Annotated in this window: 47 protein-coding genes and 1 pseudogene (1 of these 48 cut by a window edge); 33 read left to right on the forward strand and 15 right to left on the reverse strand. The window is 73.8% G+C overall.

What is annotated here, in order from left to right:
• Positions 1–71: 71 nt before the first annotated feature.
• Complete coding sequence (locus IE265_RS30115; protein WP_190038894.1) at positions 72–566, reverse strand: DUF3145 domain-containing protein; 495 nt, start codon at positions 564–566, stop codon at positions 72–74.
• 200 nt (positions 567–766) lie between these two features.
• Between IE265_RS30115 and IE265_RS30120 the strand changes: the two genes are divergently transcribed.
• Positions 767–1,678, forward strand: a complete 912-nt coding sequence (locus IE265_RS30120; RefSeq protein WP_190038895.1) for an SGNH/GDSL hydrolase family protein — start codon at positions 767–769, stop codon at positions 1,676–1,678.
• Positions 1,679–1,806: 128 nt separating this feature from the next.
• The gene (locus IE265_RS30125; protein ID WP_190038896.1) at positions 1,807–2,802 is read left to right on the forward strand and encodes an aldose epimerase family protein; all 996 of its coding nucleotides are present in this window, start codon (positions 1,807–1,809) and stop codon (positions 2,800–2,802) included.
• A gap of 12 nt (positions 2,803–2,814) precedes the next feature.
• On the opposite strand, the gene IE265_RS30130 is transcribed toward IE265_RS30125, so the two are convergent.
• Entirely contained in the window at positions 2,815–5,265 is a 2,451-nt protein-coding gene (locus tag IE265_RS30130; RefSeq protein WP_190038897.1) for a beta-glucosidase H, read from the reverse strand.
• Between the two features lie 113 nt (positions 5,266–5,378).
• Here IE265_RS30130 and IE265_RS30135 point away from each other — a divergent pair, with 113 nt between their 5' ends.
• Both IE265_RS30135 and IE265_RS30140 read left to right on the forward strand, forming a co-directional pair.
• Complete coding sequence (locus IE265_RS30135) at positions 5,379–5,975, forward strand: TetR/AcrR family transcriptional regulator (RefSeq protein WP_190038958.1); 597 nt, start codon at positions 5,379–5,381, stop codon at positions 5,973–5,975.
• Between the two features lie 221 nt (positions 5,976–6,196).
• Positions 6,197–7,444 (forward strand): pyroglutamyl-peptidase I, encoded by a 1,248-nt coding sequence (locus IE265_RS30140; RefSeq protein WP_190038898.1) that lies wholly within the window; start codon positions 6,197–6,199, stop codon positions 7,442–7,444.
• Between the two features lie 41 nt (positions 7,445–7,485).
• On the opposite strand, the gene IE265_RS30145 is transcribed toward IE265_RS30140, so the two are convergent.
• A complete protein-coding gene (locus tag IE265_RS30145) occupies positions 7,486–8,313 on the reverse strand; it encodes an EI24 domain-containing protein (protein WP_190038899.1) in 828 nt (275 codons plus the stop codon).
• A gap of 174 nt (positions 8,314–8,487) precedes the next feature.
• Between IE265_RS30145 and IE265_RS30150 the strand changes: the two genes are divergently transcribed.
• Positions 8,488–11,010, forward strand: a complete 2,523-nt coding sequence (locus IE265_RS30150; RefSeq protein ID WP_373303063.1) for a M14 family zinc carboxypeptidase — start codon at positions 8,488–8,490, stop codon at positions 11,008–11,010.
• Between the two features lie 37 nt (positions 11,011–11,047).
• Positions 11,048–12,202, forward strand: coding sequence for a serine hydrolase domain-containing protein (locus IE265_RS30155; RefSeq protein ID WP_190038901.1), 1,155 nt, complete (start codon positions 11,048–11,050; stop codon positions 12,200–12,202).
• A gap of 62 nt (positions 12,203–12,264) precedes the next feature.
• On the opposite strand, the gene IE265_RS30160 is transcribed toward IE265_RS30155, so the two are convergent.
• Both IE265_RS30160 and IE265_RS30165 read right to left on the reverse strand, forming a co-directional pair.
• Positions 12,265–12,693, reverse strand: coding sequence for an organic hydroperoxide resistance protein (locus IE265_RS30160; protein ID WP_190038902.1), 429 nt, complete (start codon positions 12,691–12,693; stop codon positions 12,265–12,267).
• A 95-nt stretch (positions 12,694–12,788) separates the two neighbouring features.
• The gene (locus tag IE265_RS30165) at positions 12,789–13,811 is read right to left on the reverse strand and encodes an NADP-dependent oxidoreductase (RefSeq protein ID WP_190038903.1); all 1,023 of its coding nucleotides are present in this window, start codon (positions 13,809–13,811) and stop codon (positions 12,789–12,791) included.
• 104 nt (positions 13,812–13,915) lie between these two features.
• Here IE265_RS30165 and IE265_RS30170 point away from each other — a divergent pair, with 104 nt between their 5' ends.
• Complete coding sequence (locus tag IE265_RS30170) at positions 13,916–14,350, forward strand: MarR family winged helix-turn-helix transcriptional regulator (RefSeq protein WP_190038904.1); 435 nt, start codon at positions 13,916–13,918, stop codon at positions 14,348–14,350.
• Between the two features lie 644 nt (positions 14,351–14,994).
• On the opposite strand, the gene IE265_RS30175 is transcribed toward IE265_RS30170, so the two are convergent.
• Positions 14,995–15,714 carry an SCO2400 family protein gene (locus IE265_RS30175; protein ID WP_229916718.1) on the reverse strand — a complete coding sequence of 240 codons (720 nt, stop codon included), beginning with the start codon at positions 15,712–15,714 and terminating at the stop codon, positions 14,995–14,997.
• 254 nt (positions 15,715–15,968) lie between these two features.
• On the opposite strand from IE265_RS30175, the gene IE265_RS30180 reads away from it, so the two are divergent.
• From IE265_RS30180 to IE265_RS30215, 8 genes are all read left to right on the forward strand, one after another.
• Positions 15,969–17,126, forward strand: a complete 1,158-nt coding sequence (locus IE265_RS30180) for a mandelate racemase/muconate lactonizing enzyme family protein (RefSeq protein WP_190038905.1) — start codon at positions 15,969–15,971, stop codon at positions 17,124–17,126.
• Positions 17,123–18,127 (forward strand): zinc-dependent alcohol dehydrogenase, encoded by a 1,005-nt coding sequence (locus IE265_RS30185; RefSeq protein ID WP_190038906.1) that lies wholly within the window; start codon positions 17,123–17,125, stop codon positions 18,125–18,127. Before IE265_RS30180 ends, IE265_RS30185 begins: the two co-directional genes overlap by 4 nt.
• 133 nt (positions 18,128–18,260) lie before the next feature.
• Positions 18,261–19,226: a hypothetical protein gene (locus IE265_RS30190; protein WP_190038907.1), complete on the forward strand. Its 966-nt coding sequence runs from the start codon at positions 18,261–18,263 to the stop codon at positions 19,224–19,226.
• A gap of 131 nt (positions 19,227–19,357) precedes the next feature.
• Positions 19,358–20,470, forward strand: a complete 1,113-nt coding sequence (gene chvE, locus IE265_RS30195; RefSeq protein ID WP_190038908.1) for a multiple monosaccharide ABC transporter substrate-binding protein — start codon at positions 19,358–19,360, stop codon at positions 20,468–20,470.
• A gap of 32 nt (positions 20,471–20,502) precedes the next feature.
• Entirely contained in the window at positions 20,503–22,044 is a 1,542-nt protein-coding gene (gene mmsA / locus IE265_RS30200) for a multiple monosaccharide ABC transporter ATP-binding protein (RefSeq protein ID WP_190038909.1), read from the forward strand.
• A gap of 5 nt (positions 22,045–22,049) precedes the next feature.
• Positions 22,050–23,294 (forward strand): multiple monosaccharide ABC transporter permease, encoded by a 1,245-nt coding sequence (gene mmsB / locus IE265_RS30205; protein WP_190038910.1) that lies wholly within the window; start codon positions 22,050–22,052, stop codon positions 23,292–23,294.
• 76 nt (positions 23,295–23,370) lie between these two features.
• Positions 23,371–24,480 (forward strand): aldose epimerase family protein, encoded by a 1,110-nt coding sequence (locus IE265_RS30210; protein WP_190038911.1) that lies wholly within the window; start codon positions 23,371–23,373, stop codon positions 24,478–24,480.
• Between the two features lie 78 nt (positions 24,481–24,558).
• Complete coding sequence (locus tag IE265_RS30215) at positions 24,559–26,202, forward strand: pyridoxal phosphate-dependent aminotransferase (RefSeq protein WP_229916720.1); 1,644 nt, start codon at positions 24,559–24,561, stop codon at positions 26,200–26,202.
• Between the two features lie 153 nt (positions 26,203–26,355).
• On the opposite strand, the gene IE265_RS30220 is transcribed toward IE265_RS30215, so the two are convergent.
• Positions 26,356–26,607 (reverse strand): hypothetical protein, encoded by a 252-nt coding sequence (locus IE265_RS30220; RefSeq protein WP_190038912.1) that lies wholly within the window; start codon positions 26,605–26,607, stop codon positions 26,356–26,358.
• 114 nt (positions 26,608–26,721) lie between these two features.
• Between IE265_RS30220 and IE265_RS30225 the strand changes: the two genes are divergently transcribed.
• On the forward strand, positions 26,722–27,627 hold the full coding sequence (locus IE265_RS30225) for a LysR family transcriptional regulator (protein ID WP_190038913.1): 906 nt from the start codon (positions 26,722–26,724) through the stop codon (positions 27,625–27,627).
• A gap of 25 nt (positions 27,628–27,652) precedes the next feature.
• Here the strand turns inward: IE265_RS30225 and arfA are convergent, their stop codons facing one another.
• From arfA to IE265_RS30250, 5 genes are all read right to left on the reverse strand, one after another.
• Positions 27,653–29,167, reverse strand: a complete 1,515-nt coding sequence (gene arfA, locus IE265_RS30230; RefSeq protein WP_190038914.1) for an arabinosylfuranosidase ArfA — start codon at positions 29,165–29,167, stop codon at positions 27,653–27,655.
• A gap of 268 nt (positions 29,168–29,435) precedes the next feature.
• Positions 29,436–30,290 carry an SMP-30/gluconolactonase/LRE family protein gene (locus IE265_RS30235; RefSeq protein WP_190038915.1) on the reverse strand — a complete coding sequence of 285 codons (855 nt, stop codon included), beginning with the start codon at positions 30,288–30,290 and terminating at the stop codon, positions 29,436–29,438.
• Complete coding sequence (locus IE265_RS30240; protein WP_190038916.1) at positions 30,287–31,060, reverse strand: IclR family transcriptional regulator; 774 nt, start codon at positions 31,058–31,060, stop codon at positions 30,287–30,289. The genes IE265_RS30235 and IE265_RS30240 overlap by 4 nt, the downstream gene beginning before the upstream one ends.
• A gap of 416 nt (positions 31,061–31,476) precedes the next feature.
• Positions 31,477–32,721 (reverse strand): PucR family transcriptional regulator, encoded by a 1,245-nt coding sequence (locus IE265_RS30245; protein ID WP_190038917.1) that lies wholly within the window; start codon positions 32,719–32,721, stop codon positions 31,477–31,479.
• A 2-nt stretch (positions 32,722–32,723) separates the two neighbouring features.
• The gene (locus IE265_RS30250; protein ID WP_190038918.1) at positions 32,724–32,876 is read right to left on the reverse strand and encodes a hypothetical protein; all 153 of its coding nucleotides are present in this window, start codon (positions 32,874–32,876) and stop codon (positions 32,724–32,726) included.
• Positions 32,877–33,141: 265 nt separating this feature from the next.
• On the opposite strand from IE265_RS30250, the gene pgfA reads away from it, so the two are divergent.
• The 10 genes from pgfA (at position 33,142) to IE265_RS30300 (ending at position 45,777) form a co-directional block, all read left to right on the forward strand.
• Complete coding sequence (gene pgfA, locus IE265_RS30255; protein WP_190038919.1) at positions 33,142–34,119, forward strand: cell envelope lipid trafficking protein PgfA; 978 nt, start codon at positions 33,142–33,144, stop codon at positions 34,117–34,119.
• A gap of 508 nt (positions 34,120–34,627) precedes the next feature.
• Positions 34,628–35,779 (forward strand): glycosyltransferase family 4 protein, encoded by a 1,152-nt coding sequence (locus IE265_RS30260; RefSeq protein WP_190038920.1) that lies wholly within the window; start codon positions 34,628–34,630, stop codon positions 35,777–35,779.
• Positions 35,776–36,540 carry a class I SAM-dependent methyltransferase gene (locus IE265_RS30265; RefSeq protein WP_190038921.1) on the forward strand — a complete coding sequence of 255 codons (765 nt, stop codon included), beginning with the start codon at positions 35,776–35,778 and terminating at the stop codon, positions 36,538–36,540. The genes IE265_RS30260 and IE265_RS30265 overlap by 4 nt, the downstream gene beginning before the upstream one ends.
• Positions 36,537–41,117: an alpha-(1->3)-arabinofuranosyltransferase gene (locus IE265_RS30270; protein WP_190038960.1), complete on the forward strand. Its 4,581-nt coding sequence runs from the start codon at positions 36,537–36,539 to the stop codon at positions 41,115–41,117. Before IE265_RS30265 ends, IE265_RS30270 begins: the two co-directional genes overlap by 4 nt.
• Positions 41,114–42,436, forward strand: coding sequence for a condensation protein (locus IE265_RS30275; RefSeq protein ID WP_190038922.1), 1,323 nt, complete (start codon positions 41,114–41,116; stop codon positions 42,434–42,436). Before IE265_RS30270 ends, IE265_RS30275 begins: the two co-directional genes overlap by 4 nt.
• Positions 42,433–43,176: a class I SAM-dependent methyltransferase gene (locus IE265_RS30280; RefSeq protein WP_190038923.1), complete on the forward strand. Its 744-nt coding sequence runs from the start codon at positions 42,433–42,435 to the stop codon at positions 43,174–43,176. The genes IE265_RS30275 and IE265_RS30280 overlap by 4 nt, the downstream gene beginning before the upstream one ends.
• A 2-nt stretch (positions 43,177–43,178) precedes the next feature.
• The gene (locus IE265_RS30285; RefSeq protein WP_190038924.1) at positions 43,179–44,108 is read left to right on the forward strand and encodes a hypothetical protein; all 930 of its coding nucleotides are present in this window, start codon (positions 43,179–43,181) and stop codon (positions 44,106–44,108) included.
• Entirely contained in the window at positions 44,098–44,376 is a 279-nt protein-coding gene (locus tag IE265_RS30290) for a Trm112 family protein (RefSeq protein WP_190038925.1), read from the forward strand. The genes IE265_RS30285 and IE265_RS30290 overlap by 11 nt, the downstream gene beginning before the upstream one ends.
• A complete protein-coding gene (locus tag IE265_RS30295; protein ID WP_190038926.1) occupies positions 44,373–45,206 on the forward strand; it encodes an FkbM family methyltransferase in 834 nt (277 codons plus the stop codon). The genes IE265_RS30290 and IE265_RS30295 overlap by 4 nt, the downstream gene beginning before the upstream one ends.
• On the forward strand, positions 45,172–45,777 hold the full coding sequence (locus tag IE265_RS30300) for a hypothetical protein (protein WP_373303061.1): 606 nt from the start codon (positions 45,172–45,174) through the stop codon (positions 45,775–45,777). Before IE265_RS30295 ends, IE265_RS30300 begins: the two co-directional genes overlap by 35 nt.
• Here IE265_RS30300 and IE265_RS30305 read toward each other — a convergent pair.
• Positions 45,761–46,666, reverse strand: a complete 906-nt coding sequence (locus tag IE265_RS30305; protein WP_373303062.1) for an ATP-grasp domain-containing protein — start codon at positions 46,664–46,666, stop codon at positions 45,761–45,763. The two genes, IE265_RS30300 and IE265_RS30305, sit on opposite strands and share 17 nt — an antisense overlap.
• A gap of 155 nt (positions 46,667–46,821) precedes the next feature.
• Here IE265_RS30305 and IE265_RS30310 point away from each other — a divergent pair, with 155 nt between their 5' ends.
• Positions 46,822–47,922 (forward strand): MerR family transcriptional regulator, encoded by a 1,101-nt coding sequence (locus IE265_RS30310; RefSeq protein WP_190038928.1) that lies wholly within the window; start codon positions 46,822–46,824, stop codon positions 47,920–47,922.
• Positions 47,923–47,955: 33 nt separating this feature from the next.
• Here IE265_RS30310 and IE265_RS30315 read toward each other — a convergent pair whose 3' ends face one another.
• Complete coding sequence (locus IE265_RS30315; protein ID WP_190038929.1) at positions 47,956–48,720, reverse strand: Type 1 glutamine amidotransferase-like domain-containing protein; 765 nt, start codon at positions 48,718–48,720, stop codon at positions 47,956–47,958.
• A 182-nt stretch (positions 48,721–48,902) separates the two neighbouring features.
• Here IE265_RS30315 and IE265_RS30320 point away from each other — a divergent pair, with 182 nt between their 5' ends.
• Together IE265_RS30320 and IE265_RS30325 are read left to right on the forward strand one after the other, a co-directional pair.
• The gene (locus IE265_RS30320) at positions 48,903–50,381 is read left to right on the forward strand and encodes an acyl-CoA synthetase (RefSeq protein ID WP_190038930.1); all 1,479 of its coding nucleotides are present in this window, start codon (positions 48,903–48,905) and stop codon (positions 50,379–50,381) included.
• A complete protein-coding gene (locus IE265_RS30325; RefSeq protein ID WP_190038931.1) occupies positions 50,374–51,744 on the forward strand; it encodes a carboxyl transferase domain-containing protein in 1,371 nt (456 codons plus the stop codon). Before IE265_RS30320 ends, IE265_RS30325 begins: the two co-directional genes overlap by 8 nt.
• 358 nt (positions 51,745–52,102) lie before the next feature.
• Here the strand turns inward: IE265_RS30325 and IE265_RS30330 are convergent.
• A pseudogene (locus IE265_RS30330) lies at positions 52,103–52,765 on the reverse strand (S8 family serine peptidase); the annotation flags it as partial.
• A 301-nt stretch (positions 52,766–53,066) separates the two neighbouring features.
• Between IE265_RS30330 and IE265_RS30335 the strand changes: the two are divergent.
• The 4 genes from IE265_RS30335 to IE265_RS30350 form a co-directional block, all read left to right on the forward strand.
• Positions 53,067–53,417 (forward strand): CU044_2847 family protein, encoded by a 351-nt coding sequence (locus tag IE265_RS30335; protein ID WP_190038932.1) that lies wholly within the window; start codon positions 53,067–53,069, stop codon positions 53,415–53,417.
• Entirely contained in the window at positions 53,414–55,246 is a 1,833-nt protein-coding gene (locus IE265_RS30340) for a VMAP-C domain-containing protein (protein WP_190038933.1), read from the forward strand. Before IE265_RS30335 ends, IE265_RS30340 begins: the two co-directional genes overlap by 4 nt.
• Positions 55,247–55,283: 37 nt before the next feature.
• A complete protein-coding gene (locus tag IE265_RS30345) occupies positions 55,284–56,318 on the forward strand; it encodes an AAA family ATPase (protein WP_190038934.1) in 1,035 nt (344 codons plus the stop codon).
• A 295-nt stretch (positions 56,319–56,613) separates the two neighbouring features.
• On the forward strand, positions 56,614–57,057 hold the 5' portion of the coding sequence (locus IE265_RS30350) for an SAV_2336 N-terminal domain-related protein (protein WP_190038935.1). Its footprint extends 3,321 nt past the window's final position; 444 of the gene's 3,765 nt are visible here — the first part of the coding sequence; the start codon lies at positions 56,614–56,616; its stop codon lies beyond the right edge, outside the window.

Below are 57,057 nucleotides of genomic sequence, written 5' to 3' on the forward strand. Positions count from 1 at the left end.
GCAGGAGCCGGGCCACACGCCGTTCGCCGCCGCCGTCCGCCGCGGGGAGTGCCCGCGGCCTCGTGGCGGAGTCAGACCACCTGGTGGAGCCAGCGCACGGGGGCGCCCTCGCCGGCGTACCGGAAGGGCTCCAGCTCGTCGTCCCAGGGCTTGCCGAGGAGCCTGGTGAGTTCGGACTCCAGGACCGTCTCGCCGCGCTGGGAGCGCAGGAGCGCGGCGCGCAGCCGGTCCTCGGGGATCAGGATGTCGCCGTGGATGCCCGTCACGGCGTGGAAGATGCCCAGTTCGGGAGTGCAGCTGTAGCGCTCGCCCTCGGCGGTGGGGCAGGGTTCGGCGGTCACCTCGAAGCGCAGCATCTGCCAGCCCCGCAGGGCGGACGCGAGCTTGGAGGCGGTGCCGGGCTCGCCCTTCCAGGAGAACTCGGATCTCCAGGTCCCCGGCGCGGCGGGCTGCCGGATCCAGTCGAGGCTGACTCGCGTACCGAGCACGCCCGCGACGGCCCATTCCACGTGCGGGCACAACGCGCGCGGCGCGGAGTGCACGTAGAGAACTCCACGTGTCGTCACAGGGACCTCCGGACAGAGCGGGCATCTTGCTGATGTGGCGAAACGTCAGTGGCAGGGCGGCCACGTGGCGAGGCTACCGTGCGGCGGCGCAAGGAGTGTGACGTACCGTCGGTCCCAGTGCCCGGAAACGCCGAGGTTTCACCCGGGGGGACGCCCCCGGTCACGGGCCGCAGTCATGTGACGAACGAGGGGAGCCGTGGATGCGCGACCGTGGTCACCGTTCGCGGGGTGTCGCCGCGGTCGCGGCGGCTGCCGTGCTGGCCGTCGCCGCGCTGGCCGGGTGCGACGCGACAGGCGGCGACTCCCCCGGGCCGACGGGCACCTCCGCGCGGGCGAAGCCCTCTCCGAGGCCCACTCCGGCCTGGGACCGCAGCCCGCGCTCGCTGGCAGCCGTCGGCGACTCCATCACCCGCGGCTTCGACGCCTGCTCGGTGCTGTCCGACTGCCCCGAGGCGTCGTGGGCGACCGGCACCGACGCGCAGGTGAACAGTCTGGCGGTACGGCTCCTCGGCGCGGCGCGGGCCCCGGCGTCGAGCTGGAACTACGCGGCGACCGGCGCCCGGATGGCCGACGTGCCCGCGCAGATGGCGCGGGCCGCGCTGCGGGAGCCCGAACTGGTCACGGTGATGGCCGGCGCGAACGACGCCTGCCGCAGGACGACGACCGCGATGACCCCGGTGGCGGACTTCCGCGAGCAGTTCCAGGACGCGATGGACACCCTGCGCGACGCGCTGCCGCGGACGCAGGTCTACGTGTCGAGCGTGCCGGATCTGAAGCGGCTGTGGTCGCAGGGCCGGACGAACCGGTTGGGCAAGGAGATCTGGAAGCTGGGCATCTGCCCGTCGATGCTCGCCGACGCGGACGCCGTGGACGCGGCGGCGGTGCTGCGCCGCGACACCGTGCGGGACCGGGTGGTGGCGTACAACAAGGTGCTGGAGGAGGTGTGCGCGCGGGACCGGCGGTGCCGCTTCGACGGCGGGGCGGTCTTCGAATTCCGTTTCGGAGAAAGGCAGTTGAGTCCCTGGGACTGGTTCCATCCGAGCAAGAACGGCCAGGCGCGGCTCGCGGAGCTGGCGTACGGGGTGGTGACGGCGCGCAGACCCCCCTCCTGACGGGCGGGCCTCCCTCCTGGCCGGCGCGGGCCGGTGCCGGACGGGCGACGCGGACACGGACGTCGCCGGGGCGGGGCCGTGCCGCCCGCCCCGGCGGGGGCAACGGGACAGCCCGTAGGCTTTGGATCATGCACAGCGAACTCTTCGGCACCCTGCCCGACGGCTCTCCGGTCCACCGCTGGACGCTGGAGCGCGGCGGGACCCGGGTGCGGGTCCTGACGTACGGCGGCGTGGTGCAGTCGGTCGAGGTCCCCGACCGGGACGGCAGGACCGGGAACGTGGTCCTCGGCTTCCCCGGCCTGGCGGGCTACCTCGCGCATCCGGGGCCGTACTTCGGCGCGCTGGTCGGGCGGTACGCGAACCGGATCGGGGGCTCCGGGTTCACGCTGGACGGTCGGCGGTACGACCTGGCTCCGAACGACGGGCCCAACTCGCTGCACGGCGGCGGGCTCGGCTTCGACAAGCGGGTGTGGGACGCGGAGCCGGTCGGGCACGGGGTGCGGCTGTCCCGGGTGAGCCCGGACGGCGAGGAGGGCTTCCCGGGCCGTCTCACGGTCTCGGCGGAGTACACGCTGGAGGAGTCGGGCGCGCTGCGGATCGCCTACGAGGCGGTGACGGACGCGCCGACCGTGGTGAACCTGACGAACCACGCGTACTGGAACCTGCGCGGGCCCGGCGGCACGGGCGGCCACGAACTGCGCCTGGCCGCCTCGCGGTTGACCCCCGTGGACGCGGACCTGATTCCCACCGGGTCGTTCGAGGACGTGGAGGGGACGCGGTTCGACCTGCGCGAGGGGCGCGCGGTGGCGTCCGGGTACGACCACAACTTCGTGCTGGACAAGGGTCCGACGGACTCGGCCGTGGAGGTCGCCGAGCTGTACGCCCCGGGGTCCGGTCGGGTGCTGACCGTGGCGACCACCGAGCCCGGTCTCCAGGTCTACACGGCGGACCACTTCGACGCCTCGCTCCCGTTCGCCCCGGGGGAGGGAGTCGCGCTGGAGACCCAGCACTTCCCCGACTCCCCCAACCGGCCGGAGTTCCCCCGTACGGAACTCCGGCCGGGCGAGGTGTTCCGGTCCGCGACCGTGTACGGGTTCTCCACCCGCAGGGCCCCGGGCCGGTGAGCCCGTCCGCGGCTACGCCGTGAGGGGCGCGGTGAGCCGGCAGTCCGCCACGGAACGGCCGGCGAGGACCTCGTAGGCGCCCTTCAGGAACGTCCACGAGCCGGTCCGTCCGTCCCAGGTCTCGAAGGCCCGGCGCGGGAGTTCGAGGACGGCCTCGGCGCTCCCGCCGGGTCCGGCCTCCACGGTGGCGAAGCCGGCCAGCCTGCGGGCCGGGCGGGACGCGTCGGGTTCGGCCGGCGCGAGGTAGACCTGGACGACCTCGCGGCCCGCGCGCTCCCCGGAGTTGGTGACGCGCACCGTGACGGTGGTGCCGGTGACCTCGATCGAGTCGTAGGTCCAGTCGGTGTACCCGAGTCCGTGCCCGAAGGCGTACGAGGGTGTCCTGCCCGCCTTCTCCCAGGCGGGGTAGCCGATGAACACGCCCTCGTCGTAGTCGAGTCGGCCGTCGGTGGGCGTGACCCGGACGACCGGGGCGTCGTCGAGGGACCCCCAGGTGGTGGGCAGCCGGCCGCCGGGCTCGTGCGCGCCGACGAGCATGTCGGCGAGGGCGGCGCCGCCCTCCTGGCCCGGGAACCAGCCGAGGAGCACCGCGGCGACCTCGTCGCGCCACGGGAGTTCCACCGGGGACCCGGAGTTGACGACCACGACGGTGTTCGGGTTGGCGGCCGCGACCGCGCGGACGAGGTCGTCCTGGCGGCCGGGGAGCCTCAGGTCGGCGCGGTCGTAGCCCTCGGACTCGACGCGTTCGGTGGTGGCGACGACGACGACCGCGGTGTCGGCGGCACGGGCCGCGCGGACGGCTTCGGCGATCAGTTCGTCGGGGTCGCGCCGGGGCTCCTGGTGGGCGAGCGTGAAGCCGATGAGCCGTACGGGGGCGTCCGCGGGCGCCGCGACGACGTGGCGCAGGGCGACCCGGTAGGTGTCGCCGGCGGTGAGCCGCACCGCCGCGCGCTCGACGGGCGCGCCGAAGAACGAGACGAACGGGCCGTCCTTCTCGGCGCGTTGGACGCCGTCGAAGTGGGTGGTCCCGTCGACGGTGAGGGTGAACCGCCCCAGGCCCTTGACGCCGAAGGTGTGCAGCCCGCTCTCGCGCGGCCTGAAGGTGCCGGCCAGTTCGACGCTGTGGAGGTTCTCGTGCATGACGCCCTCCGGCAGGTCCTCGCCCGTCCACTGAAGGTGGCCGCCGGGCGCCGAGCCGGTGCCCAGGACGGTGCCGGCAGCGTCGCGGCACACGGCTTCGAGCGCGAACCCCCTTCCGGCGGCGGCGAGTTCCTCGTTCGGGTCGGCGCCGACCGCGTACGTCAGGGCGCCTTCGGGCAGGGCGGCGGTGAGCCCGTCGAGGGGGGAGACCACGCGGGTGGGGAAGACCGTGGCGGAGCCGCCGCCGAGCACGCGCGCGTCGCGGGCAGCGGCGCCGATGAGGGCGACCCGGCGTCCCGCGGCGAGCGGCAGCGCGCCCTCGTTGCGGACGAGCACGAAGGCCCGGCGGGCGATCTCCCGGGCCAGCGCCTCTCCGTCGGCGGGCGCGGGCGGTTCGGCGACGACGGGTTCGGCGCCGTCCAGGACGCCGACGCGGGCGGCGAGCCGCAGGACGTTGCGCACGGCGTCGTCGACCCCGGCCTCGGCCACCAGGCCCGCGCGGACGGCGGCGGCGAGCGCCTCCCCGTACACCGTTCCCGGGCCGGGCATCGCGATGTCCAGGCCGCCCTCCAGGGCGGCGACGGTCGAGCGGGCGGCCGTCCAGTCGGAGACGTTGACGCCGTCGAAGCCCCATTCGCCGCGCAGCACGTCGTTCACGAGGTGGCCGTGCTCGGTCATCGTGGTGCCGTTGACCGCGTTGTAGGCCGTCATGACGCCCCAGGGGCGGGCGTTCTCGACGATGGCCTCGAAGGGGGCGAGGTACAGCTCGCGCAGGGCCCGCTCGGACACCGTGTTGTTCACCGTGAAGCGGTCCGTCTCGGCGTCGTTGGCGACGAAGTGCTTGACGGTGGTGCCGACGCCGCCCTCCTGCACCCCGGTCACGTACGCGGAGCCGATCAGCCCGGTGAGGTACGGGTCCTCGCTGTAGGCCTCGAAGTGGCGGCCGCCGAGCGGGGAGCGGTGCAGGTTGACGGTGGGGGCGAGCAGCACGTGGACGCCCTTGCGCCGGGCCTCCTGGGCGAGGACGCGGCCGGCTCGGCGGGCCAGGTCCGGGTCCCAGGTGGCGGCGAGGGCGGTCGGTGACGGCAGGGCCACGGACGGGTCGTCGGAGGTCCAGCGGACGCCGCGTACCCCGATCGGGCCGTCGGACATGACCAGCGAGCGCAGGCCGATCCCGGGCAGCGCGGGCAGGGACCACATGTCCTGTCCGGCGAGCAGTCGCGCCTTGTCGTCCAGGCCGAGCCGCGCGAGGGCGGCCTCGACCACCGCCTCGCGCGCACGGTCGGCCGGGGTGCCGGGGGTCCGGGCAGGGGTTCCCGCCATGGCGGTGCCTCCTCGTCGAAGTGCGTTCCGGCCCTCCATCCTCCATCCCGCACCTGTCGACCGGTAGGTTTCGTTATGTTGCTGTTACGTACGACCGTCGGGCGGCCCCGCCGCTGTCGTACCGTGATCCCATGACGACGAGGTCGGCCAGGACGGCGGAGCGGCGCGCGGAGATCCTCCGCGCGGCCCTGGAGGTGATCGCCGAACGCGGTTACCGGGGGGCGAGCCTCGCCGCGGTCGCCGAGCGGGTCGGCCTCACCCAGCAGGGCCTGCTGCACCACTTCCCGACCAAGGAGGCGCTGCTCGTCGCCGTCCTCGCCGAACGCGACCAGTGGGACGCGGTGCCGGGCGGCGGCTGGCGGCTCGACCTGCTCGGGCAGCTCGTCGAGTACAACGCGATGCGGCCCGCCATCGTGCAGACCTTCTCGGCGCTGCTCGGCGAGAGCGTCACGGAGGGGCATCCCGCGCGAGCGTTCTTCACCGAGCGCTACGCCACCGTACGCGCGAGCATGGCGCAGGTGCTGCGGGCCGAGTACGGCGAGCGGCTGCCGAGCGGGCTCACCCCGGAGCGGGCGGCCCCGCTGCTGGTCGCGGTGATGGACGGGCTGCAGTACCAGTGGCTGCTCGCACCGGAGTCGGTGGACATGCCCGAAGCGTTCCGGGACTTCCTCACCCTGCTCGGCGAGGAGCCGTCCCCCGGCGGGAACTGAGGCGCGGCGGGAACCCGGGCGCGGCAGGAGCCGCGGCCCGTGCGCGGACGTGCGCGGTCCGCGTGGGCCGCGCGGGCCGACCCGCTGCCCGCTGTCCGTGCCGGGTCACCCGTCCCAAGGGCACCGGGAGCCACGCGCCATGGCGCACGCCCCGCCCGTCACCGCATAATGCGGCCGTCCGACGACGAACCCCCACTCGCGACGGAAGGACCTGAACTCCCTTGGCACACATACGCGTTCTCCTCGGCACGCTCGGCCTCGCCCTGCTGGCGGGACTCACCGCCCCGCCCTCTCTCGCGGCGGAGAGCGGCGGGGCCGCTCCCACCGCCGAGGAGCAGCGGCTCGACCGGGCGGCACCCCGGGAGATCCTGGCCCGCTCCGGATTCGACACGGCCGCACCGCGGTTCGTACGGGAACTGGGCTCGGCGCGCTCCTACGCGCGGGCCCGGCACGTGGTCGAGCGGGAGGGGGCCCGGCTGTGGCGGCGGGCGGTCGACCGGGCGCAGGGGCGCGGGCCCGCCGGCGGCGACCTCAGCCGGGACGACGACCGCCCGCTGTACTGGGCCCGGCTCGCCATGACACGCGAAGTACGCGCGTGGGAGCCGTCGTTCGGCCTGTCCGAGGCCCAACGCACCGCCCTGCTCGCGGCGCTGGAGCGGACCTCGCGCGGGCAGGACACCATCCGCTATCCGCACGCCCGGGGCGTCAAGCGCATCCTGGTGACCGGTTTCGACCCGTTCACCCTGGACCGGGACGTGCGGATCTCGAATCCCTCCGGCGCGACCGCCCTCGCGCTCGACGGCACCGTGATCGAGACGGCCGACGGGCCGGCGCGGGTGGAGACCGCCCTCTTCCCGGTCCGCTGGCAGGACTTCGCCGACGGCACCGTGGAGCGGACCCTGCGCCCGCACCTGCCCCGTGTGGACCTGTTCACGACGGTCAGCCAGGGGCGGGTGGGCCGATTCGACGTGGAGCGCACCAACGGGGCCTGGCGGGGCGGCTTCCCGGACAACGAGAACGTCTCCCGCACGGAGACGGTCCCGGTCGCGGACCCGGCCACGCAGCCGCAGTGGACCTCGACGACGCTGCCGTACGCGCAGATCGTGGCAGCGGACACGGGCCGCTTCCCCGTGTACGACAACACGTCGGTGACCGAGATCCCGGCGGGCGGCACCGAACCCGTCGTACGCCCCGGGGGTCCGACCGCCGGCTCGACCGCGCGGGCGGGCGGCGGCGGCAACTACCTCTCCAACGAGATCGCCTACCGGGCGACGCTGCTGCGGGACCGGCTGGGCAGGACCTCGTCGCTTCCCGGCGGCCATGTCCACACACCGGTGCTCCAGTTCGGCACCGGCAACACCGATCCGGCGACCGGGGCCGTCACCGACGCCGAGTTCGTGCGGAACCGGCTGGACATCATCGCGCAGGTCCGGTCGATCCTGACGGTCGCGGCGGACAACGGTGGATGAGGCCGGGGGCCGAACCCGGCGGCCGGGCCGGGCGGCGGACGTCAGCGGCTGACGCTGCCGGTGTCCGCGGGCCGGCCGTCCAGGGTCTTGCCGTGGCCCGCGCCGTCGGCCCGGTCCTCGCGGATCTCCTCGCCGAGCAGGTCGCGGGCCATCAGGGTGGCGCCCGCGACCGCGCCCGGCATCAGGAGGACGGCGACGAAGGGGACGAGGAAGGCGAGGCCCAGCGGGGTGCCGAAGCCCCAGATCATCGTCCGGCGGGAGCGGAGCAGGGAGAGTCGCTCGCGGAGTTCCACCCCCCGGCGCTGGAGCGCGACCGCGGTGAGTTCCTCGGTGAGGAAGTAGCCGGTGACGAAGAAGCCGACCACCGGGACGACGGTCTGTCCGACGAACGGGACGAAGCCGAGCGCGAAGAGCAGCACGGCCCACACCAGGGCCCTGGCCAGGACGCGCAGGCTGTCGCGGGCCGAGACCAGCAGTTCCCGCCACAGCGGCAGGCCGGACTCGGGGGCCGTGCCGTCCGGGGAGACGTCCCGGTCCACCTTCTCCGAGAGGTTCTCGTAGAAGGGCTGGCCGAGGAGGAGGGTGACGGCGGTGAAGGTGAGGACGGCGAGGAGGAGCGCGAGGGCGAGGAGGACGGCCGTGAGGAAGCCGCGGAACAGGCCCTGCCAGGGGGTGGACCAGTCGTCGGCGAACGGGGTGGCCCAGGCGGTGAAGTCCGTGCCCCACAGGGCCAGGGAGGTCAGGGCCGCGAGGTACAGCACGAGGGTGATGAGGCCGGGGACCAGGCCGAAGCCGAACTGCTTCCTGTGGCGGGCCACCCAGCGCTGGCCGCGTGCCAAGTAGGCGAATCCCAAGCGGAGGTCATGCATGTCCCGCAGCCTACTTCGTCGCGGACAGCGGGGTCCGTCCGGGCCGGTCCCCGCGCGTGCGCTGCCGTACGGCCGGGAAGGGTGGGGCGGAAACGCCCTCTTGTTGGCGGGGGACGCAGCCGATAGACCTCGCGTACCGATGCCGGACACCCCCCACCGGAGGTACTCGTGCGCCTGCCGAGACCCGTTCTGACGGCCGCGGCCACCGCCACCGCGGCGGCCGCCCTGTTACTGGCGCCGGAGGGCGCCGTCGCCGATCCGACCCCGCGCCCGCCGGTCCGCGAGGGCTCCGCGCTGCCCGACGCCGCCGCCCTGGCTCCCCTGAGCGCGTCGGACCGCGCGCTGAAGGCCCCGGACGCGGGACCGAAGGGCGGCACCCGCGGCTACCCCCGCGAGCAGGTCCTCAGCCCCGATCCGGAGAACCCGGCCGACAAGTCGATCAAGCTCGGACTCACGCCCTACCACGGCATCGCCCCGAGGCTGAACGCCCTCCAGAGGCTGGGCGACCGGGTGAGCGTCGAGGTCGTCGGCCGTTCCGCCGGCGGCCACCGCCTGTACCTGGTGACCGTCACGGCACCCGAGTCCGCGGCGGGGGCGCGCGCCCAGGAGCGGATGCGGGACCTCATCGAGAACGAGCCCGCGGCGGCTGCCGGGGACCCCGGCGTCAGGCGCTCGTACAAGACCCCCGTCTTCTTCAACAACAACATCCACGGGAACGAGTGGGAGGGCACCGACGCCTCCCTCGGGCTGATCGAGGAGCTCGCCACGGCCCGGGACCGGGCCACCTCCGACCTCCTCGCCCGCAGCCGGGTGTACTTCAACATCACGGCGAACCCGGACGGCCGCATCGCCGGCACCCGCGCCAACGCGGGCGGCTTCGACCTGAACCGCGACTTCGTCACCGCGTCCCAGCCCGAGGTGCGGGCGATGCGCCGGATCGCGATCGACAAGCAGCCCGCGCTCATGGTCGACCTGCACGGGTACGTGAACGGCACGCTCATCGAGCCGGCGACTCCCCCGCACGGCGAGAACTACGAGTACGACCTCTTCCTGAAGAACACCTACGCCAACGCGCTGGGCATGGAGGCCGCGGTCGACGGACTCGGCCTCACACCCGCGAAGGACGGGGTGGAGCCCGCGCAGATCCCGTTCCGGGACCAGGCGGAGGGCTGGGACGACTGGCCGCCGATCTTCACCCCCCAGTACATGCCGTTCCACGGCACGGTCGCGGCGCACACGGTCGAGTTCCCGATGCAGGTGAACAACTCCGCGTACGAGACCCTGCCGGTCGCCGAGCTGCGCCGCCGGTCGGCGATCAACGTCGCCGTCGCGGGCGCGGCGATGCGCGCGAGCCTCGACTACGCGCGCTCGCACCGGACCTCGCTGATCGCCGACCAGACCGAGGTGTTCCGCCGGAGCGTGACGGGCGCGGCGCAGGTCGAGGTATCGCCGGAGACGGTGCCGGGCGTGCCGGGCATCGGCCCCGAGGACGTGTACACCACGGACTTCCCGCGGGGGTACGTCATTCCGGCGGGTCGGGCGCAGCGTTCGGAGCAGGCGGCCGCCCGGCTCGTCGGGCACCTGCTCGCCAACGACGTCCGGGTCCGGCGCGCGACGGAGGACTTCAGGACGGGCGGGAGGGCGTACGAGAAGGGGTCGTACGTCGTCGACCTGCACCAGCCCAAGCGCGGTATGGCCAACGTGCTGCTCGCCGACGGCCGGGACATCAGCGGCGACGTGTCGGTGATGTACGACATCTCGGGCTGGAGCCTCGGCAGGCTGTGGGGTGCGACCGTGGACCCGGTGCGGACGGGCCGGCTCTCCGTGCCGGACCGCGCGGTGCGGGCGGCGGCGCCCGTCGGCCGGGTGGCGGCCCGCGGCGCCCTGCGGTTGCGGTTGGACGACCCCCGCGCGGTCGCCGCCCTCAACTCCCTTCTGCGGGACGGCGTCCGGGTGACCCTGGCGGCCGACGGCAGCGCCCTGGTGCCCGCCTCGGCCCGTGCGAGGGCGGTGGACCTGGCGCGGACGTACGACGTGGCCTTCGACGCGACCCGGGCGACGGGCGGCACCCCGCTGCGCCGGGTGCGGGTCGCCGCCGCCGCGACGCCCGGCGAGCTGCTCGCGCTGCGCGAGATGAACTTCGAGGTGGTGCCCGTCTCGACCGCGGTCCTCAACGCGGGCTTCGACTGGTCGCGGGCGGACGTGCTGTTCGCGTCGGCCGGCCTGGACCGTACGGGGCTCGGCGCGGCCGCAGGCGCCTCCCTGGACGCCTTCCTGGCCCGCGGGGGGCTGGTGGGCCGCGGGGCCGCCGGAGCGGCCCTCAACGCCGCCTCGGGGCTGCTCCCGGTCCGGGCCGTGGAGGGCAACGGCGACGCCAACGGTGTCGTGCGGGTGGTGAATTCACCCGGCGGGGTCGCCGCCGGGGCGCCGGACCACAGCTTCGTCTACGCACCGCTGTGGTTCGCGGACCTCGGCCCCGGAGTCCGCGCGGAGCAGTCGTACGCGAGCGGGAACCCCCTCGTGTCCGGCCACTGGCGCGCCCTGGAGGACGGCGGCGGGGGTCCCGGGCAGGCGGCGGGCCGGGCGGCCGTCGTCAGCGGCCCGCGCGTCGTCCTGTTCGGCACGGAGCCGCTCTTCCGCGACCATCCGAAGGGGGAATTCCCACAGGTGGCACGCGCCTTGTTGACAGTGACCTGAGGGACCGGCGCACCCGGCGAGATCGAGGAGAGCACGCATGGCACAGGAGATCCACGGCACCGTCGCCGAAGGCTTCGAGGCGGTGCGCGAGGAGTTCGCGGCCGTCGTCGCCGCCGAACGCCCCGATTACGCGGGCCAGTTGAGCGCGTACGTACGGGGGCGGCGGGTCGTCGATCTGTGGGCCGGGGCGGACACCGACGGCGACACGCTGTTCGGTGTCTTCTCCTCCACCAAGGGGGCCGCCCATCTGGTCGTCGCCCTGCTCGTGCAGGACGGCACCCTGGAGCTGGACCGCGAAGTGGCGCACTACTGGCCGGAGTTCGCCGCAGAGGGCAAGGGCGCGGTGACCCTTCGGGAGCTGCTGGCGCACCGGGCGGGCGTGATCGGCACGGACGAGGGCTTCACGTTCGACGAGCTGGCCGACGACCGGGTCGTCGCCGAGCGGCTCGCCACCCAGCGGCCGTTCTGGCGGCCCGGGGCGGCGTTCGGCTACCACGCCCTGGTGATCGGCGCGCTGACGGGCGAGGTCGTACGGCGGGCCACGGGCCGAACGCTCCAGGAGCTGTACGAGGAGCGGGTGCGCGCCCCGTACGGGCTCGGCTTCCACCTCGGGCTGCCCGAGTCCGAGGAGCCCCGCTACCGCTCGGTGCTGCCGATGGCGCCCACTCCCCCGGAACAGGCACTGCTGGACGCCACGCCCCGGGGGCCGCACACGCTGGCGGCCATCGCGTTCAACGAGCACGCGCCGGGGGCCGCTTCACTCGTCGAGCTGCCCAACTCCCGTGCCGTGCGGGCCAAGGGGCCCGCGTCGGCGGGCGGCGTCGCCTCCGCGCGCGGGCTCGCCGGGATGTACGCGGCAGCGATCGGCCGGGGGGACGGCCGTGAGCCGCTGCTGAAGCCGGACACGATCGCGGAGGTCGGGCGGATCCACTCCGTCGGCCACGACCTGATCGCCCGCGCCCACAAGGCGTACGGCCTCGGCTTCCAGGCGACGGCGGACATGTGGCACCCGTTCCTGGGCGCCGGGTCGTTCGGCCACAGCGGTGCCGGCGGTTCGCAGGCCTTCGCGGACCCCCGGGCCGCCCTGGCCTACGGCTACACGAGGCGCCGCATCGCCTTCCCGGGCGGCGCGGCACCGGAGAACCAGCGCCTGGTGCTCGCCGTGCACGACGCGGCACTCGCCCGGCCCTGACCGGCGGGCACGCGCGGGGGCCGCGTCCCGGACGTGGGACGCGGCCCCCGCGTGCACGGCGGTCAGCCGAGCGTGACCGTGATGTTGCCCCTGGTGGCCTTGGAGTACGGGCACACCCGGTGGGCCTTCTCGAGCAGGGCGCGGCCGGTGGCCGCGTCGACGTTCGGGATCACGGCGGAGATCTCGACGATGATCCCGAACCCGTCGTCGTTCCTCCCGATGCCGACCCTCGCGGTGACGGTCGAGCCGGTGACGTCCGCCTTCTCCTGGCGGGCCACGACGGCGAGGGCGCCCTGGAAGCAGGCGCTGTACCCGGCGGCGAACAGCTGCTCCGGATTGGTGCCGGAGCCGCTGCCGCCCATCTCCTTCGGCGGGTTGACCACGAGGTCGAGCGTGCCGTCCTCGGTGGCGACCCGGCCGTCACGGCCGTTCTCCGCGGTGGCGACGGCGGTGTACAGGACGTCGGAGCGTCGGATTGCGGAGCTGGACATTGAGTGGGTTCCTCCTCGGTCCGCCGCGACTCGCGCCCACGATCGCGACAGCTTCGGAAGGAAGTTACCGCATGGCGGAAATGCCGGGAAGACCGTCAGAGCTTGACGATCATCTTCCCGATGTTGTCGCCGCGCAGCACCCCGAAGAACGCCTCCAGGTTGTTCTCGATGCCCTCGACCACGGTCTCGCCGTACTTGAGCTCGCCCGAGCGGACCCAGCCGCCGACCTCGTCCACGAACTGCGGCTGGAGGTCGTAGTGGTCGCCGACGAGGAAGCCCTGGATGCGGCCGCGGGTCTGGATCAGGCGGGCGAGGTTCCGCGGACCGGGGGCGGCCTCGGTGTTGTTGTAGACCGAGATCATGCCGCAGACGGCGATGCGGCCGTCGCGGTTGAGGCGCCCGATCGCGGCCTCCAGGTGGTCGCCGCCGACGTTGTCGAAGTACACGTCGATGCCGTCCGGCGCCGCCTCGCGGAGCTGCTCGCCCACGGGGCCGTTCTTGTAGTTGAAGGCCGCGTCGAAGCCGTACTCCTCGACGAGCAGCTTCACCTTCTCGTCGGACCCGGCGGAGCCGACGACCCGCGACGCGCCCTTGAGCCGGGCGATCTGGCCGACCTGGCTGCCCACCGCGCCGGCGGCGCCCGAGACGAAGACGGAGTCGCCCTCCTTGAAGGAGGCGGTGCGCAGGAGGCCCGCGTAGGCGGTGAGGCCGGTCATGCCCAGTACGCCGAGGTACGTGCTCAGCGGCGCGGCCTCGGGGTCGACCTTGACGGCCTGCGCGGCGTCCACCACGGCGTACTCGCGCCAGCCGAGGAAGTGCAGGACGTGGTCGCCGACCGCGATGCCCTCGGCGTTGGAGGCGACGACCTCGCCGACCGCGCCGCCCTGCATGACCTTGCCCAGCTCGAAGGGGGCGACGTACGACTTCGCGGCGCTCATGCGTCCGCGCATGTACGGGTCCACGGACACGTAGTCGTTGCGCACGAGGACCTGGCCGGGGCCGGGCTGCCGCACCTCGGCCTCGACCAGGGCGAAGTCCTCCGCCTTCGGCCAGCCGACGGGCCGGGAGGCGAGGTGCCATTCACGGGAGGTGGCGGGGAGCTCGGGGGTCTCGGTCATGGGGGGGCGCCCTTCCTGATGCTGCGGCTCTAATACTTCAGTAACTGAAACAACCATGCTCCTGAATATTTCATGATGTCAAGTAACCGGGTAGCCTGAACGGCATGGCCACGCACAAGACACCCCCGATCGACCCATTGACCCTCGAGGTCGTCGACCTGATCGGCACGGTCGTGGCCCGCTATCACGAGGAGTACGAGGACGCCGCGTCCGAGCACGCGCTCACGGGCGCGCAGGCACGGCTGCTGAGCCTCCTGTCCCTGGAGCCGCTGCCGATGCGGCGGCTCGCCCAGAAGCTCAAGTGCGAGCCGTCGAACGTCACCGGGATCGTGGACCGGCTGGAGGCGCGGGGGCTGGTGGAGCGGCGGCCCGACCCCGCGGACCGGCGGGTGAAGCTCGCGGCGGCGACGGCGGAGGGGTTGCGGGTCGCCCGCAGCCTGCGGGAGTCCCTGCGGTTCGCGCGGGAACCGCTCGCCGGGTTGTCCCGGGAGGAGCGGGTGGTGTTGCGGGGGTTGTTGACGCGGATGCTTTCCCCTTAGGCGGGGGGCCGGGCGGGGTGGGGGCGTGGGTTCGGGGTTCGGGGGTGTCCGGGTGCGGGTTCGTGGGGGTGCTCGCGCCGTTCCCCGCGCCCCTGTGCGACGCGGGCGCCCTCCGGGTCCGGGGTGGGCGGGCAAGCTCGCCGTGACCCTCGGGGACGCGGGCGCCTTCCGGGTCCGGGGCGGGCGGGCAAGGTCGCCTTGGGCTTCAGGGACGCGGGCTTGGGCCGGGTTTGCGCCGTGCGGGCCGCTTCTGGTTGCTCGCGCCGTTCCCCGCGCCCCTGTCGGGGCGCTGACGCCCTCCCCTGGTCCGGGGTGGGCGGGCAAGCTCGCCGTGACCCTCGGGGGCGTGGGCGCCTTCCGTGTCCGGGGTGGGCGGGCAAGCTCGCCGTGACCTCGGGGGCGTGGGCGCCCTCCGGGTCCGGGGTGGGCCGGCAAGGTCGCCTTGGGCTTCAGGGACGCGGGCTTGACCCGGGTTTGCGCCGTGCGGGCCGCTTCGGGTTACTCGCGCCGTTCCCCGCGCCCCTGTCGGGGCGCGGACGCCCTCCCCGGGTTCGGGGTGGGCGGGCAAGCTCGCCGTGACCCTCGGGGACGCGGGCGCCCTCCGGGTTCGGGGTGGGCGGGCAAGCTTGCCGTGGGCCTCGGGGTCAGGTGCACCACCAGAGGAAGCGGGTGCAGCTTGTCGTGGGGGTCGGGGTGGGGGGTTTCGTCGTGGGGGCGGGGTCCGGGGCGTCCGGCTCGTCGGTCGGGGTGTCGTCCGGGACCTGCGGGTCCGCGGGCGGCGGCGCGGTCGTCGGGCGGGCCGTGACGGACGGGGCCGCGGACTCGTCGCCGGCCGCGTCCTCGCCCTCGCCCTTCTTCCCGTCGGGCTTCTTCGACTTCGAGGCCGAAGGGGACGCCGAAGCCTCGGGCGACTTCGCGCCGCCCGCGCCGGAGGCCCCCGTACCGTCGCCGGAGGACGAGCCGTCCGGCGAGGCGGAGGACCGGCCCGGCGTGTCGTCCGCGGCGGCCGATCCCGGACCGGGCGAGCGGGAGTCCATGCCGAATCCGGCCAGACTCAGGCCGCCCGCCACGAGCAGCAGTCCCGCGCCGACGAGCACCGCGCGCCTGCGGCGCCGGACCTGCACGGCACGCCGGTCGCGCCGGCCCGCCCTGGCGTCCCGGCCGGCGCGCCGGCGCGAGCCGCGCCCGCCGCCGTCCACCGGTTCACCGCCCTCGGCGAGGTCGTCGCGCTCGTCCCGCTCGGCGGCGGGAAGGCGGTCGGCCAGCGAGTCCGCGTACGCGCGGCACGATTCGGCCGATGTGCCGCACCCCGGACAGGCCAGGGCTCCATTGAGGTGCCGTTGGCACGCGTGGCAGTAGTCCATGACGCCGGAAGACTAGATTCCTCACAGGGGGCGTTCTTGGGCGGTGCTGTGAAGGTTGTGTAGGGAACCCCCCGTTCCAGTAAGGCCGTTCGAGGACAGGACGGACCATTCGCGGCCATCCCTCGCCATCGCGTCGAAACCGTTGTGCGTTCGACCCATTGACACTTCTGCCGCGGAATCCTTACTGTCACGCCAGCATTTCGAACGTGTGACGAAATTTCGAACAGAGTCGAAGAGCACAAGGGGCAATTTCCGTGCGCATCACCGGAATCAGCACACACGTGGTCGGGACGCCGTGGCGCAACCTGACCTATGTCCAGGTGCACACCGACGAGGGGATCACCGGAGTCGGCGAGACCCGCATGCTGGGCCACACCGACGCGCTGATCGGCTATCTGCGGGAGGCCGAGGCCAACCACATTCTCGGCTCCGACCCGTTCGCTGTCGAGGACCTCTTCCGCCGCATGAAGTACGGCGACTACGGGCGCGCCGGCGAGATCGTGATGTCCGGCATCGCCGTGATCGAGATGGCGTGCTGGGACATCAAGGGCAAGGCCCTCGGGGTGCCGGTCTGGCAGCTCCTGGGCGGCAGGGTCACCGACCGGGTGAAGGCGTACGCGAACGGCTGGTACACCACGGAGCGCACTCCGGAGGCGTACCACGAGGCCGCCAGGGCGGTCGTCGCGCGCGGCTACAAGGCGCTGAAGATCGACCCGTTCGGGACGGGGCACTTCGAGCTCGACCACGAGAAGTCCCTGTACGCGGTGTCGCTGATCGAGGCCGTCCGGGACGCCATCGGCCCCGACACCGAACTGATGCTGGAGATGCACGGCCGGTTCTCGCCGGCGACGGCGATCCGGCTGGCCCGCGACCTCGCCCCCTTCAAGCCGGCGTGGCTGGAGGAGCCGGTGCCGCCGGAGAACCTCAAGGCGCTGGAGAAGGTGGCCGCGAAGGTGGACATCCCCGTCGCGACCGGCGAACGCATCCACGACCGCGTCGAGTTCCGCGAGCTCTTCGAGAGCCAGGCCGTCGACATCATCCAGCCGGACGTCGGCCACCTGGGCGGCATCTGGGAGACCCGCAAGCTGGCCGCGACCGCCGAGACGCACTACATGCTGGTCGCCCCGCACAACGTGGGCGGCCCGGTGCTGACCGCGGCGAGCCTCCAAGTCGGCTTCACCTCGCCGAACTTCAAGATCCTGGAACACTTCAACGACTTCGCGGACGCGGACATCAAGAAGGTCGTGAAGGGCGCGCCGCAGGTCGTCGACGGCTACTTCGAGCTGTCGCACGAGCCCGGTCTCGGGGTCGAGCTGGACACGGACGCCGCGGCCGAATTCCCGCAGCAGCAGGCCCGTTTCGACCTGTGGGCGGACGGCTGGGAGCAGCGCAGGCCGAAGGGGTCGGAGTGAGCAGCGAGGTCGTCATCGAGGGGCCGGGCGTCCACCGGCTGGCCCCCCACGAGCCCACCGCGCCGGCCGCGGGCGAGGCCCTCGTACGGGTCCACGCGAGCGGCATCTGCGGCAGTGACCGCGAGCTCTACCAGGGCACCCGGCCCGAGGGTTACGTGCGGTACCCGCTGACTCCGGGGCACGAGTGGTCCGGCACCGTCGAGGCGGTCGGCGGCGGGGTCCCCGAGGGCCTCGTGGGGCGCAAGGTGGTGGGCGAGGGCTTCCGCAACTGCCAGGTGTGCGACCGCTGCCACGCGGGCGAGACGACGCTGTGCACGGCCGGCTACGAGGAGACGGGCTTCACACGGCCCGGCGCCATGGCGGCCACCCTGACGCTGCCCGCGCGGCTGCTGCACGTACTGCCGGACGACGCCGATCTGACGGCGGCCGCCCTGCTGGAGCCGGCGGCCTGCATCGCGGCGGCGGCGCTCAAGGCGAACGCGCGCCCCGGCGAGCGGGTGGCCGTCGTCGGGACCGGGACGCTCGGCATGTTCGCCGTGCAGTTCCTGCGGGCCGGTTCGCCCTCGGAGCTGCTGGTGGTCGGCACGCGACCGGACCGCGAGACGCTCTCGCGGGAGTTCGGCGCCTCCGACTTCCGGACCCGGGACCAGGAACTGCCCGACGATTTCGACGTGGTGATCGAGACCGCCGGGTCGGCGTCCGCCGCGCGCACCGCAGCCTCCCTGCTCAGGCGTGGCGGACGCCTCGTCCTGACCGGCATCCCCGCTCCGGGCGCCGAGGGCCTGGACCCCACCGACCTGGTCGTGCGGCAACTGGAGGTGCACACCGTCTTCGGGGCGCCCCCGGAGGCCTGGGCACACACGGTGCGGGTGTTCGGCGCCGGGCTCCTCGATCCGCTTCCGCTGGTCACGCACGAGCTGCCGCTGGGCGAGTTCGCCCACGCGATCGAGCTCGTGGGGTCCGGCGATCCGAAGGTCGGCAAGGTGCTGCTCCGGCCCTAGCGCCCCGGCGCGCGGCCACCCCCCGATGCGTACGCCGGTACGGGGACCTGACGCTTCGTACCGGCGTACATCCACCGTCACGAACCATGTCCGACACGTCGAACGTGGATCTCTTCCCAGCTAAGGACAGCTTGTGACCGACGCTTCCAAGGCGGCCCGTCGGCCCGGCGAGCAGGCGCTCGCCGCGCTCGGCCTGGGCGCGCCCGCCCTCGATCCCGCCGACGCCTCACCGCACACGTTCCCCGGGGGCGGCCGCTGGCGTACCGAGATCCCCTCGTGCGAGGGGCCGGAGGCACTGGCCGTGGTCCTCAAGGAGGCGTCGCGGCTGGACGTGCCGATCCACCGGATCAGTCAGGGCAGCGGTGTCTGGATGCTGACCGACGCCGAGATCACCGAGATGGTCGACGCCACGAACGAGCGCGACATCGAGCTCTGCCTCTTCACGGGTCCGCGCGGCACGTGGGACATCGGCGGCTCGACGCGTACCGACTCGGGCGGCGCCGGCGTGCGCGCCCGGGGGCACGACGCGGTGGCCGGATGTGTCGAAGACGCCGTCCGTGCAACGGAGTTGGGCGTAAGGTGCCTGCTCGTGGCGGACGAGGGCGTGCTGTGGACCCTGCACAGGGCCCGCGTCGCCGGGATCATTCCGGCGGACACCACGTTCAAGGTCTCCGCGCTGGTCGGCCCCGTGAACCCGGCCGCGTACGCGGTGTACGAGCAACTCGGCGGGGACTCCGTCAACGTGCCCAGCGACCTGACCCTCGATCACCTCACGGAGATCCGCAGGGTCAGCGCGGCACCCATGGACATGTACATAGAGGCCCCCGACGATCTCGGCGGCTACGTGCGCATGTACGAGGTCGCGGAGCTGATCCGCCGCGGCGCGCCGCTGTACCTCAAGTTCGGCCTGGCCAAGGCTCCCGGGATCTATCCCTACGGTCACCACATGCGCGAGCTGACCCTGGCCACCGCCAAGGAGCGGGTGCGGCGCGGGAGGCTCGCCCTGGACCTGCTCGCACGTCACGGGGCGGACGGCGACATGGCACCTCTGGGCTCCCGACTCCCGGGCGTACTAAGGCGATTCAGTATTCCCACATAACGTTCCGAACAACCCCCTTCACAAAAGACGACGGGGTCGAACACAATCCCACACACCTCCTCTCGGTCTTTCTTCGCACCGCCTCTCCACCGACCGGACCGAGCCACGCTCGAACATCAAGGAAGATGATCATGCGCATCCGCACCTCAGCGCTCACCGCCATAGCCGCGGCCGCCTCTCTGGCCCTGACCCTCTCCGCCTGCGGGCAGGACAGCGAGGGAGGCAGCGAGAAGGGCAAGGGAGACACCAAGGGCTCGACGGTCGGCATCGCGATGCCGACGAAGTCCTCCGAGCGATGGATCTTCGACGGCGCCAACGTCGAGAAGAACCTGAAGGCGGCCGGCTACAAGACCAAGCTGGTCTACGGCGAGGACGACCCGGACACCCAGGTCTCGCAGATCGAGAACATGATCACGCAGGGCGTGTCCGCCCTGATCGTCGCGGCGATCGACAACAAGTCGCTCGACAACGTTCTCCAGCAGGCGGCCGACGCCGACATCCCGGTCATCTCCTACGACCGGCTCATCCTCGGCTCCAAGAACGTCGACTACTACGCCTCGTTCGACAACGAGAAGGTCGGCGAGCTCCAGGGCGGCTACATCGTCGAGAAGCTCGGCCTGAAGGACGGCTCCAAGAAGGGCCCGTTCAACGTCGAGCTGTTCGCGGGCTCCAACGACGACAACAACACGAAGTACTTCTTCCAGGGCGCGATGAACGTGCTCCAGCCGTACATCGACAAGAAGCAGCTCGTCGTCAAGTCCGGCCAGACGCAGCTCAACCAGGTCACCACCCTGCGCTGGGACGGCGGCACCGCCCAGAAGCGCATGGACGACCTGCTGACCTCGACGTACTCGAAGGCCCGCGTCGACGCCGTCCTCTCGCCGTACGACGGCATCTCCATCGGCATCCTCTCGGCGCTCAAGTCGGACGACTACGGCTCCAAGAGCAAGCCGCTGCCGATCGTCACCGGCCAGGACGCCGAGGTCGCCTCGGTGAAGTCGATCATCGCCGGCGAGCAGACGCAGACCGTCTACAAGGACACCCGCCAGCTCGCGGACGTGGCCTCCAAGATGGTCGACGCCGTGCTCAACGACAAGAAGCCGGAGACCAACGACACCAAGACGTACGACAACGGCGCGAAGGTCGTCCCGGCGTTCCTGCTCGACCCGGTCAACGTCGACAAGGCCAACTACAAGGAAGTTGTCGTCGACTCCGGCTACATCAAGGAAAGCGACCTCAAGTAACCGTCGTTTCCTGAAGATTGGAAGGCACGACCATGGCGGGACCCGTCCTGGAAATGCGCTCGATCGTCAAGACCTTTCCCGGCGTCAAGGCGCTGTCGGACGTCTCACTGAGCGTCCGTCCGGGCGAGGTCCACGCCATCTGCGGTGAGAACGGTGCCGGGAAGTCGACCCTCATGAAGGTCCTTTCCGGCGTCCACCCGCACGGAACCTACGAGGGCGAGATCCTCTTCGAGGGCGGCCACTGCCGGTTCAAGGACATCAGGGCGAGCGAGCAGCACGGCATTGTGATCATCCACCAGGAGCTCGCCCTGGTGCCCTACCTCTCCATCGCGGAGAACATCTTCCTCGGCAACGAGCACGCGACGCGCGGGTTCATCAGCTGGAGCGAGACGCTCAGGCACGCGACCGAACTGCTGCGGCGGGTCGGCCTGAACGAGCACCCGGACACCCGGGTCGCCGACATCGGCGTGGGCAAGCAGCAGCTCGTCGAGATCGCGAAGGCGCTGTCGAAGAAGGTGAAGCTGCTGATCCTCGACGAGCCGACGGCGGCTCTGAACGACGAGGACAGCGGCAAACTGCTCGACCTCATCCTGGGTCTCAAGGACCAGGGCATCACCTCGATCATCATCTCGCACAAGCTCAACGAGATCGAGCGGGTCGCGGACTCGGTCACCATCCTGCGCGACGGGCGGTCCATCGAGACCCTCGACGTGAAGGCGGCCGGGACCACCGAGGACCGGATCATCAGCGGCATGGTGGGGCGCGACCTCGACCACCGCTTCCCCGAGCGGACCCCGCACCACCCGGAGGTGGGCGCGGCGCCCGCCCTGGAGGTCCGCAACTGGACCGTCCACCACCCGATCGACCAGCAGCGCAAGGTGGTCGACGACGTGTCGATCACCGTGCGCCGCGGGGAGATCGTCGGCATCGCCGGCCTGATGGGCGCCGGGCGCACCGAACTCGCGATGAGCGTGTTCGGGCGCACCTACGGCCGCTACGCGGGCGGCACGGTCCTCAAGGACGGCGTGGAGATCCGTACGAAGACCGTGCCCGAGGCGGTCAAGCACGGCATCGCGTACGTCACCGAGGACCGCAAGCACTACGGCCTCAACCTCATCGACACCATCAACCGCAACATCTCGCTCAGCGCCCTCGGCAAGGTCGCCAGGCGCGGGGTCGTCGACGAGCACGGCGAGCGCCAGGTGGCCGAGGGCTTCCGCAAGTCGATGAACATCAAGGCGCCGACCGTCTTCGAGCCGGTGGGCAAGCTGTCGGGCGGCAACCAGCAGAAGGTCGTCCTCAGCAAGTGGATCTTCGCCGGTCCTGACGTGCTGATCCTCGACGAGCCGACCCGCGGCATCGACGTGGGCGCCAAGTACGAGATCTACACGGTCATCGACAAACTGGCCGCCGAGGGCAAGGCGGTCGTCTTCATCTCCTCCGAGCTGCCGGAACTGCTCGGAATGTGCGACCGCATCTACACGATGGCCGCCGGACGGTTGACCGGTGAGGTCCCGCGGGCCGAGGCCACGCAGGAAGTGCTGATGCGCCAGATGACGAAGGACAAGAGGTAAGAGCGATGAGCACGAATGTGACAGCCAAGTCCCCGGCGCCGGCACCCGCCGGCAAGGGCGACTCGGCCGGCGGCGACAGCCTGCTGAAGCTGATGCTGGACGGCATGAGCCGCAACATGCGGCAGTACGGCATGCTGATCGCTCTCGGCCTGATCGTGGTGCTGTTCGCGGTGTGGACGGACGGCGACCTGCTGCTGCCGCGCAACGTCTCCAACCTGGTGCTGCAGAACAGCTACATCCTGATCCTCGCGATCGGCATGATGCTCGTCATCATCGCGGGCCACATCGACCTGTCGGTCGGCTCGCTCACCGCGTTCGTGGGCGCGGTGGCCGCGGTGCTGATGGTCGAGCACAAGATGGCCTGGCCGCTGGCCGTGGTCCTGTGCCTGGTCCTGGGCGCCGTCGCGGGAGCCGTACAGGGCTTCTTCATCGCGTATCTCGGCATACCGTCCTTCATCGTCACACTCGCCGGCATGCTGACGTTCCGCGGCCTGACGGAGATCTTCCTGGAGGGCCAGACGCTCGGCCCGTTCCCGGAGGGGCTGCAGAAGGTCTCCAACGGCTTCCTCCCCGAGGTCGGCCCGGACACCAACTACCACAACCTCACGCTGCTCCTCGGCTTCGCCGTGATCGCCTTCGTGGTGCTCCAGGAGGTCCGTGACCGCAGGCGGCAGCAGGAGTTCGCCCTCGAGGTGGCCCCCACCAAGCTGTTCCTGCTGAAGCTCGTCGCCCTGGTCGCCGCGGTCCTCACCGTGACGATGATGCTCGCCAGCTACAAGGGCGCCCCGGTGGTGCTGCTCATCCTCGGCGTCCTCGTCGTCGGCTTCGGCTATGTGATGCGCAACGCCGTCATCGGCCGCCACGTGTACGCCATCGGCGGCAACCTGCCCGCGGCGAAGCTGTCCGGTGTGCGGGACAAGAAGGTCACCTTCCTGGTCTTCCTCAACATGGGCATGCTGGCCGCGCTGGCCGGCCTGGTCTTCGCGGCCCGCTTCAACGCGGCCTCGCCCAAGGCCGGTGTGAACTTCGAACTGGAGGCGATCGCCGCGTCGTTCATCGGCGGCGCGTCCATGAGCGGCGGCGTGGGCACGGTCCTCGGCGCGATCATCGGTGGTGTCGTCCTCGGTGTGCTCAACAACGGCATGAACCTCGTCGGGGTCGGCAGCGACTGGCAGCAGGTCATCAAGGGCCTGGTGCTGCTCGCGGCCGTCGGCTTCGACGTGTGGAACAAGCGCAAGGTCGGTTCTTAGCACGACCGGAGGGGCCTCGCGGGCTTGCCGCCCGCGGGGCCCCTTTCCGCTGCGCCAGACAGGAACGATCCGCGCCATGGAGGACGGGAATCCGGTGAAGGAAGTGTTCGGCGAACTCGCCGACGGAACGACGGTCCACCGCTGGTCGCTGGAGAACGGCGGCGTCCGGCTGAAGGTCCTGTCGTACGGCGGGATCGTGCAGTCGCTGGAACTGCCCGACCGGCACGGACGGTACGCCGACGTGTCGCTCGGATTCGCCTCGCTCGCCGGCTACGAGACGTCGAGCCCGTACTTCGGCGCCCTGATCGGCCGCTACGGCAACCGCGTCGCCGGGGGCCGCTTCACGCTGGACGGCGAGGAGTACCGGCTCCCCGTGAACGACGGCGGGAACAGCCTGCACGGCGGCCCCGCGGGCTTCGACCGCCGGGTGTGGGACGTGGAGGAGTTCACGGCGGGCCCGGACAGGGGCCTGGTGCTGCGCCGCACCAGTGCCGACGGCGAGATGGGCTACCCGGGCGCGCTGGCGGTGCGGGTCGCCTACACCCTCACCGCGGACGGCGAGTGGCGCATCGACTACGAGGCGACCACCGACCGGCCCACGGTCGTGAACCTCACCCACCACGTGTACTGGAACCTCGCGGGCGAGTCCTCGGGCTCGGTCCACGGGCACGAACTGACGGTGGCCGCGTCCCGCTACACACCGGTCGGCCCCGGCCTCGTCCCCACCGGAGAGCAGGCCGGCGTCGTGGGAACCGCCTTCGACTTCCGAACGCCGCGGACCTTCGGCGAGGCACTGCGGCACCCGGACCCCCAGCTCCGGCACGCCGGGGGCATCGACCACAACCTGGTCCTCGACAAGGGGGCCACCGGGCGGCCCGAGCACGTGGCGACCCTGCGGGACCCGGTCTCGGGGCGCACGCTGAGGCTCTCGACCACGGAACCCGGACTCCAGGTGTACGGCGGCAACGGCCTCGACGGCACCCTCGTGGGGCCCGGCGGCCACGCGTACCGCGCCGGTGACGCACTGTGCCTGGAGACCCAGCACTTCCCCGACTCGCCCAACCGGCCCGGCTTTCCGTCGACCGTGCTCCGACCGGGCGAAACGTACAGATCGACGACCGTCCACTCGTTCGGCGCGGGGAGTTCCGAGGGGGAGCACGATCTCCCCAGGTCTCCCACGAGTTGAACACGGACACAACCCCGCCCGTACTTAGGATCGGTCCGCGCATCCCCGCGCGGGCCGCCCCTCAAGGACGGAGGGTCCATGGCCGACAGTGTCACCTCGCTGTTCCGCACCGGCGCGCACAGCCCGTCGATGGCCGCGCTGGCACGTGAGAGCGGGGAGGCGGGTCCGCTGGACTTCTGCATCCCATGCAATCCGTACTTCCCGACGCCCGCGATGTTCGACGAGCTGTCGCACCGCTTGCGCGACATCATCACGTACTACCCGAGCAGCGCGGACACCATCACCAGTGAGCTGTGCAACCTGCTCCAACTGCCCCCGCAGTGTGTGGCGATGGGCAACGGCTCCACGGAACTGATCACCTGGATCGACCATCTGCTGGTCCGGGAGTCGCTCGCCATCCCCGTCCCCACCTTCGGCCGCTGGACCGACCAGCCGCTGGAGACCGGCAAGCGCGTCGACATGTTCCCGCTCCAGGAGAGCAGCGGCTTCGCCCTCGACCCGGCGCAGTACATCCAGTTCATCCGCTCCCGGGGCACCCGGGCGGCCGTCATCTGCAACCCGAACAACCCCGACGGCGGCTTCCTGCCCCGGCAGACGATCCTGGCGTTCTGCGACGCGCTCGCGGACCTGGACCTCATCGTCATCGACGAGTCGTTCCTGGAGTTCGCCGACGCGGAGAACGAGCCCAGCATCGTCGAGGACGCGGTGATGCGCCCCAACGTCATCGTGCTGCGCAGCCTCGGCAAGAACTTCGGGCTGCACGGCATCCGGTTCGGCTACATGGTGGCCAACCCGGGCCTCGCGGGCAAGATCCGCTCGATGCTGCCCAAGTGGAACCTCAACTCCTTCGCGGAGACCGTGGTGTTCATGCTGCGGGACCACGGGCCCGAGTACGTCGAGAGCCTCCACATGGTGCGCCGGGACCGGCTCGACATGGCGCGCCAGCTCTCGGCGCTGCCCGGCCTCACGGTCTACCCGTCGCAGGGCAACTTCCTCTTCGTGCGCCTGCCCGTGGGCGCCGAGGGCACCGTGGTCAGGGACCGGCTGCTCACCGAGCACCGCATCCTGGTCCGCGAGTGCGGCAACAAGATCGGTTCGTCCAGCCGCTTCCTGCGGCTCGTGGTGCGCCCCCAGACGGACGTGCGTCGCCTGGTGTCCGGCCTGGAGTCGGTGCTCTACGGGACCAGGAGGGGAGCCGCCGCCGTGCCCGAGCTGAGCACAGGGACCAGCTACAGCTCGGGTACGGCGGCGGTGGACCGGCTCGTCACCAACGGAGCCGGCTTCCCCGGGATCGCCGCGGCCGCCAACGGGATGGTGCCCCAGCCCCAGCCCATGCAGCCGCAGCCCGTGCAACCCCCGCAGCCCCAGCCCATGCAGCCGATGCAGCCGCAGCCCATGCAGCCCCAGCCCATGCAGCAGCCGCAGCCCCAGCCGTTGGCCGCCGCCCCGCAGGGGATGCCGCCGCAGCCGCAGCAGCTGGTCTCCATGGCCAACGGGATCGTGGGGCAGCCGCAGCCGCTCACCGCGGCGCAGGCGCGCGGTACGACGGGCATGCCGGGCGGGCTGACGGCGGTGGCCGCCCAGGGCCAGCCGCAGGGGTTCCCGCCCCAGTCGATGCAGCAGCAGCCCGGCCCGCAGCAGGCCGTCGGCTGGCCGAGCACGGCCGGTTCCTCGAACGGCGCGGGGTGGCCGGCCGCAGGTGCGGTCAACCGGGTCGGCTGACCACCGGACCTCCCCGCCCGGACCGTCGGCGCGCGTGTCCCCGCTCCCTCCCGTGGGGGGGCGGGGACACGGCTGTCAGGGGCGCCGGTGTCGGCGCGGGCGGTGGGACGCGACGTGCGGTGGGCCCCGGCCGGACCGCACCGGCCCGCCGGCTCACGGGCGCCGCACGGCCCCGGACCGGGACACGGCGGCGGCCCGCCGGACGGGCCCGCCGCGCGAGACGACGCGCGTCCCGCGGGCGTCCACCGCACGCACCTGGAGCGAACCGCAGCCGCAGCGCACCCACACGGTGAGGCCTGCCGCGGTGCCGTGCCGGGAGACCACCTCGAACGGTTCGGCGCGGTCCGGCCATCCGCAGTACGGGCACGCGTCGGGGCCGGGACCGCCGTGGACTGTGCTGGACATCTGTACTCCTCGCGGGGAAGCGGTGGACCGGGCGTCGCTGCACGTCCAGCGTGCGGGAGGCTTCTGTGTCCGTCCAGGTTGACTTTCCGGACCTGACCTTGAAGCGTGGCCTTCATGATTGACCTGCGTCGCCTCCATGTCCTGCGGGCCGTGGAGCACTACGGCACGGTGACCGCCGCCGCCCGCGCCCTGCACCTGACGACGTCCGCCGCCTCGCAGCAGGTGCGCCAGCTCGCGCGCGAACTGGGCGTCGACCTGCTGGAGCCGAAGGGACGCGGTGTGCGGCTGACGGTGGCGGCGCAGAGCCTGCTCACCCACGCGGACGCGATCCAGGCCCGCTGGGAACGGGCCGAGCTGGACCTGCGGGCCGACCACGCGGACCCGGCGGGACTGCTGCGGGTGAGCGGCTTCCCCACGGCCGTCTCCGTGCTGCTCGCTCCGGCGGCGGCGCGGCTGCGCGAACGCCATCCCCGGCTCGTCCTGCGCATCCAGGAGTCGGAGGTCCCGGAGAGCTTCGACCTGCTCTTCGAGGGCGAGACCGACCTGGCGGTCGTCGAGACGACCCCGCGCAACCCTCCGCCCGGCGACGCCCGGTTCGATCAGCAGCCGCTGCTGGACGACCCGTTCGACCTGGTCGTACCCGACACGCACCGGCTGGCGGGGCTCCGCCGGATCGGTCTCGCGGAGGCGGCGCGCGAGGACTGGATCGCACCGGTCGAGTCCAGCCCGTGCCGCCCGCACGTCCTCTCGGCCTGCGGCGCCGCCGGATTCACCCCCGACGTCGTCCACCACGCCCGGGACTGGAACGCGACGGCCCATCTCGTCGCACTCGGCCTCGGGGTCGCCCTGGTGCCCCGGCTCGCCCACCTGGCGCCGCACCTCCCGGTCACCCGGGTGCGCTGCACCGGCGACCCGCACCGCAAGATCCTCACCTGCACGAGGGCGGGCGGCCGCGAACGCCCCGCCGTCGCGGCCGCGTTGGAGCAGCTCCGCGAACTGGCCGCGACCGCCGTCGCCTGAGCCCCGCGCGAGCCCCTCGGTGGTGTCAGGCCAGCCGGATCATGTTCCAGGAGAGCGGCTCCAGCACGGCGGAGAGCCTGCCGTCCCGCAGGACCGTCCCGGCGGCCGCGTGCGGCGCGACCCGCTCCGGATCGTCGAGGGTGTTGCGGGCGTCCGGGTCCGCGTCGGAGAGCACGCTGTGCTCCACGAGTCCCGTCACCCCGAGCGTGCCGAGGTCCACCTCCAGCGGAAGGGGTTCCGTCCGGCCGCGGTTGACGGCGAGGACGGTGACCGAGCCGTCCTCGGCGCGCACGGCGGTGGCGTGCAGCAGGTCCGCCTCGCCGTACTTCCCCGTCACGTACGTCGGGGAGTCCACGCGTACGTCCAGGACCCGCCCGCGTCCGTGGCGCGCGGCCTGCGCGAAGGGGAAGAACGTCGTCTGCCGCCAGGCCGGGCCGCCCGGTTCGGTCATGATCGGCGCGATGACGTTGACGAGCTGCGCGAGGCAGGCCACTGCCACCCGGTCCGCGTGCCGCAGCAGCGCTATCAGGAGCGAGCCGAACACGACGGCGTCGAGCACCGAGTAGTTGTCCTCCAGCAGGCGCGGCGCCTCGGGCCAGTCCAGGGGGGCGGACGCGGCGCGCGCCTCCCACTCCGGCAGGTACCAGACGTTCCACTCGTCGAAGGAGAGGTTGATCCGCTTCTTCGACTTGAGCCGCGCGCCCACGTGGTCGCAGGTGGCGACGACGTTCTCGATGAACGACTCCATGTCGACGGCGGAGGCCAGGAAGGAGTCCAGGTCCCCGTCGGTCGGCCAGTAGTAGGCGTGCAGCGAGACGTGGTCGACGAGTTCGTACGTCTCCTCCAGGACCGTCGCCTCCCACTCGGCGAAGGTCGGCATGGCCTGGCTGGAGGAGCCGCAGGCGACCAGTTCGACGGAGGGGTCGATCTGGCGCATGGCGCGCGCGGTCTCGGCCGCGACCCGGCCGTACTCCCGCGCGGTCTTGTGCCCGGTCTGCCAGGGCCCGTCCATCTCGTTGCCGAGGCACCACAGCCGGATGCCGAACGGATCCTTGTCGCCGTGGGCGGCCCGCAGGTCGGAGAGCGCCGTCCCCGAGGGGTGGTTGGCGTACTCCAGGAGTTCCACTGCCTCCGCGACGCCCCTGGTGCCGAGGTTCACCGCCATCATCGGCTCGGCCTGCGGGCCGATCCGCCGGAGGAAGGCGATGTACTCGGACAGCCCGAAGCGGTTGGTCTCCGTGGACCGCCAGGCGAGGTCGAGCCTGCGGGGCCGCTGCTCGGCAGGACCGACGGAGTCCTCCCACTTGTAGCCGGAGACGAAGTTGCCGCCGGGGTACCGGACCGCCGTGACGCCGAGTTCGCGCACCAGGTCCAGGACGTCCCCGCGCAGCCCGGCCGCGTCGGCGGTGGGATGGTCCGGCTCGAAGATGCCGGTGTAGACGCAGCGGCCCAGGTGTTCCACGAACGAGCCGAACAAGCGGGGGTTCACCTCGCCGATGGTGAAGGCGGGGTCGAGGGTGAAGCGGGCCTTTTCCTGCATGGGTGCCTGGTTCGCCTTTCGTGAGGGGACTCCTGCGCGTCGGATGCGGGCGAGGCGGTTCGGCGCCGGCTTCGAGGTGCCCCCCGTTCTCGGCGCCGCGGGTCCGATGCCCTGCCTGACTGTTCGAGATTTCGTTGGATGCCCGCAACTTCGAACGGACCGTAGACAGGAAGCGCTTACTCGTCAATGGTTCGCGCAGGAACAGCGGCCCCCGCCCGGAGACCGGGCGGGGGCCGCTGAGGTGCCGTGCGGTGCGTCGTGCGGGCTGTCAGCCCGCGAACGGGGTCTGGGGCAGGCCCTTGCCCGCGCCGGGGACGACGAGCACCGAGCCGGCGAGCGGATGCGGTGCCTCCAGGCCCGTACGGGCCGTCGTGATGTAGAGGTCGGTCAGGCCGTCGCCGCCGAACGCGCAGGCCGTCGGGCGCGGCACGGGCAGTTCCACGACCCGGTCCAGCCTGCCGGACGGGGTGTATCGGCGGACCGCGCCGCCGTCCCAGAGGGCGACCCAGACACAGCCGTCGGCGTCGACGGTGAGGCCGTCGGGGAAGCCCGCGCCGTCCTCCACGGACACCAGGGGCCGCCTGCCGGTGGCGTGCCGGCCGTCGAAGTCGAACACGTCGACGCGCCGGGTCGGCGAGTCGATGTAGTACATGAGCCGCCCGTCGGGGCTCCAACCCGTGCCGTTGCTCACCGCGACGTCGTCGAGGACCGTCTCTGCGGTGCCGTCGGGGGCGACGCGGGAGAGGGTGCCGCCGCCCGCCGCCTCGTCGTAGCGCATGGTGCCCGCCCACAGGGCGCCGTCCGGGGCGACCGCCGCGTCGTTGGCGCGGCGGCCGGGGACGACCTCGCGGCGCAGCCACCGAAAGCCTTCGGAGCCGCCGTCGGGGCCGTACAGGCCGATGCCGTCACGGAGGTTGACGACCAGCCCGCCGCCCGCGCGCGGCTTGGCGGCGCCCACGTGCTGCCCGGTCGCCCTGACCGTGCGACGGCCCGTGTCCGGCTCGTACGTGTGGACGCGGGAGCCGAGGATGTCGATCCAGATCAGCCGCCGGCCCTCGGCGTCCCAGGTGGGGCCCTCGCCCAGGGCCGCCTCGGCCCGGACGGCCACCTCGAAGCCGTTCATACCGCGCTCCGGTGCCCGAGGCGCTCGGAGAGCTGGCCCGCCCCCTTGGCCGCGAGCTGCTCCAGCTCGACGCGGCGCTCGTCGCTCCAGCGGATCATCGGTACGGAGATGGAGAGCGCGGCGACGACGTGGCCCGCGCGGTCGCGCACCGGCGCGGCGACGCAGCTGACGTCGGGGTTCGACTCGCGGCTCTCCACCGCGACACCGCGGGACCTGATCTCCACGAGTGCCTCCCGCAGGGCGGCCGGGTCGGTGATGCTGTTCGGCGTCATCCGGACCAGGTCGGCGTCGTCCGGGATGCGCGCGCCGAGCTCGGGCTCGGGGAGCGAGGCGAGCAGCATCTTGCCCACGGAGGTGCAGTGCGCGGGCAGCCGGCGGCCGGCCGCGGACACCATGCGCACGGCGTGCGTGGAGTCCACCTTGGCGATGTAGATGACGTCGGTGCCCTCCAGGATCGCCACGTGCACGGTCTCGTCGCAGGTCTCCGCGACGGACCGGGCGACCTGCTGGCCCTCGGCGGCGAGGTCGAGCTGCTCGGAATACCTGCTCCCGAGCTGGTACGGCCGCACTCCGAGCCGGTAACGTCCCGGCTGGCCCGGCACGGGCGTGATGTACGAGCGGGCGGCGAGCGTGGTCACGAGTTCGTGCACGGTGGTGCGCGGCAGCTGGAGGCGGCGCACGATGTCGGGGGCGGAGAGCGTGCCGTCCCCGTCGAGGAAGAGCTCGAGTATGTCGAGAGCCCTGGTTACGGCAGGTACGAGGCGTCCCACAACTGGCCCCCTCCCTAGTGTTCGAAATTTCAACAGCCGATCGGCATGACGAACACAGGCTACTCACACTGTGTTTGGCCCGGCAATGGGCGGGTGCGGGCGGTTCCACGGGCCCCGGAAGGCTCCGCCCTCCGCGCCCGTCGCGTCCCCCGGGCGGCCCGAGGTGCCGAGGGCCGACGGAGGACCGGCCGTCCCGGAGCGGCGCACCCCGGGTGCCGGGGTGTCCCGGACGGCCGGAGCGGCCGGATGCCGGAGCGGCCGGGCGCCGGCGCCCGCGGCCCGGAGCTGAACTGTCCGGGGCCGCAACGGCCAGAGGGAACGCGGGTGTCGGAGCGGCTGGGTCCGGAGTCCGGGCCGGAGTGACCTCGTGCGCGGGTGGCGGTGTGCACGGCGGGCGGGGCGGGTGACCGTGGGGCTCACTGGCGGCGGGTCCGGGGGTCGCCCAGTTCTCCGCGCAGACGTTGCGCCCGCAGTACCAGTTCCAGTTCGAAGCGGCGGTCCGGGTCGTCGATCTCGTCGCCCCACAGCTCGCGGATCTGGCGCAGCCGGTACCGCACGGTCTGCGGGTGGACCCCGAGCCGGGCGGCCACCTCGGGTGCCCCGCCCCTGGTCTCCAGCCAGGCCAGCAGTGTCTCCGCGAGCCGTCGCCCGTGCGTGGGACCGCAGTGGGCGAGTGGTTCCAGGCAGCGCAGCGCGAGGTCGTCGATCAGCTCCTCCGGCTGGAGCAGCACCAGCGCCTCGGTGTGCTCGGTGCAGTACAGGACCTCCCCCGGCGGCAGCAGCCCGCGCTCCATGAGACGTACCGCCGCCTCGGCCCAGCGCAGCGACTTCGCCGCCTCGGACAGCGGCACGGGCGGACCTATGGCACCCGCCCACCCCGTCAGCGCGCGGTGCAGCAGCTCCGGACGTCCGGCCGCGTCCGGCTCGGGCACGACCATCCGGGGCTGCTCGTACTCCATGTCCAGCAGCGCCCCCTGCCCCACGGCCGGGGCGACGGCCTCGCGCGCGGGGCGCAGCAGCACCCCCACCGCCACCCTCTCGGGCAGCGGCCAGCCGATCCGCGCGGCCCGCTCGGCGAGCGCCTCGGCCGGGTCGCCCCTGTGGTGCTCGACGAGGAGCAGCTCCATCAGCCGCCGCTGGAGCCGCAGCCGCTCCCCGGCCTGCCGGGCGGCGGCCTCCGCGTAGCCGCGCACGGACTGGTCGACGAGTCCGTCCAGGTACTCGTACCCGGCGTCGACCAGCTCGTACATGGCGGGCGGCGGGATCTCCACGCGCTGTCCGATCTCCGCGAAGCGGCGCCAGGCGAGCCGTACACCGAGCCGGTACATCGCCTGGAGCGCGTCCAGGCTGCGGCCGTTCAGGCCCTCGCCGCGGCCGAAGTCCTGGAACACCTCGGGGTGGACGCGGGGCCGGCCCTCGGAGGTCTCCAGGTGCTGGACGAACACCTCGATGGCCCGCCGGATCCCGATCAGCGCCATCGGCTCGCCGGAGTCGTCGAGCACCACGGGCAGATGGGGGTACTCGTGCTGTATCTCCTGGAGGATCTCCTCGGCGAGCACGGGCGCCTCGGCCATCGCCAGCGCGGCGAACTGCCGCACCTGCAGGCGCGGTACGTCGTGCCAGGCCGAGCGCACGGTGACGGATCCCCGGCGAAGGGCCATGGTCAGCGCTCCCGGCCGGCCGTCTCGTAGGTGACGAGCGGGGTGTTGGGCTGCTCGGGGGTCGCGTCGAGCAGCGCCACGACGCCGAGGGCGGCGCCCACGGCGAGCAGGGCCGCCACCGCCGCGGTGAGCAGAGCGGCGAAGAGTCTGGACATCGCGGGTCAGCCTCTCTTTCGGAGGTCGTTCCCACCCCGGTCCACGCGTGCCGACGGCTCGCGGGCCCAGCCCCTGCGCCGCGTTCGGCGTCGCTCGGCCGGGAGGACCCCATCCGTTCCCGTCCGGCGTGCCCCAGTCTCGGCAACGCATTGACACTTCGTCAAGGGTGCGCCTACGGTTCCCGGCCCATACCGCACGTGCACCCTCCCCCAGCGTGCCGGCACGTCCTCGTGCCGTGTCACCACGAGCCTCTGGAGTGCCCGGATGCGCCGTTCTGTCACACCGCTCTCACTGGTCCTGCTGGGTCTGGGCGTGTTCCTTCTCGTCCTGGCCCCCCTGCTGGCCTGGTACGTCGAGCCACGGGCCCAGCGGACCCCCGTGGACATCGACTCGACGACCGTCTTCACCGGCACGGGCAGCTATTTCGACACGAAGGAGATCGAGACCGTCGACGACACGAGGATCACCATCACCCGCCAGGTCCGGGGTGACGTCGCCGACAGCGAGAAGAGCGGCCGGGCGGTCTGGGACGTGTCCACGTCCGTCGACACCGACGCGTCGCTGCCCGCCGCCGATCCGCACGACGCGCTCCAGTGGTCGACGGAGCGCTGGGTGACCGACCGGAAGTCGAACGCCCCGGTCCACTGCTGCGACGAGACGCCGTACTTCGAGGGCGAGGCGTACCTCAAGTTCCCCTTCGACGTGCAGAAACGCTCGTACGTCTGGTGGGACAACACCCTCGGCTCGACGGTCACCCTGGCCTACCGGGGCACGAAGAGGATCCAGGGGTACGAGGGCCTCCGGTTCACCGGCAGGGTGCCCGCCACACAGACCGGGACGCGGCTCGTGCCGGGCAGCATCGTGGGCGAGCCGGACCGCGGGCAGGTGCTCGCCGAGGAGTGGTACGCGAACCACGGCATCGAACTCGTCGCCGACCAGCGCACGGGCCGGATCATCTACGCGGCCATCGGCCCCCGCAAGACCCTCCGGGCGCCGGGCGGCGAGAAGGACGCCGCCGTGCTCCTCGACAGCCGGCGGGTCGCGTTCACCGAGCGGACCCAGAAGGAGCAGGTCGAGCTCGCCGACGCGGACAGCGGCCGGCTGCGCCTGGTGGGGACCACGCTGCCGATCGGGGCGGGTGTGGCCGGTTTCCTCCTCACCGCGCTGGGGGTCGTTTTGGTGGTACGAGGGCGTCCGCATCCCGAAACGTCCGAGAGCTCCCAGCAAACGCTCACGATGTGATGAGACGTCAGCTCCACAAAGCACCGAAATTGTCACTTCGGTGAGTAGCCGCGAGGAACGAGCGGGCGAAAACTGTCCACCCCACCCGAACACAGCCCGCCCACACCCACCGCACCAACCGGCACCCGCCACCCCTCGGCCCCGGACCCCACGACCGGCCCCGGCGGCCGAGTTCCACCGAACAGTTCCACGCGCCACCCGTCCGTACGGACGCGCTCCGCGGGACATTCAGGGTCCCGCACCGGGCGCTCCGCGGCGGAGCGGTCCCCCCACGGACCGCGACCCGGCCCGGGATGCCGGGGCCCGCACCCGAGCGGTGCGGGCCCCGCGGCCCGGCCGGACACGACCGTTCCGACCCGCCCCGACAGCCGGACCCCGCGCCGCGGGACCCGGCCGATCCACCCCACGACCTCGACCGATCCGCATCGGGAGACCCACAGGAGGAGCGCACCGAGTTCCGCCTTGAACCCCTCGCTGGTTCCGCACCCCGAGACGAGTTGGAGCACCCATGCCCCAGCACGTGCCTTCGTCGTTGCGCGCCGCCTTCCCCCGCTCCGCGCAGCGACACCCGGCGCTTCCCCCACAGCCGCGCCGTATCGTCTTCCTCGCCCGTCGCGACTTCGGCAACGACGCGGCGGGCGGCTCCGAACTCCTGGTCGACAGACTCGCCGAGGGCCTGACCCATCTCGGGCACCAGGTCACCCTGCTGTGCGGGGGTCCGGCCGCGTACCGCGACTACCGCGTGGTGTCGGCGGGCGGCGACCTCGGCCACTACGTACGCGCACGATCCGCGTTCCAGCGGCAGGTCGGCGACTGCGACCTGCTCGTCGAGGTGTGCAACGGCATGCCCTACCTCGCCCCGCTGTGGCACCGCGGCCCCACACTCTGCCTGGTCAACCACGTGCACACCGACCTGTGGCGGATGCGGTTCGGCGGGCCGCTGGCGCCCGCCGCCCGGCTGGGGCGAAGACTTGAGCACTGGGCCCTGGCGGGTGCGCAGCGCCACGGCCTGCTGGTGGCCGTCTCCCCCTCGACGGCCCACGCGCTGCGCGCGATCGGGGTCGACCGCGAACGCATCCGTGTGGTGCACAACGGTGTCGAGGAGCCCGGCCCGCCGGCCGGGCGGTCGCCCGAGCCGCTGTTCCTCGCGATGGGGCGGCTCGTCGAGTACAAGCGCATCGATCTGCTGCTGCGGCTGTGGGAGCGGGTCCGCCCGGTCACCGGCGGGCGGCTGGTGATCGTCGGCGACGGGCCCGAACGGGAGCGTCTTGAGCGGCTCGCGGGCCCGGGCGTCGAGTTCACCGGGCATGTCTCCGAGGCCGAGAAGCACCGTCTGCTCTGTGCCGCCTGGCTGCTGCTGCACCCCTCCGCCGTCGAGGGCTGGGGCCTGGTGGTGACGGAGGCGGCGGCCCGCGAGACACCCGCGATCGCCTTCGACGTGCCCGGCCTGCGCGACTCGGTCGCGGACGGCGAGACGGGCCTGCTCGCCCGCGGCGAGTCCTCCTTCGCGGCGGCCTGGTGCACCCTGGCCCTGTCGTCCCACCGCCGGGCCCTGATGGGCAGGGCGGCCGGCGAGCGGGCCGCCCAGTACCGCTGGCACCGCACGGTCCGCCAGTTCCGGGCGGTCGCCGCGGAGGCGGTGAGGGGCTGGACGCCATGAGTTCTCCCACACGCGGGGACACGGGCGGCGGGACGGGGTTCAAGGACCCCTCCGTCCGCCGCTCGCTTGCCCTCTTCCGCGCCTTCCGCCGTGAACAGGACGACCCCGGGGCGTGCTACTCGCTCCTGGCGCGGGACGCCGTCGGCCAGGTGGAGGCGTACGACGGTCCGGTGCGGGACCGGATCGTCGTCGACATCGGCGGCGGTGGCGGCTGGTTCACCGAGGAGTTCCGCCGGCGCGGCGCGCACGGCTACCTCTTCGAGCCGGACGCCGGGGAGTTGGGCCCCAAGCCGCCGGAGGGTGCCGTCGTCGCCGACGGCTATCTGCTGCCGCTCGCCGACGGGGTGGCCGACGTCTGCTTCTCGTCCAACGTGCTGGAGCACGTGGCCGACCCGCAGACCTTCCTCAGCGAGATGGTCCGGGTCACCCGGCCCGGCGGTCTGATCTACGTGTCGTTCACCAACTGGCTGTCCCCGTGGGGCGGCCACGAGTGGGCGCCCTGGCACTACCTGGGCGCCGAGCGGGCCCGTGCCCGCTACCGGCGCCGCACGGGACGGCCCGCGAAGCACACCCTCGGCGAGAACCTGTTCGCCGTGCACATCGGCCCCACCCTGCGGCAGGTGCGCGCCCGCGACGACGTCACGGTCGTCTCGGCGCGCTCCCGCTACTGGCCGTTCCTCGCCCAGGCCGTCGCGAAGGCGCCGGGGCTGCGCGAGTTCGCCACCTGGAACCTCCTCCTCATCCTCCGGCGGTGTCCATGACCAGCACGGTCCAGGCTCCTCCCCCTGCGACGACCCGCACCCCCGCCACGGCGTCCGGGCCCCCGGAGGGGCCGCGGTCGCGGCGGTGGCTGCTGGGGTTCTGGGCCGTGGTGTTCGTGCTCTTCCTGGCCGTGCAACCGGGCCGGGCGACGTTCGAGACCAAGCTCGGCGTGGCACTCGACCCGTGGCAGTTCCTCGCCGACCTGGGCCAGTTGTGGCACGACCGGGGCGGTTTCGGCGGCATCGCCGACCAGTACGTCGGCTACGCCTTCCCGATGCTGCCGTACTACGGCCTGGCCGACCTGATCAACCTCCCGGTGTGGCTGGCCGAGCGGCTGTGGCTGTCGCTCGTGGTGACCACCGCGTTCTGGGGGGCACTGCGGCTCGCCGAGCGGCTGGGTGTCGGCACCGGCGCGTCCCGGCTGCTCGGCGCGCTCGCTTACGCGCTGTGGCCGGTGTTCACGATCGTCGTCGGTTCGACCTCGGCCGCCGCGCTGCCCGGGGCGCTGCTGCCCTGGGTGCTGCTGCCGCTGACGGACGCGCGCCACAGCGCCCGGGTCGCCGCGCTGCGTTCGGCGCTGCTCATCCCCTTCATGGGCGGTGTCAACGCCGCGGCGACCCTCGCGTCCCTGCTGCCGGTGGGTCTCTACCTGCTGTCCCGTCCCGGGGGGCCGCGGCGGCGCAAGCTGATCACCTGGTGGGTCCCCGGTGTGGTCCTGGCGACGGCGTGGTGGGTCGTCCCGCTGCTGCTGCTGGGCGTCTACGGCGAGAACTTCCTTCCGTACGTGGAGAGCGCGCGGACCACCACGGACACCATGGCGGCCACGGAGGCGCTGCGCGGCGCCGGGAACTGGGTCGCCTACCTGCACTTCGGCGAGGCCTGGCTGCCCGCCGGCTGGACCGTGGCGACCTCGGCGGTCGTGATCGTGTCCTCGGCCCTCGCGGCGGGCATCGGCCTCGCGGGGCTGGCCCGGCGCGACCTGCCCGAGCGGCGCTGGCTGGTGCTGACCGTGCTGTCGGTCGCGCTCGTCACGCTGGCCGGGTACGGCGGATCGCTGGGGGCGCCCTTCCACGGCACGGTCCAGAGCTGGCTGGACGGCGGCCTCGTACCGTTCCGCAACATCTACAAGTTCCAGACGGGGCTGGCGCTCGCGCTGGCCCTCGGGCTGGCGCACCTGGTGGGCGTGGCCGCCGAGAGCCGGGGCGCCCGTCCCGTGCGCGGCCGGCGGCACGCGGCGCTGATCGCCGCCGTCCTGGTGCTTCCCGGGCTGGCCTGGCCCTACCTCAACGGGTCGATCCTGCAGCCGGGTTCCTTCCAGCGGCTGCCCCAGTACTGGGAGTCGACCGCGGGCTGGCTGAAGAAGTACTCGCCGGACTCGCGCGCCCTCGTGGTGCCCGCCACCGCGCACGGCATCTACACCTGGGGCTCGCCCATCGACCAGCCGCTCGACGTCCTCGCCGAGTCCCGCTGGGCCCAGCGGGACTACGTGCCGTTCGGCACGCCGGGCAACCGGCGGGCGATGGACGCGGTCGAGCAGTCCCTGCTGACGGGCGGCCGCGTCCCGGGACTCGCGGACTACCTGGGCCGCGCCGGACTCCACTACGTCGTCGTCCGCAACGACCTCGATCCGGACCAGCTCGGCCATGTGCCGACGACGACCGTCAAACGGACCCTGGAGGAGTCGGGCTTCCGGCGCGTGACCGGGTTCGGCCCGGTGATGACCGGTGGGCGCATCGCGGAGAACACGCCCCTGCAGATCGAGGGGCTGTACCCGCGTCAGCGGGCCGTCGAGATCTACGAGCCGACGGGCGCGGACGTGCGGCGGCCGGGCCAGGCGGGGCTGAGGGCGGTCGCCGACACGGCCGTCGTCTCCGGCGGGCCCGAGGCGCTGCTGCCGCTGGCCGCCGACCCGGGGATGCGGGACCGGGCCGCCGTGCTGACCGGCGACAACACACCCGGCCTCGGCACCCCCGCCCTCCAGGTGCTGGGCGACGGACTGCGGCGCGCCGACACCCGGTTCGGCCTGGTCAACGCCAACACCTCGTACACGTACACGCGTGACGAGCGCAACCACGACGGCAGCTTCCAGGACGCCGGGGAGAAGCCGCACCAGATCCTGCCGACGACGGGGGTCCGCCACCAGACGGTGGCGGAGCTGCGCGGCGCGCGTTCGGTGACCGCTTCGTCGAGCGGCAACTGGCTGTTCCATCTGCCGCAGTACGACCCGGTGAACGCCTTCGACGGCAATCCGGACACCGCGTGGGCCGAGGGCTCGGCGGGGTCGGCCGACGGGGAGTGGCTGCGGATCGCCTTCACCGACACGACGGACGTCCCGTCCTCGATCCGGGTGACGCCGCTGCCGCAGGACAGCGTGCGGTCCGCGGCCACCCGGGTGCGGGTGGAGACGGAGCGCGGCTCCGAGACGAGCCATCTGCGCCCGGACGGCACCCGGCAGCGGATCAAGGCCCCGGCCGGTCCGACGGACTGGCTGAGGATCACCGTCGTCGACTCGGTGGCCCGGCACTCCGGCCTGTCCGGCGCGGGCTTCTCCGAGGTCGACGTCCCGGACGTGCAGGTCACGCGGATGCTGCGGCTGCCGACGGACGCCTCGCGCACCGACGCGGCCGCCGAGGTCGTCTCGCTCCACCGGCCGTCCGACCCGGGCGGCTTCTCCCCGACGGGCACGGAGGCGGGGCTGCACCGCCGTTGGACCTCCGAGTCGGCGGGCACGTACGAGGTGCGGGCGAGTGCCGTCCCGGTGCCGGGTGAGGCGTTCGACCGCCTCCTCTACGAGGTGGCTCCTGACCAGGTGGACCGGATCACCGCGACCGCCGACTCGACCGCCCGGCTCGGCACCGGTCTCTCGCCGCGCAATCTGACCGACGGCGACCTGACCACGGCGTGGATCGCCGGGGACCGCCCGACGATCCATCTGAGCTGGCCGGGCAAGCAGGCCGTCGACGAGCTGGTGCTCGCGCCGGCCGGCGGCCTGTCCACCCGGCCCACCGAGGTCAGCATCGGCTCGCCGGACGGCGCCGCGATCGCCGCGGTCGACGAGAACGGGGCCGTCCACTTCGATGCGATCACCACGGACCGGCTGGACATCACCGTCACCGACACCGCGCCGATGACGGTCCACAACCCGCTCGCCGACGAGGACCTGCAACTGCCGGTCGGCCTGACCGAGGCGTACGTGCCGGCGCTGGACCAGTACCGCACGCCGCAGCCCCGCTCGTCGCGGACCTTCGAGGTGCCCTGCGGCAAGGGGCCCGCCCTGGCCGTCGACGACGAGTTGTACGAGACCGCCGCGAAGGGGACCGTCGCGGACCTGGTGGAGCGGCGGCCCATCGAGCTGACGCTCTGCCAGGAGGGGCGCGAGGAGCCCTCGTTGTCCCTGGGCTCCGGTTCGCACCGGGTCGAGGCGGGCGACGCGGGGCCGCTGGCGGTCACCGATGTGACGCTCACCCGCGGCACGGTCGCCGCGCCGGCCCAGCTCGACCGGGAGCTGGGGATACGGGACTGGCTGGGCGACCGGCGGGAGGTGACCGTCGGCTCGGGCCCGGCCGCCTATCTGACGATGTACGAGAACTTCAACGACGGCTGGAAGGCCACGCTCAACGGCGACGAGCTGAAGCCCGTACGGCTCGACGGCTGGCAGCAGGGCTGGCGGATCCCGCGCGACGAGGCCGGCACGGTGAAGCTCTCGTACGAGCCGTCCGTGCTGTACGAGGCCGGGCTGATCGGCGGCGGCGTCGCGGTGCTGGCGCTGGCCGGGCTGGCGCTGTACCGACGGAGGGAACCGGACGGCGACGAGCCCTCGCCGGCGCCGCCGGCGCCCGGCCCGGTCCTGGGCACGGTGGCGCTCACCGCGGTCGGGATCGTGGTCGCCGGTGTTCTCGCCCTGCTGGTGCCCGCCCTCGCGCTCCTGGCGCGACGGCGGCACACCCTGCTGGTGCCCCTCGCGTTCCTCGCGATGGCGGGGGCGGGGATCGTGGCCGCCGCGGGGGCCGGGGAGCCGGCCGCCGAGGGCACGGGAGCGTTCGGTCCGGTGGCCCAACTGCTGGCGCTGATCGCCCTGTTCGCGGGCCTGGTGTCCGTCGGGGAGGCGTCGTACGGGCTCCGGGGCGGCCGGGCGGGCGCGCCGCCGCCCCCGGCGCCGGAGGCCGGGACCCCCGCCGCGCCGCTGCCGCACCGGGTGCGGGGAGCGAACGCGGGGCCGGGCGTGCCTCCCGTACCGGACGGCCCCCCGCCCGCACCCTACGGACCCGCCTCCGCGCCGGACGGTCCCGCGCGCCCCGAGTCCGGGCCGACCGTGTCCGCCCGCGGACCGGGCGCGCGGCGGGAGCCCGACCCGCCGACCGTGCGGTTCCCGTTCCGCAAGGGAAGGCCCGGGGCCGGCTCGGAGCAGCCCGAGGACTCGGTGCCGGACCAGCCGGACCAGCCGGAGCAGCCGAAGCAGGAAGGGCCGCGGAAGCAGGAAGGGCAGCCGGGGCAGGCGGGGCCGGAGGGACAGGCAGGCCGGGGGGAGCAGGAAAGGGGCGAGCAGCGGAAGAAGGGGGAGGGCGGACCCGGATGACCACGCTGGACCACCCGGCACGCGACGGCACCGGCGGGCCCGGGCACCCGCCCGCGCGCATCCCGTTCCCCGTGGTGGACGAGGTCGCCCGCCACTGCCTCCAGGACGAGGAGCCGGAGACCGTCCACATCGAGGTCCACCTGCCGGGCCGCCTCGATCCGGACCGGCTGCGGACGGCCTTCGCCGGGGCCCTGCGCCGCCACCCGCGGATCCTCATGCGGGAGGCGGCCGGGCCCTGGTACCGGCGACGCTACGAGTGGGAGCTGACCGAGGACCCGGACGTGGAGGCCGTCCGGTTCCCGCCGCCCGAACGGGACGCCCTCAAGCACGCCCGCGACCGCGCGCTGCGCGAGGCCCCGCCGCTGACGGCCGCGCCGCCGGTCCGGCTGGAGGCCGTCGCCGCCCCCGGGACCGGCGGAACGGTCCTGTTCCTCACCATCAACCACACCGCCCTCGACGGCCCGGCCTGTCTGCGGGTCCTCGCGACGGCCGCCGAACTGTACGGCGGGCGGGACAACTCCCCCGCGGCGCCCCCGACCCGGGCCGCGGCGCGGGCGCCCGGCGCCACCGGCACGCCCTCCACCTGGTCGCCGCCCGCCCGGGTCGCCCGCGGCACGCCCGAGCCCTCGCCCGGAAACGGGCTGCTCGTCGAGGAGTTCGCCGTCCCGCGGCGGCCCGGGGGCGCCCCGTACACCGTCAACGACCAGCTGATGGCGGCCACCGCCCTGATGATCACCCACTGGAACCGGGAGCACGGCGCCCGCCCGCGCCCCCTGCGCATCACGATGCCGGTGGACGACCGCACGCGCGGCACGGACATGCCCATCGGGAACGGGACACGGCTCGTCGAGGTCACCTTCGCGCCGGGGGAACCGGACGCCTCACGGATGCCGGAGCTGCTGCGCCGCACCGCGGAGCGGACCCGCGCCCTCAAGGGGGTCACCCGTCCCCAACTCGGGCGCGGCGCGGCCCTGCTGACCTCGCCGGTGGCGCCGGTGGCCTGGCGGGCCGCGTTCACCAGGGGCCTGCGCAGAGCCGCCGGGCCGTGGACGTCGACCGTCCTGCTGAGCAACATCGGGCGCATTCCGTACGCGCTCGACTTCGGCGAGGAGGCCGGGCGCGCGAGCGCGGTGTGGTTCTCCGCGCCGGCCCGGATGCCGCGCGGGCTGACGGTCACGACCGCCTCCACGGCAGGCCGGCTGCACGTGGCGTTCCGCTGGTCCCGGACCCTGCTGAGCCACGGGGACGGCTCCCATCTGCGCGACCTCTTCGAGCACTACCTGCACGCGACGGAACACGCCACGGAGAGTGCCCCATGACGACCGCTCCGACCCGCCGGCCCCCGCACGGACTGCGGGACTTCTACGAGGACCCGGCCGTCCCGGTCGCCTCCGGCGCACCCCGCAGCCTGCGCCAGGCCCGGATGCTGGCCGCCGCCCTCGGCCCGGCGACGGCGTCGGGGCCGCGCACCGTCCTCGACATCGGCTGCGGCGACGGCACCGCCGCCTCGACGGCCGCGCCGCTGCTCGCCGGTCACCGCATCGTCGGCGTCGACTGGTCCCAGGACGCGCTGCGCCGCGCGCACACCCGCCTGCCGGCCGCGGTGCGCGGCGAACTCACGGACGGCGGCCTGCCGTTCAGGTCCGCGTCCGCCGACGCCGTGCTGTTCAGCGAGGTGGTCGAACACCTCGTGGACCCGGACGCGGCACTCGACGAGATCCACCGGGTCCTGCGCCCGGGAGGCCATCTGATGCTCTCCACGCCCAACTTGGCGGCCTGGTACAACCGGGCCCTGCTCCTCGCCGGGGTCCAGCCCGTCTTCTCCGAGGTGAGCCTGCGCGCGATCCACGGCCGCCCCGGCACGGAGGTGGTGGGCCATCTGCGGCTCTACACCCCGCGCGCGCTGCGGGAGTTCGTGGCCGCCTCGGGCTTCGAGGTCGTGGGGCTGCGGGGAGCCCCGTTCCACGGGGTGCCGCGCCCGCTGCGCCCGCTGGACCGGCTGGCCTGCGCCGTCCCGTCCGTGGCGTCGATCCTGCTGCTGCACGCGCGAAGGACGTAGCCATGTGGTGGGGAGTGGCCGCGGCCCTGCTGGCGAACGTCCTCTACAGCACGGGATTCGTCCTGGAGAAACGGGCTCTCGCGGCCATGCCGGAGGTGACCGTGCGACGGCCCCTGCGGCTGCTGCGGCTGGTTGTCGGCAGCCCGCTCTGGATCGGCGGCTCCCTGTCCCTCGCGGCCGGCTTCGCCGCACAGCTCGTCGTCTACCGCACCCTGCCGATCGCCGCCGCGCAGGGCATCTTCGTCTCCGGGCTGGTGCTGCTCGTCCTGCTGTCCTCGACCCTGCTCGGCGAGGAGACCTCGGGGCGCGAACGGTACGCGCTCGGCGCGATCCTGCTCGCCCTGCTCATGGTGGTGCTGTCGCTGAAGGAGGGCTCGGACACCGTCGGCGGCGACGCCCCGGCACCGCTGGTCCTGCTGGTCTGCGTACCGTCGCTGGCGCTCGGCGTCTGGCTGTACGGGTCCGCGGAGCGCCGCGCCAGGCACCGGCACCGGATGCCGACGACGGGCGTCGAGTACGGCGTGGCGGTGGGCCTGCTGTACGGGGTCAGCTCGCTGGCCATCAAGGGCGTGTCGGGCCACCTCACGACGAGCGGGCCGGGCGGCGCGGTGCTCGGTCTGCTCCGCTCCCCGTACCCCTATCTCCTGCTCTTCACGGGCGCGTTCGGCCTCGTCATGTCGCAGGCGGCCCTGCAGCGCTGCCGGGCCTCGCTCATCGTGCCGGTCTGCACGACCGTGACCTGCCTGTTCACCGCGGTCCTCGGCACGCTCTCGTTCGGCGAGGCGCTGCCCGAGGAGCCGCTGCGGCTGGCCCTGCGCATCGGCGGTACGGCGCTGGCGGTCTCCGTGCTCCTCGCGATGCCCAAGCACGACCCACCGCCGAAGCCCCCGTCCCCTTCCCCCACGAGGGAGTTGACCAGCCGTGAACCCTGACGACCCGCTGCTGAGGATTCTGGCGTGCCCGCTGGACAAGGGCCCGCTGCACCTGCTCGCCGAGGAACCGGGCGGCGGCGACGCGCTCTACAACCCGCGGCTGCGGCGCCGCTACCCGATCGTCGACGGCATCCCGCAGCTCCTGCCGTCCTCGGGCGAGCAGGTGACGGAGGAGGAGCACGAGGAGCTCCTGAGCCGGCTGTCCGCCGACGGAGACCCGGGCGCCCCGCGGCGCGGCCCCCGCACTCCGGGGGCGACGGGCGCATGACACTGGCAGCGCGTCTGGCCCCGTTCGTGCCGGTGCGGATGGTCGCCGCGGCCGCCCGGCTCGTCTATCCGCGCTTCGAGCCCGAACTGGCCCGGCTCGGCGAGCTCTGCCCGCCCGACTGCGGTACCGCCGTCGACGTCGGCGGCTGGTACGGCCCGTGGACGCGCCGTCTGGCGGACCGGGCGCGGCGGGTGGTGACGGTGGAACCGGTGCCGCACCTGGCGCGGCTGCTGACGGCGGCGACGCCCGGCAACGTCCGGGTGGTGCGGGCCGCCGCGAGCGACCGCAGGGGCACCGCCCGCCTCTGGCTGCCGCCCGGCGACCAGGGCGACCGGGGGGTCTCCTCGCTGGTCCGGCGGGACATCCACGCCCGCGCGCTGGACGTCCCCTGCGTCACCCTCGACAGCCTGAACCTCCGCGAGGTCGGCTTCGTCAAGATCGACGTGGACGGCAACGAGCTGGCGGTCCTGCGGGGCGCCCGCGGCCTCCTCGCCCGCGACCGGCCCGCCCTGTTCATCGAACTGGAGGCCCGCATCCAGCCGATCGAGCCGGTCGTGGCCCACCTCGCGCGTCAGGGGTACGCGGGCTGGGTGCTGCCCGGCGACACCTGGCTGCCGCTGGCCTCGTTCGACCTGGAGGCCCACCAGGCGCACGCCTCCCACGTGGTCTCCCAGGGCCTGCTGCGCCGGGTGCTGCCCTTCCGCGGCCCGGGCTACGTCCGGTACGTGAACTCGGTGCTGTTCCTCCCGGACGGCCGGAGTCCGGACGCGCGCCGCGCCGGGCGCGTACGCCACGATGAGGGGCATGCCTCCCGCGAAGCGACCCGCTAGCCCGTTCACCCCGCTCGACTTCCAGCTCGTCCTGCTGCGGCGGATGGCGGACCACAACCCGCGGCTGCTGGAGGAGGCCCGCCACACGCTCGGCGCCTCGGCCGCCGACATGCGGGAGGCCAACCGGCGCTGGCAGGCGATGCTGCACGCGCCGCGGGGCCGGGCGGCGCTCTCCCGCTACCGGTCGGTCCTCGGCGAGCCGGAGTCGGTGACGGGACGGCGGATCGGCGACCTGTCCTGCGAGGCGTTCCGGTGGCCCGTCCCGCTCTGGCCGGAGCTGCGCTTCGAGGTGCTGGCGGCCCCGAAGGGCGTGGTGTGGAACGAGTGGCTGGTCCGCGCGCCGGGCGCCCCGGCGCCCGTGCTGCGCACGCTGGAGGACCTGGCCCCCTGGTCCTGCACGGTCGACGAGGCGGCCCGGGCGTTCGCCCCCGCCCGGCCGCTGGAGGGCACGGCGCCGACCCGGTGGGGGCTGGCGTTCGCCGCGGCGGACGGATCGGGCGTACGGCGGGAGTGCGCCGCGGAGTTCACCTGGGGACTGCTTCAGCGGGTGGCCGTCACCGGGCGGCCCTGACCGCGGCCTCCGCGACGGCCGCGGCCGAGTCCGGGTGGAGGAAGAGGAAGAAGTTGGGCTCGACGAGTTCCAGCTCCATCACGCGCGGCTGCCCGTCGTCGCCGTCGACCAGGTCGACCCGTGCGTACAGCAGCTCGGGACTGCCCGGCACGGCCGCCAACGCCTTCTCCGCGACGGCGAGTTCGGCGGGCGTCGGCTGCCAGGTCCGCAGGTCGGGGTGCGGGACCTTGTCCTCGTCGTAGGCGGTTCCCGAGGCGAGGACCGCCCCCTTGCGGATCGCGTGGAGGAAGCGCCCGCCGACGAACAACAGGGCCCGCTCCCCCGCCGTGTCGATGCTGCGCACGTACGGCTGGACCATCGCGGTCAGCCCCTCGGCGTGCATCCGCTCCAGGTGGCGCACGGCCGTGCCGTGGTCCCCGGGCAGGTAGCGGGCCGCGTAGCGGGCGCCCGCGCCGGAGGTCGGCTTGATCACGAACTCCCGGTCGGCGGGCAGTCCGGCGAGCACGCCGGCGACCGGGTCCGCCTCGTCGCCCGGGGCCAGGTAGCGGGTGTCGACGACGGGCACCCCGGCCGCCGCGAGGTCGCCCAGGTACCGCTTGTCGGTGTTCCAGCGCACCACCGCCGCCGGGTTGGCCAACGGGGCCGCCGCCCCGCAGCGTTCGGCCCACGCCACGAACTCCGCGGCCCGCCAGCTGTAGTCCCAGGTGGAGCGGATCAGCACCAGGTCGAATCCGGCCCAGTCGACGTCCGGGTCGTCCCAGACCGCCACGACGGCCTCCGCGCCCGCGTGCGCCAGCGCCCCGGCGAGCGCCGGCAGGTCCCGGTCGTACCCCGTCTCCAGCACCTCCCGGCAGGTGACGAGGGCGATTCGGGTCGTGGTGCGTGCCACTGCGGACTCCTCGTACGTGTGTCGTGCCGGATGATCCAGTCCGCAGACTAACAACCGGCCCCGGAACCGGACCGTCCCGCTTGACCTTCACCTTCGGTGAAGCCCCAGCATCGGCGGCGGGACGGGGAACGACCGGGTCACAGGAGGTCCACGGCATGGGGATGCTGACGATCGGCGCGTTCGCGAGGGCGAGCCGCCTGTCGCCCAAGGCGCTTCGGCTGTACGACGAGCTGGAGTTGCTGCGCCCCGCGCGGGTGGACCCGGGTACCGGCTACCGCTACTACGCGCCGGCTCAGCTCGAACGGGCCCGTCTGGTGGCGTGGCTGCGGCGGCTGGGGATGCCGCTGGCGGGCATCCGCGAGGTCTGCGCGCTCGAACCGGCGTCCGCCGCGCGGGAGATCCGCGCGTTCTGGGCGCGGGTCGAGGCGGAGACGGCGGCCCGCCGCGACCTGGCCGCGTTCCTCGTCGACCACCTCTCGCAGGTTCCGAGGAAGGACAGCACCATGCTGGAACTCCGTTACTGCGCCATGTCCGACACCGGGCGCGTCCGGACCGCCAACCAGGACACGGCGCACGCCGGCGCCCGGCTGCTGGCCGTCGCGGACGGCTTCGGTCCCGGCGGCAAGCCCGCGAGCAGCGCGGCCGTGGAGGCGCTGCGGTTCCTGGACGACGAACCGCTGCCCTCGGGCGGCGTCCTGAACCTGCTGGAGGACGTGCAGGGTGCCGCGCAGGCCGTCCGGGACGTCGCGGGCACGGCGGACGACGTGGGCACCACGCTCACCGCGATGCTGTGGACCGGTTCGCAACTGGCCCTGGCCCACATCGGCGACAGCCGGGCCCATCTGCTGCGCGACGGCGCGCTCTTCCTGATCACCCACGACCACACGGTGGTCCGGTCGATGGTCGACGAGGGCCGGCTGACCCCGGAGGAGGCCGCCGCGCACCCGCAGCGCCTCCTGCTGCTGAGGGCGCTGACGGGCGGCGGGAGCGGCGCCCCCGCGCCCGCCCCCGACCTCCGGCTGCACGACGCCTGTGCGGGCGACCGCTATCTGCTGTGCTCCGACGGCCTGTCCGCCGCGCTGTCCGAGGAGGCCGTCCGGGAGGTCCTGGCGACCGCGGAGGCGCCGGACGAGGCGGTGCGCGCCCTGGTCGCGGCCGCGAACGGCGCGGGCGGCCCGGACAACGTGAGCTGCGTGGTCGCCGACGTGGTGACGTGCGCGCGGCCGGAGCCGGAGGGGGACGCGGGCGGGGCGTGAGCGCGGCGCGGGGCCGCGCGGCGCCCTGACTCCTCAGCCGGGCGCGGGCAGGCGGCGCGGCTCGACGCGCTCCTCGACGGCCTTGTCGCCTTCGCGGGTGACCAGGTACGCACCCTTGCCGGGGGTCTCGGTGACGGCCTCCACGAGTTCCGTGCCGCGGTAGACCAGGCCCACGCCGTCGTCGGTGCAGTGGGTGTCCGGCAGGGTGCCGTCCCCGACGAGGCGGTGCACCAGGGGGCGGCGGCCCGGATCGGAGTCGTAGTGGACGCCGTTGCCGTACGGGAGGAAGCCCAGGGCGTTCGTGAGGGGGCGCAGTTCGGGGCCGAAGGAGTCCGTGGTGCCGCCGCGGAACCAGCAGATCGAGCCGGCGCTGACCCCGCTGAGGACGACGCCCGACCGCCAGGCCCGGCGCAGGACGCGGTCGAGGCCGTGCACGCGCCACACCGCGAGGAGGTTGGCCACCGAGCCGCCCATGACCCAGACGACGTCCTGGTCCAGGACCGCGCCCTCGACGTCGTCGAGATTGGGCATCGGGAAGAGCTGGAGGGGTGTGAGGTCGAAGCCCGCCACCCGGGCGGCCTCCGCGGTGCGGGCCGCGAAGTGCTCGGCGTCACCGATGGCCGTGCCGACGTACATGACGCGGGGGCGGCGGCCGTGGACGCCGGACAGGTCGACGGCGTGGTGCACCAGGGCGTCGAACATCACCGTGGTCCTGCCGCCGGCGCGCAGACCGCCGGAGGTGGCGAGGATGGTGGGCTCTCGTCCGTGCCGCGCGGTGGACGGGGTGGGGTCGGTCATGGGAGGGGATCTTAACGAGCCCTGCCCCGAACGCTGTTGCGAAGCGTCGCTTCCGGCGGCCGATGATGTACGGAGGGACCGTGGAGGCCCCGGTCCCCACCGTGCCCCGCCCGCGCCCGGCTCCGGGCGACCGCGGGTACGGACCGTTTCGACGAACGACGAACCACGAAGGAGTACGACGCGTGTTCCCTCTCTTCCCGGCCCTGACCGAGGCCCTGGCGGACCCGGACGGCGCCGGCGCGCGGCGGCCCGCACTGCGCTTCGGCGACCGCTCGCTGACCTACGGCGAACTCGCGGCCACCGCCGCCTCGCTGGCCGCCCGCGTCGGAGGGGCGGACCGGGTCGCGGTCTGGGCGACCCCCACGGCGGAGACCGCCGTCGCCGTGGTCGCCGCGCTGCTGGCCGGTGTCCCCGCCGTGCCGCTCAACCCGAGGTCGGGCGAGGGCGAGCTGGCGCACATCCTGTCGGACAGCGCGCCCTCCCTGGTGCTCGTGGCGCCGGGCGACGAACTCCCGCCCGTGTTCGGGCCGCTGGAGCGCGTCGCCGTCGACGTACGGGCCCCCGACCGGGCTCCGCCCGCCCACGGCTTGGCCGACCCGGGTCCTGAGGCGCCGGCGTTCGTCGTCTACACCTCCGGCACCACCGGGCCGCCGAAGGGAGCCGTCGTCCCGCGCCGGGCCGTGGCCGCCACCCTGGACGCGCTGGCGGACGCGTGGCAGTGGACCGGCGACGACGTCCTGGTGCACGGGCTGCCCCTGTTCCATGTGCACGGGCTGATCCTGGGCGTGCTCGGGCCACTGCGCCGGGGCGGGTCCCTGCGCCACCTCGGCAGGTTCGCGATCGAGGGGGTGACGAGGGAGCTGGGCGGGGGCGCCACGATGCTGTTCGGCGTGCCGACGATGTACCACCGGATCGCCGAGGCGCTGCCCGGCGATCCCGCGCTGGTGAGGGCGCTCGCGGGGGCGCGGCTGCTGGTGTCCGGGTCGGCGGCCCTGCCCGTGCACGACCACGAGCGGATCGCGGCCGCGACCGGCCGGCGGGTCGTCGAGCGGTACGGGATGACGGAGACCCTGATGAACACCAGCGTGCGCGTGGACGACGCGTCGCGTGCGGGCACGGTCGGCGTGCCGCTGCCCGGGGTCGGGCTGCGGCTGGTCGAGGAGGACGGGACGCCGATCGGGGCACTCGACGGTGAGACCGTGGGCGAGATCCAGGTCAGCGGCCCGAACCTGTTCACGGGCTATCTGAACCGCCCGGAGGCGACCGCGGAGGCGTTCACCCCGGACGGCTGGTTCCGCACCGGGGACATGGCGGTGCGGGACCCCGGCGGCCAGGTGCGCATCGTGGGCCGCAAGGCCACCGACCTGATCAAGAGCGGCGGTCACAAGATCGGGGCGGGAGAGATCGAGAACGCGCTCCTGGAGCATCCCGGCGTACGGGAGGCGGCCGTGACGGGTGAGCCCGACGACGACCTCGGTGAGCGGATCGTGGCGTGGATCGTGCCCGCCGACCCCCAGGACCCGCCGTCCGCACAGGAGTTGGCGGACCATGTCGCCGGCCGCCTCGCGCCCCACAAGCGCCCCCGGGTGGTGCACCACCTCGACGCCCTGCCCCGCAACGACATGGGCAAGATCATGAAGCGTGCGCTGACCCATGGCTGAGCACGCGCCGCGGTGCACGGCCCGCGAGGCGATCGCGCTGGTCACCGGCGGGACCTCCGGGTCCTTCGAGGAACTGCCCGCGCCGCCGGGCGCGTACGGACCCGACGGCCCGCTGGCCTGGCGCGGTTACGACGCCTCGCGGGCCCGCGCCGGGGCCCGCACCGGCGAGGAGGAGTCCGTCGTCTGCGGCACCGCGACCGTCGGCGGGGCGCCCGCGGTGCTGGTCTCCTTCGAGTTCGGCTTCCTCGGCGGTTCGCTGGGCGAGCGCACGGGAGACCGGCTGGAGGCCGCGTACGCGATGGCGCGCGAACGCCGGCTGCCGGTCGTCTCGCTGGTCGCGACGGGCGGCAGCCGCATGCAGGAGGGCATGCGGGCACTGGTCCAGCTCCAGCGCGTGGCACGCGCGTCGGCGCTGCTGCGGCAGGCCGGGCTGCCGCAGCTCGCCGTGCTGCGCGACCCGACGACCGGCGGCGGCTGGGCCACGCTGGGCGCCGGCGCCGACGTGGTGCTGGCGCTCCCCGGCGCCCAGGTGGGCTTCGCGGGCTCGCGGGTCCGCCCGCCGGACGCCGACCCCGCCGCCTACACGGCCCTCGGGCAGTTCACGGCGGGCGCGATCGACGCCGTGGTCCCTCCGGACGAGCTGCCGGAGGCGCTCGGACTGTGGCTGCGGCTCCTCGGCCGCCCGTCGGCCGATCCGGTCCCGCCGCCCGCCGCCCTGGCCGCCGTCTCCCCGCCCGCGACCGGCTGGGACGCCGTACGCAACGCCCGGTCGCCCGCGCGCCCCCGGGCGGGGGCCTATCTGGACGCGTACTTCAGCTCCCGAGCGGTCCTGTCCGGGGACCGCTGCGGCGGGCGCGACGACGGGATGCTGTGCGGTTTCGGCACCAGCGCGGCGGACGGCCGTACGGTCGCGTTCGCCGCCCAGACCGGCAGCGCCACCCGGCCGTCGGGCTACCGGACGGCCGCCCGGCTGGTGCGGCTCGCGGACCGGCTGGGCATCCCGGTGCTCACGCTGGTCGACACGCCGGGCGCCGCCAACGACGCCGAGGCGGAACGCCAGGGTGCGGGGGCGGCGATCGCGGACCTCTTCGGCGCGGTGGCGACCGCCACGACACCCGTCACCACGCTGCTGATCGGCGAGGGCGGTTCGGGCGGCGCCCTGGCACTCGCCGCGCCGGACAACACCTGGGCCACGCCGGACAGCTACTTCTCCGTGATCGCCCCCGAGCAGGCCGCCGCCATCCTCAAGCGCGGGCCGGACGAGGTGCGCGCGACGGCCGACCAGTTGCGCATCAGGCCGCAGGACCTGGTGGCGCTCGGGGTGGTCCGCGGCGTCGTGGACCCGGCGGAGCCCTCCGGCTGACCCGGGCGCACGGCCCGCGCGACGGGGTGCCGCCTCCCCGCCCCCGGGAGGCGGCACCCTCCGCGTCCGGGTCGGCACCGCGACTCCTGTGGCCGCGCGTGCCTCCCGCCGGACGGCCGGTACGCGTGGCGGCCCTGCCGCACGCCCACCGCCCGGATGACCTCCTGCGTCACGGAACCGCCGCGGTCCTCGCGCGCCCGAGGCCCGCGGCGACACGTGCCGGGCGACACGTGCCGGGTGTCGCGGGGCACGGTCGCGGTCCCGCTCCGGGCGTGCCGGCCCGCGCCGGAGAGCGGCACGGTCCGCCACGACTTCCCGTCGTCGTCAAAGACCTCGCGTGGCCCGGCCGATGCCACCGCGCGGCGCCGCCGCCGACCCTGGACGTGACGTGTGTGCCGTGGCCGTTGCGGTCGGCCGCCTCCTCGCCCTCGACGAAGCTCCGGGTCGCGGAGACCCTGCCCGCGAGGTCGGGATGCCCCTCGTCCACTCCCGTGTCGTGGACGGCGACGGTGACGTCCTTGCCGGTGAGCCCGGCCTCCCATGCCTCGGGGGTGCCGATGAGGGCGTTGCTTTCGGCCATCCCGGCGCGTACCCGGCCGTCCGGCCGGACCTTGTCGATCCCCTTCCGGCGGGTCGTCGCCCGCCGGAACACCCGCCCCTGGCCGGCGCCGACGCGGCGCCGCGGATGCCGGGCAGCGCGCGTGTCCGCTCGGCCCCGCGCGGGAGCGCCGCACGGCCGCTCCCGCCGCTCCCGCCGTACGTGGCGATCAACGGCAGTCCGCCGGTCGCAAGGTCGGTGAGCCCCGGCGGATCAACCCGCCCACGTCGAACAGGCGGTGGTCGAGAGTCCCCGCCCGCGGGTGGGGCAGTGCCTCGTCCGGTACGACGGTGAGGGGGCCGTTCGCGTCCTGGGTGCGGACCGCTCCAGTGGCTCCCCCGGGCCGTTCGACGGTGAGCGTCCTGCGGCAGCCGGGCCTCCGGAGTCCCGGGTGCCGGCCCGTGCCGCGGGGAGCGGTGCCAGGACGAGGGCGGCCGACGCGAGCGCCGCCCGCGTCCCGCGGTCCTCCGGTCATCCGTGCGTCTCCTCGTTCTCCTCGTCGTCGCCGCCGGCGGACCGGCACCGGGTGGGGACGGTCCGCGGGTGCCGCGACGAGTGTCGGGGGCCGGTGTCGCCGTGGTGGTGCCGTGCCCGGCGGGAAGCTGACCCGGCGGATTTCCGCCAGAGGACCGGTGGACGACCCGTGGAAACGGCGACACGGACAAGTACCGTCCGTGACAATGGGGTTGGTCATCGGTTACGAGCACGGGGGTTTTGGCACGTCATGGAAGGCTTGGTGGAGTTCAAGACCGACGACGGCACTCTCGTCGTCGTCGAGGGCGCCGAGGACGAGTCGGGCTCCCGCCTGGTCGCGCGGGACGACGGATCGTTGCGGGCGACCCGTACGTTCGAGGACTCCCTCGACGGGGTGCGGGCGGCCGCCGCCTCGGCGCTGCGCGTCTTCCGGGACGGCTCACTGGCGCCCGACTCGGTGGAGATCGAGTTCGGGGTGAAACTCACGGCCGAGGCCGGGGCGTTGATCGCGAAGGGCGCGGCCGAGGCGCATCTCGTGGTCAAGCTCTCCTGGTCGCCGGGGTCGCCGGACGGTTCTCCGGAGGCCGCCCCGCGGTCATGACCAGCGCTTCCTGGCAGACGAGAATCAGCTGCGGGCGGGACGTCGGCGCCGGCTTCCTGGTCACGGAACGGCATGTGCTGACGTGCGCCCATGTGGTCGCCCGCGGCGGCGAGGAGCCGGTCGGCGTGTCCTTCGCGCACGGCGGCGAACAGGACGTGCCCGCCCGGGTGGTGGCGCACGGCGGCTGGGACGGCCGCGAGACCGACCCGGGCGATCTGGCGGTGCTGGAGCTGGACCGTCCGGTGCCCTGGCGGCCCGCGGAGTTCGCGGCGCCCTCCGACGCGTACGGCGATCCGCCGCGCAGACTCCTCGCGTACGGCTTCCCGAAGCGTCACGACGAGGGGACGCTCGCCGAATACCGCGCCACCGCACCCCAGTTGATCGCCGGCGAATGGGTGCAGCTGGAGGCCTGGGCCGCGCACGGGCAGCCGCTGGCACCCGGCTTCAGCGGAGCCGCGGTGACCCTGGCGGACAGCGGGCGGGTGGTGGGCATGGTCTCCGCCGCGGCCCGCAGCCCGGAGATCCGCAACGGACGGATGCTGCCCGCCCAGGTCATGGCGCGGTACTGGCCGCGGCTCGGCGAGCTGATCCCGACGCCGGAGTACGACCGCGCGGACAAGGAGCGGCTGCGGCACCTGGTCGAAGCCGCGCAGGGGCGCGGTCCGCGGGGGCACGGCCACGAGGGCCGCTGCGACACGGCAGACCCGCCGGGACCGGGCGGCGGCGGTTCGCGGGCCGTCCTGGAGTGCGGCCCCGAGCGCCTGTACCTCGACGCGGTCGGGCCGCTCGGGCCTCCGTTGCCGCCGCTCGGCTTCGGCTCGCTGTGGGACGCCGCCTGGTACCTCCTCTCGGAGGTGCCCGACCCCGCCGCCGTCGCCCGGTTCGCGGTGCGGCTGGCCGACTTCGTGGACGACATGCGCACCCGCGCGGAGCTGCGCGCCTGGCCCGCGCCGGCCCGGGCCCGCCGCGCCGACCCGGCTCCCCCGGCCCCGCCCGCCGTCGCGCGCGACGCCGTGCGCTGGTCGCCGATCCTCGTCGAGATCGCGCCGAGCGGCTCCGGCGACGGCCACTTCCTGGTCGAGGTCTGCGCCTACACGGGCCGGCACCGCCGGGTGGTGGGCCAGCGCCGGCTGCCGGTCGACCGGGTACGCGCCTACGCGCTGGAGCGGATCGACGAGGCGTACCGCGAACTGGAGCCGGGCGCACGGGAGTTGATTGCCTTCGTACTGCCGCGCCGCTGGCTCAACGCGGATGTGGCGCAGTGGCAGCGCAGCGCCGACGACGACAGTCCGCTCGGTTCCTTCGCACCGCTCGTCGTGATGGACCTGGAGCGGCGGCGCAGCGGCGGACTCCAGCACAAGCTGCGCCAGAAGTGGCGGTACCTGGACGAGCGGCCCGCGCCCCGGCTGCACCGCATCGACTGCTGGGCCGTCGGCCAGGACCAGGTGAAACTGACCGTCGGACTGCGCCGGGACGCCGACATGGTCGGCTTCGCCGCGCCGCCGCGAGCCGACGGCGTCAGACGGCTCTTCCAGGCGGGGCTGAACGCGGCGGTACCCGTGATGGTGTGGCCGCGCACGGGCTGCCGCGGCGAGCACCGGTGCGGCGGGTCCGCCGACTGCCGGGGCTCGACGTTCCTCGACCGGCTCACCGAGCACCTCGCCGGCCTGCCGGCCCGTGAACTCCCCTCCTACGTACACGCGTTGCGCGAGACGGCGTACGCGTCCGAGGCCCGGGAGCCGCACTGGGCGTACGACCTGGCGCTGCTGTGGGAGGACCCCGAGAGCCTGCCCGACCCCGTCGGACATCTGCACGACCCCGTTGGCTGAGGCCCCGGCCGCCCGCCGGAACACGTTCGGAGAGACCATGTCCCTGTGGCCCGTCTACACGGGTACGAGCGAGCCGCACGACGGCATCGCGGAGCTGCCCGCTCCACCGCCCTGGCGCGACTTCGACGGCGGCCCGGAGCTGGCGACCCCCGCCGAGGACGACGACTCCTCGGCGGCGTCCCCGGACCGCCGGCACCGCGCCCGCACCTACCGCCCCACCGACCGGGCCGTCCAGCTCGTCAACGCGGCCCTGTACCTGCGCCGCCCGCTGCTGGTGTCGGGCCCGCCGGGCAGCGGCAAGTCGAGCCTCGCGTACGCGGTGGCCAGGGAGCTGCGGCTCGGGCCCGTCCTGCGCTGGAACATCACCAGCCGCACCACGCTCCACGACGGCCTCTACCAGTACGACCCGCTGTCCCGGCTGTACGCCGCCGGGCAGGCGGCCGCGCGCGAGGCGGCCCCGGACGACCGGGTGCCGCCCGGCGGCGAGTTGCAGGACCACCTGCGGCTGGGCCCGCTCGGCACCGCGCTGCTCCCCTACGGCCGGCCGCGGGCCCTGCTGATCGACGAGATCGACAAGTGCGACCTGGACCTGCCCAACGACCTCCTCAACATCCTGGAGGAGGGCCAGTACGAGATCCCGGAGCTGGTCCGCGCCGCCCGGCACACCCCTTCGGCCGAGGTCATGGTCGACGGGACCGACGAACGGGCCGAGGTCGCGCGCGGCCGGGTCCGCTGCCGCGCCTTCCCGTTCGTGGTGCTCACCAGCAACGGCGAGCGCGAGTTCCCGCCCGCGTTCCTGCGCCGCTGCGTGCGCCTGGAGTTGCACCAGCCGCGCGGCGCCCAACTGGAGCGCATCGTCCGGGCCCACCTGGGCGAGCCCGACGGGTACGCGCGCGAACTGATCGACCGGTTCCTGTCCAGGGGGACCGACGGGGAGCTGGCCACGGACCAGTTGCTCAACGCGATCTACCTGACGGGGGCGGCCGGGATCGACGCGGCGTCGCGCGACGAACTCGCGGAGCAGCTCATGCCGTACCTCAGCCGCACGGGGGACGAACCGGATGCCTTCTGAGCCCGGCGGCCCGTCCGGACCCGGCCCGACCGACCCCGGACCGACCGACCGGGGTCAGTCCGACCGCGGCCCGACCGACCCCGGTCCGACCGGACGCGGCCCGGACACGGGACGCGACCGGGGCCCCGGACCGGGCGCGGGACCCGGCGCGGGACGGAACGCGGTCGCCGGAGCGGTCGGGGAGCGCGACCCGGGCGCCGGACCCGGTCCGGGACGGAGTCCGGGCGCGGGACCGGGGTCCCCTGCCGCCGGGAGCGCCGGGGGTGCCGGGGCCCCGGCCGAGCCGGGGGCCGGAGTGGCGCGGCTCACCCGGGTGCTCGCCGGGGCACGCGGCGCGGGCGGTGAGGGGCCTGGGCCCGCCCCCGCGGAACTCGCCGAACTGCTCTGGCTGGCAGGGCACATGAAGGCCCCCGCCGAGCACGGGCCCGCCGTCCCGCCGGCTCCTCCCGCCCCCGGGGCGCCGCCGCCGGCCGACGGCCCGGAAACGCCGCCCGGGCCGGGGAGCACCCCTCCCGGCCACGGTCCGGCGGCCCCGCAGGACGTACGGGACCCGCGGGGCTCACAGGACGCGCACGATTCGCGAGCCCCGCGGGACCGGGCGGACCCGTCCGGTCGCCCCGACCGCCGGGTGCCGCTGCGGCTGCCCGGCACCCGGGACCCCCGCGGGCGCGGCGGCCCGTACTCCTCGCTCCTCGCCCCCGCGCCGCCGATGCTGCCCCACCCGCTGGCACTCCAGCGC

Origin of the sequence: Streptomyces fructofermentans (assembly GCF_014651055.1) — a bacterium.
GTDB lineage: Bacteria > Actinomycetota > Actinomycetes > Streptomycetales > Streptomycetaceae > Streptomyces > Streptomyces fructofermentans.

Bases quoted from the DNA above. Each gene is read 5' to 3' on its own strand.
- IE265_RS30340 (WP_190038933.1), top strand. From the start codon at position 53,414: ATGACCAGCGCTTCCTGGCAGACGAGAATCAGCTGCGGGCGGGACGTC.
- IE265_RS30270 (WP_190038960.1), top strand. From the start codon at position 36,537: ATGACCAGCACGGTCCAGGCTCCTCCCCCTGCGACGACCCGCACCCCC.
- IE265_RS30275 (WP_190038922.1), top strand. From the start codon at position 41,114: ATGACCACGCTGGACCACCCGGCACGCGACGGCACCGGCGGGCCCGGG.
- mmsA (WP_190038909.1), top strand. From the start codon at position 20,503: ATGGCGGGACCCGTCCTGGAAATGCGCTCGATCGTCAAGACCTTTCCC.
- IE265_RS30260 (WP_190038920.1), top strand. From the start codon at position 34,628: ATGCCCCAGCACGTGCCTTCGTCGTTGCGCGCCGCCTTCCCCCGCTCC.
- mmsB (WP_190038910.1), top strand. From the start codon at position 22,050: ATGAGCACGAATGTGACAGCCAAGTCCCCGGCGCCGGCACCCGCCGGC.
- IE265_RS30175 (WP_229916718.1), bottom strand. From the start codon at position 15,714: ATGGACTACTGCCACGCGTGCCAACGGCACCTCAATGGAGCCCTGGCC.
- IE265_RS30155 (WP_190038901.1), top strand. From the start codon at position 11,048: ATGGCACAGGAGATCCACGGCACCGTCGCCGAAGGCTTCGAGGCGGTG.
- IE265_RS30285 (WP_190038924.1), top strand. From the start codon at position 43,179: ATGTGGTGGGGAGTGGCCGCGGCCCTGCTGGCGAACGTCCTCTACAGC.
- IE265_RS30225 (WP_190038913.1), top strand. From the start codon at position 26,722: ATGATTGACCTGCGTCGCCTCCATGTCCTGCGGGCCGTGGAGCACTAC.
- IE265_RS30235 (WP_190038915.1), bottom strand. From the start codon at position 30,290: ATGAACGGCTTCGAGGTGGCCGTCCGGGCCGAGGCGGCCCTGGGCGAG.
- IE265_RS30250 (WP_190038918.1), bottom strand. From the start codon at position 32,876: ATGTCCAGACTCTTCGCCGCTCTGCTCACCGCGGCGGTGGCGGCCCTG.
- chvE (WP_190038908.1), top strand. From the start codon at position 19,358: ATGCGCATCCGCACCTCAGCGCTCACCGCCATAGCCGCGGCCGCCTCT.
- IE265_RS30245 (WP_190038917.1), bottom strand. From the start codon at position 32,721: ATGGCCCTTCGCCGGGGATCCGTCACCGTGCGCTCGGCCTGGCACGAC.
- IE265_RS30165 (WP_190038903.1), bottom strand. From the start codon at position 13,811: ATGACCGAGACCCCCGAGCTCCCCGCCACCTCCCGTGAATGGCACCTC.
- pgfA (WP_190038919.1), top strand. From the start codon at position 33,142: ATGCGCCGTTCTGTCACACCGCTCTCACTGGTCCTGCTGGGTCTGGGC.
- IE265_RS30315 (WP_190038929.1), bottom strand. From the start codon at position 48,720: ATGACCGACCCCACCCCGTCCACCGCGCGGCACGGACGAGAGCCCACC.
- IE265_RS30215 (WP_229916720.1), top strand. From the start codon at position 24,559: ATGGCCGACAGTGTCACCTCGCTGTTCCGCACCGGCGCGCACAGCCCG.
- IE265_RS30280 (WP_190038923.1), top strand. From the start codon at position 42,433: ATGACGACCGCTCCGACCCGCCGGCCCCCGCACGGACTGCGGGACTTC.
- IE265_RS30130 (WP_190038897.1), bottom strand. From the start codon at position 5,265: ATGGCGGGAACCCCTGCCCGGACCCCCGGCACCCCGGCCGACCGTGCG.
- IE265_RS30170 (WP_190038904.1), top strand. From the start codon at position 13,916: ATGGCCACGCACAAGACACCCCCGATCGACCCATTGACCCTCGAGGTC.
- IE265_RS30210 (WP_190038911.1), top strand. From the start codon at position 23,371: ATGGAGGACGGGAATCCGGTGAAGGAAGTGTTCGGCGAACTCGCCGAC.
- IE265_RS30295 (WP_190038926.1), top strand. From the start codon at position 44,373: ATGACACTGGCAGCGCGTCTGGCCCCGTTCGTGCCGGTGCGGATGGTC.
- arfA (WP_190038914.1), bottom strand. From the start codon at position 29,167: ATGCAGGAAAAGGCCCGCTTCACCCTCGACCCCGCCTTCACCATCGGC.
- IE265_RS30145 (WP_190038899.1), bottom strand. From the start codon at position 8,313: ATGCATGACCTCCGCTTGGGATTCGCCTACTTGGCACGCGGCCAGCGC.
- IE265_RS30220 (WP_190038912.1), bottom strand. From the start codon at position 26,607: ATGTCCAGCACAGTCCACGGCGGTCCCGGCCCCGACGCGTGCCCGTAC.
- IE265_RS30160 (WP_190038902.1), bottom strand. From the start codon at position 12,693: ATGTCCAGCTCCGCAATCCGACGCTCCGACGTCCTGTACACCGCCGTC.
- IE265_RS30310 (WP_190038928.1), top strand. From the start codon at position 46,822: ATGGGGATGCTGACGATCGGCGCGTTCGCGAGGGCGAGCCGCCTGTCG.
- IE265_RS30120 (WP_190038895.1), top strand. From the start codon at position 767: ATGCGCGACCGTGGTCACCGTTCGCGGGGTGTCGCCGCGGTCGCGGCG.
- IE265_RS30325 (WP_190038931.1), top strand. From the start codon at position 50,374: ATGGCTGAGCACGCGCCGCGGTGCACGGCCCGCGAGGCGATCGCGCTG.
- IE265_RS30335 (WP_190038932.1), top strand. From the start codon at position 53,067: ATGGAAGGCTTGGTGGAGTTCAAGACCGACGACGGCACTCTCGTCGTC.
- IE265_RS30345 (WP_190038934.1), top strand. From the start codon at position 55,284: ATGTCCCTGTGGCCCGTCTACACGGGTACGAGCGAGCCGCACGACGGC.
- IE265_RS30300 (WP_373303061.1), top strand. From the start codon at position 45,172: ATGAGGGGCATGCCTCCCGCGAAGCGACCCGCTAGCCCGTTCACCCCG.
- IE265_RS30265 (WP_190038921.1), top strand. From the start codon at position 35,776: ATGAGTTCTCCCACACGCGGGGACACGGGCGGCGGGACGGGGTTCAAG.
- IE265_RS30125 (WP_190038896.1), top strand. From the start codon at position 1,807: ATGCACAGCGAACTCTTCGGCACCCTGCCCGACGGCTCTCCGGTCCAC.